We start from the raw sequence: 45,764 nt of genomic DNA, 5'->3' as shown, positions 1-45,764 counted from the left end.
TTTTTTTTTGTATTTTTGTTTTTGTGGCCCCCCCCACCGGGGTGCGCGCCGCATTCGGCTTATACTTATACCCGCCCCCCGCCCTCCTCCGGGGCGGCCCCGCTGCCACCCCACGAACCGGCCTTCGGTCAGCGCCGATCTCGCCACGGCGAGAGAGGAGCGCGGAACCACTGAGCCTTTTCCACCCTCACTCTGAGCTGGTCGGATGAAGGGTGGGGACAGTCCGGCCTGGACGAGGCTTGTGATCCGGGTGGTCGAGCACCGGGGTTCGCGGAGGAGCCGCCAGGGCTTGAGGGTGGCGACGGCCTGCTCGGCGAGGGCCCGGATCTTCGCGTGGGGCCGGTTCACGGCCTGCTGGCCTGTGGAACGGCCGGTCCGCGGCGATGTGGTTGATCGGCAGGAGTGTGCCGTCCGGGAGGAGGTATGCCTTCTCCGACGCGGTCCGCACCGCGTCGGTCAGGCTGGGGGCGGGGGTGGCCAGGAGCTCGCAGTCTCGGTGACATAGCGGTAAGCCGTCGTGGTTCCGGCGCCGAACCCGACCGCGAGTTGGGCATACGTATGTGCTGACGGCGGAAAAGCCGCGTTCGCCATCGACGAGCGTTGGCCGCGCGAACTGCGGGGCGAGCACGCACGGGCCAGCGTCGTCAAGACCGTCAAGCAACTGCCCACGTAGGTAGCGCGTCCATTCACGATGACACCCCGTCCGCAGTCGGGGCGATCACGTCGCTCGGGTGGGGCCGGAGCCGACGCTCGCGCAGTCCCGATTTCTTCTCCGCACTTATGGGGATGGTCGGCCGAACGCTTCCCGCTGGGGTGGATGGGGTGCGATCACGTGCTATCGGGTCTCATTTCCGCGCTCAGAGCCTGCAAGGCGTCATCGTATTGATTCCGGTCGAACTGAAAGGGACCGAACGCCATGTAGTCGCGTTGCGGGCGGTGGGGTTGCTCGAAGGAGTCCCAGATCACGAGATCTTCTGTCACGGTGATGCGGGCCGTGAGCGGCCAGCAGCCCCACTCGCCGCATTCACAGCCGAGAACAGGTGTCTTCGGCCCCATGGCTTTGGTGGACCGTCCGTGGAAGTGGTCCGTCATCGGTCCGAACCGGAAGAACTCCGGGATCAGACCGCCGTAGGCGTCGCCTGCGGGCTGCATCCCGGCCTCGGTTTCGAACTTGTCGATCAGGTCGGTGAGCGCTTTTCCGTCGACGCATGGGATGACCTCATGCGCGTTGTCATAACCGTCGCGGCGCTGACAGTCGAACCGGATCTCATTGCTGGCCATCCCCTGATGATCCCAGGGCCCTCCTTCCCTTCTTCGCCCGGCTCGGTTGAGCTGGCACTATGCGCGGCACATCGAGGTTGATCGCCGTGCCGCCGGGTGCGCGGCGGTCGAACTGGGCGAGTTTCTCCCCGGTCACCAGCGACTTCCTGCGCCGGCCCGCGGTGGCCCCCAAGGACCGCAAGGAGGACCGCGTCGGGGCCCTGGACCTGCTGATCGCCGCCTGACCCTGGCCATGATCCAGCTCAAAGGGGACGCCGTGCGCCGACGCACCTACCCACCGACACCACCAACGCCGAGTGGGTGGTCCTGGAGCCCCTCCTGCCGGTGCCCGCCTGCCGCACCCCGCGCGGCGGGCGCCCGGAGAAGTGGCCCCGTCGCGAGATCGTGGACGCGATCCGGTATCCGACCGATTCGGGCTGCAAGTGGCGCGCGCTGCCGGCCGACTTCCCGCCGTAGCGGACCGTGAAGAACGAGATGACGTCGATGCCCAGGGCGCGGGCGAGGATCGCGGCGGGCGGCTCGGTGGCGACCACATCGGCGCCGGACCCGTCAGCCCTTCGGAAGGAGCCCGGCCACCAACGCGCGGAGCCCGTCCAGATAGGTGTCCTCGGCGGTCAGTGGCGCCCAGCGGTCCGCGACCTGTGCCAGCCGGGGGAGTTCGGCCGCGTCGAGATCGCCGAAGACCCGCTCCCGGTAGGTCGCACGGTCGTCGTCCGCGCGCCGCCGGTCCGCCGTCGTCCGGACGACGATCTCTCCGACGGTGTAGTACCAGATCGTGCGGTAACCGTGCACGGCTCGCTCGGGGGACAGGCCGCAGGCGATCAGGCCGTCCACGATCTGCTCGACGAACCACAGCGCGGAGGTGGACATCAGGTCGTCGGCGGTCAGTACCTCCACGATCCAGGGGCAGGCGGCGAGCGCCTCGTGGAGCGTGGCGGCGGTGGTGATGATCCGTTCCCGCGGGTGTGCGGGCAGTTCGGGGCGGCGCAGCGTCCGCGCGGCGTAGTCGTCCAGCAGCAGGACGAGCAGCTCTTCCTTGTTGCGGACGTGGTGGTAGAGGGCCATCGGCGTGCTGCCGACTTCCGTGGCCAGCCGCCGCATGGTCAGCCGGTGCACGCCCTCCTCGGTCACGATCCGGCGGGCCGTCTCGATGACGTCGTCGCGGGAGATACGCGGAGGTCGGCCGGGCGCCCGGCCGGAGGTTCGGCCCGGGGCTCGGCCCGGGGTTTTGTGCGGTGCTTCGCGCGGGGGTTTGGGCGGGGGGTTGCGTGGTGCTTCACGCGGGATTGCGAGCGGTGCTTCACGCGGGGTTGCGGGCGGTGCTTCACGCGGGGTTTCGCGCGGCGCGGACGGTTGCGGCATGTCCTCATCATCTCTCACCTCTCGACAGCGGCGAGCTCCCGACTGTAGTTTTCTTACATGTATAAAAACGTACGGGGGCGTCCGGGCGTGGTGCTGGCGGCGGTCGCCGTCGCCCAGTTCGCCGTCGCCCTGGACTTGTCGGTGGTCAATGTCGCGCTGCCCGCGATCCGTGACGCGCTGGGCTTCGCGCCGCTCGGCCTGTCGTGGGTCGTGCACGCCTACGCGCTCACCCTCGGCGGATTCCTGCTGCTGGGGGGCCGCGCTGGCGACCTCTACGGCCGGCGTCGGCTGTTTGTGCTCGGGCTGATCGTCTTCGGGGTGTGTTCGCTGGCGGGCGGGCTGGCCCAGGCGCCCTGGCAACTGATCGCGGCCCGCGCCGGACAGGGCCTGGGCGCCGCCGCGACCGCCCCGGCCGCGCTGGCGATGCTCACCACCACGTTCACCGAGGGGCCGTCCCGCGTGCGCGCGCTCGGCGTGTGGAGCGGGGTGAACGCCGCAGGCGGAGCGCTGGGAGTGCTGGCGGGCGGACTGCTGACCGAGTACGCGGGGTGGCGCTGGGTGATGCTGATCAACCTGCCCATCGTGGCGGTCGCCCTCGCGCTGGTCCTGACGGGCGTGCCCGCCGAAGCGCGCCCCGCCCGGCGCGAGCGGCCGGACGTGCTCGGCGCGGTCCTGGCGACCGGCGGCGTCGGGCTGCTGGTGTTCGGGGTGGTCCGCACGGACGCCGAGGGGTGGGGGTCCCCGGTCACCTGGGCGATGCTCGCCGCCGCGGTCGCGCTCCTGGCCGCCTTCGTCCTCGTCGAACACCGGGCCCCCGCCCCGCTGTTGCGCCTCGGCCTGCTGCGCAGCCGCTGGGTCGCCGGCGCCAACGTGCTGGTCTTCCTCTCCACGGCCGGGCAGTTCGCCGCCTTCTACTTCGTGTCCCTGTATATGCAGCAGGTCCTGGGCATGGGCGCCGCGGCGACCGGCGCCGCGTTCCTGCCCTTCTCCGCGAGCCTGGTCGCGGGCACCCTCGTCGCGACCCGCGTCACCGCGGCGCGCACCCCCCGGGCGTCCCTGGTACCCGGCGCCCTGCTGGCCACCGCGGGCCTGGCCTGGTTCGCCTTCATCCGCCCCGACGGCGGCTTCCTCACCGACGTACTCGGCCCCTGCGTCGTCACGGGCGTCGGCGTCGGACTCGTCATCGCCCCGATCGTCGCCGCCGCGACCACCGGCGTCACCGCCGACGAGGCCGGCATGGCCTCCGGCCTCATGAACAGCTCCCGCCAACTCGGCGGCTGCGTCGGCCTGGCCGCCTTGGCCACCCTCGCCGCGCACCGCACCGGCGCGACCCCCGGCCCCGCCGCGCTCAACGACGGCTACGCACTCGGCCTGGCGGTCGCCGCCGCCCTCTTCGCCCTCGCGGCGGTCGTGGCGATCGCCGTGCTGCCCCGTTCCCACCGGGCCGGGACGCCTGTTCCGCGATCCGACGCCCTCATGGAGAACCGGCCGGAAGGAACGCTCTGTCCCCGGGTCGGGACGCCTGTTCCGCGATCCGACGCCCTCACGGAGAACCGACCGGAAGGAACGCCCTGTCCCCGGGTCGGGACGCCTGTTCCGCGATCCGCAGCCCTCGTGGAGAACCGACTGGAAGGAACGCCCGGTCCCCGGGCCGGGACACCTGTTCCGCGATCCGCAGCCCTCGCGGAGAACCGACCGGAAGAAACGCCCGGTCCTCATGCCGGGACGCCCGTCCCGCGATCCGACGCCGCCACGGAAAACCGACTGGAAGGAACACCCTCATGACGACGATCGCCACCACCCCCATCGACCTGTTCGCCTCGGCGCTGCACATCCACCCCGGCGGCGATGTCCGCGCCGCCGGGCGACGGATGACGAGCGGCGACTCCGGCGCCTGGCAGATCGCGACGTTCCACGTGGAGACCGACGCCGACGTGCACGCCGACCACTGGGAGATGCACCCGGAGGCCGACGAAGCGGTGTGCTGTCTGACCGGCGGGTTCCGCCTCTTCCTTCGTCCGGCCGGGCCCGACGGCACCGAGGACGTGGTGCGGTTGCGGGCGGGCAGCGCGGTGATCGTTCCCCGGGGGTGCTGGCACCGGCTGGAGTTGGACGCGCCGAGCGATCTGATGTCGATCACGTTGCGGCAGGGGACCCGTTTGGAACGGCGTACCGATACGCGGTGATCGGGACGGGAGGGACAGGGGCTGTTCTGGAACCCGTCTTGAACCTTGGGGTCGCACCCGCGGGCGTAATGGGCTCGGATGCGACTGGTGAGGGTGACCGGTGAGGGTGATCGGTTGGGAGCCCCGGTTGGCGGCCAGTTGGCTGGAGAGCTGTCTGGCCGCCATTGGTGGGTCGGTGATCTCGGGGCTGATGAGTCGGCCGTGTGGTCACAAGCCCAGTGGTCACAAGCCCTGCGGTCACAAGCCCAGTGGTCGCTAGCCCTGCGGTCGCTAGCCCTGCGGTCACAAGGTGCGTAGGAAGTCTTCGAGGGCCTTGGTGAAGGCTTCCGGGCGTTCCATGTTGGGGTAGTGGGCGGTGCCGTCGATCGAGATCGCGGCGCCGCTGGGGACGGTGCGGGTGAGGCGTTCGGCCATGCCGATGTGGTCGGGTGAGTCGATGGCTCCGTTGATGGCCAGCACCGGCACGTCGATCTTGGCGACACGGTTCCACGTGTCACGGACAGGGAGGCGCAGGTCGGGCTCGTCGGGGGTGTGCTTGGACAGGGTGCCGCGGGTCATCTCGCGCAGGCGGTCGACGACCTGAGGGGCGAGATCGTCGAGGGTGCGGTGCGGGCCCGCGGCGAAGAGCGTGAATGCCTCGACGGTGGCGTCCACATCGCCGGCGGCCATCGCTGTTTGCCAGGCGGTCAGGGTTCGGGTGGTCCAGGGGTCGGTGAAGTACGGCTCACTGGTCCCGACGCCGCTGACGACCACGGCACTGACCAGTTCCGGATGCTCCAGAGCGGTGTCGACCGCGATGCTTCCCCCCATGGAGACGCCTACCAGGACCGCGGGGCCGATGCCCAAGTGCCTCAGCAGCGCGGCGAGGTCGTCGGTGTGCCGGAACGGTTCGGTGGCGTTGGTGGACCGGCCGTGGCCGCGGGCGTCGGGCGCGATGACGCGGTGCCGCGCGGCGAGGGCGGGTATCTGGTCGTCCCACATGCGGTGGTCCAGGAAGCCGCCGTGCAGCAGGACGAGGGGTGAGCCGGTGCCGGTGTCGAGCCAGAACAGATCACTCATGACAACCAAGGTGTCATTATTGGAGGAGAATGGCAACCAAGGTGCCATCATGGCGGCGTGAAGGAAACAGATCCCGACCTGCTGTCCGAAGAGCTGACGGACCGGCTCACCGAGGTGTTCGACCTGGTGGGGCCGTTGTACCGGCGCACCCACCGCAAGGTGGAGCAAGACATGTCCGCCGAGGGGCTGTCGGCGGGGGTACGGGCCGTGCTCAGCCTGCTGCGCGAGCACGGCCCGTTGACCGTCCCGCAGATGGGCCGGGCGCAGGCGCTCAGCCGCCAGTTCCTCCAGCGCATGGTCAACGACGCGGCGGCGCGAGGTCTGGTCCAGTCCGTTCCCAACCCGGCCCACAAGAGGTCATCCCTCATCCGGTTGACCGAACAGGGCCAGGCCGCCATCACCGCCGTCATCGACCGCGAACGCGCAGTGCTGCGTCAGGCCGGCGGTGACCTCACCGAAACCGAGATCGACGCCTGCCTCCGAGTCCTCTCCCGCCTCCTCGAAGTCATGGGCGATGTCGATGTCGAATGAAGTACGGCCTGTGCGGACACCGCCGGCGCTACCGTGCGGATTCGGGAAAGGGCCCCGGTCACACCGTTCCGGAAGGCTGCCGGGCGCCAAGCGAGGCCGCCGCGACAGGCGTCTTTGGTACCGGAACTTCCAGCAGACTGGGCGACATCCCGGGAATTTCGCCGAGCCCTGCTCAGCCCTTGTTCATGCGGCCATTGTGTTCGGCCTTCCTGGGGTGTTCTCCGATCCGGTGACGGGGCTTCAGGGTTCTCGAATAGCTCTCACCTCGTCCGATCGATCTGCGATGGAGATGAGGGCGAGGCGTCGGCCGCAACCGGAGACTGTGCGGCTGCTGCGCCAGCCTCGTTGAATACCATGTGGCTGCTCGAACCGATAGTTATCGAAAGGCCGATGCCATGCCCACCGCCAGATTCTTTTTCGATGCGGGTTCAGATGCGGTGCTGTGGGCGGCCCTTGAGGACTGGGAGGTGTGGGGGCAGCCGGTTGATCTGGGCCGACTACCGATCAGTCACGACCTCCGCGACGGTCTGAGCAGGCTGATAGCTCGCTACGACACGTCGTTGAACTGGGATTACCCCCCGAACCCGGGACCGTGGCGGGAAGCGGAGTGCCGCGACTTCAATGAGGCGGTACGCCAAGCGCTCGGCCGACTTCGTACCGAACTCGGCCCGGCATGGCAGATTCACGACGAGTTCTCTCCACTCCACGAAGACCCGGACCTCGACCGCTACCTGGCCGACCCGGCCGGATTTGTTCGCACCTGACTTCGCCGGACGCACTCGTCACGGCTGTGTCGCCGGCGGCGTACGCCAACGACTCGACCCGGTCGCCGCCGACTTCAGCCCGCTCGGTGCCGACCTGGTGCCGGCCGTCGAGACCGGCCCCGTGAGTTGACCACGAAGCCACGGGTTCGTCCGCCAGAACTCAGTGAATGCGCCCTCGGGGTAGTGAATCCGCCCTCGGGATCATGTCGAAGGGCCTTCAGTTACCGCGAACTCGCGGAATTCACGACACGGAAGTTTCTTGCCCGCGTCGCATCCGGAAGTAGGTGTCGGGACGGTGGCGACGACCGCGACGGACCGCGAATCGATCCCCGCTGCCATGGGACGCGGGGAGTTTCCCACGTCTGGTCGGGGTGCCTCACCATCGGCGAGTACAGCCGGGAGCCGGGAGCCGAGAGCCGAGCACTGAGACCCGAGCACTGAGACCCGAGGTCCGGGAGTCGGGAGGCGGGACCTCGCGTGTCTGCCGGGGCAGTGCGCCGAATCGGATCGTGCCGGCCACGCCACGCCGCCACATGACGGAGACCTTTGTCGTGACGCAGTCCTTTGCCATGACGTGACGGATGCCTTTGACCAGGTGGGGCGCTGCTGGACGGTCCCGGCTCGGTAAGCCCGGACGCCATCGCCTGACGGCCCCACCGGTTCCGCCTGCCCATAGCGAACCGTCCAGAGCGAACCGTCCATAGCGAACCGGCCGCAGCGGACCGTCCATAGCGGACGACGCCCGGCAAAGGCCGCAAAAGACAAAGGCAAGGAGGTCACACTCTCCTTGCCACTCTTAATTTATAGCGCACAGGGGGCCTTGCGGCAAGGCCCCGGTCGTGCCGCAGAATCACCCGCCGAGGCCGGAATCCACGGCACGCCGAGATCGGAATCCGGGGAAAGCCCAGGCTTGGAATTCGTGAAACGCCAGGGCCGGAATCCGCGGAATGGGAGTCGCGAAATGCGTGTGTTGTTGTCGACGTACGGGTCGCGCGGGGACGTCGAACCGCTGGCGGCGCTCGCGGTGCGGTTGCGGGCTCGCGGCGCGGAGGTGCGGGTGTGCGCGCCGCCGGATCAGGAGTTCGTGGACCTGCTGGCCGGTGTCGGCGTGCCGCTCGTCCCTGTCGGCCGGTCGGCGCGGGCGCTGACGACGGCGGCGCCGCGGCCGTCGTCCCTGCCCGAGCGCGCGGCCGAGTTGATCGCCGACCAATTCGAGGCCGTCGCCGCGGCGGCCGAGGGGTGCGACGTGCTGGTGGCGACCGGTGTGCTGCCGGCCGCGGCCGGAGCGCTGTCCGTGGCCGAGAAACTGGGCATCCGCTCCGTATCCGTCACCTTCCAGCAGCTCACGCTGCCGTCGCGGCACCGTCCGCCGCTGGCGTATCCCGGCAGGCCCTTCCCGCCGGAGGTGACGGACAACCGGGAGCTGTGGGAGCTGGACGCGCGGAGCATCGACGCGCTGTTCGGCGCGGCGCTCAACACCAACCGGGCCTCCTTCGGCCTGCCTCCGGTGGACGACGTCCGCGCCTACGTCCTCGGCGACCGGCCGTGGCTGGCGACGGACCCGACGCTGGACCCGTGGCGGCCCACGGACCTCGACGTCGTACAGACCGGCGCGTGGGTCCTGCCCGACGAACGTCCGCTGCCCGCGGAGTTGGTGGCGTTCCTGGACGCGGGCGTGCCACCGGTGTACGTGGGCTTCGGCAGCATGCCCCTGCACGCGTCGCCGGACGCCGCCCGGGTGACCATCGAGGCGATCCGCGCGCAGGGCCACCGCGTACTCGTCCGGCGTGGCTGGGCCGGGCTGGATCTGATCGACGACGGGGACGACTGTTTCGCCGTCGGCGAGGTCAACCATCAGGCGCTGTTCGGGCGGGTGGCCGCCGTCGTCCACCACGGCGGCGCGGGCACCACGACGACGGCCACCCGGGCCGGCGTGCCGCAGGTGGTGGTGCCCCAGGCGGCGGATCAGCCGTACTGGGCGGGCCGGGTCGCCGAGCTGGGCATCGGCGCGGCACACGATGGGCCGACTCCCACTTTCGCCTCGTTGTCGGGTGCGTTGCGGACGGCCCTGACGCCCGAGACCCGCGCCCGCGCTAGAGCTGTGGCCGGGACCGTACGCACCGACGGGGCGACGGTGGCCACGGGACTCCTGCTTGACGAGCTCAGCCGGGAGCCGGGTACGGCGGCCGGTGCTCGTACGGAGCGGGAAGGACGGCCGACGCGCGCCTGAACCATGCGGGATCGCGGCAACCACGCAGGATCGCGGCGCCGCGCCCTGGAACGGCCAGGACACACGAACACCCGTAAACCCCGGCAACCGCCCCGACGACCCAACGACCCGGCGACCCAAACCGACGAACCGACGACCCGGCGCTCCGGCAAACCGCCCCCCAACCGAACCCACCCAGCCCGAGCCCAACTCGTCACAACTCGTCCCCGAATGCGACACACCGCCCCTCCAACCCCCCACCGCGCGCAACCCCCGCAACCCCCGAAATCCTCGCAACCACCACAAACCACCCCCCACAACAGCCCCAAGGACAAAAACATGCCCCCCCTCACCACCAGCGTCTTCGACCTCCCCGACCGCCTTTCCCCCAAAGCCGACCCCACCCTCATAGCCGACGACGAGGAGCACTTCGCCGCCATCGCCGAGAGCCTTGAGCAGACGATCGCCGAGCTCTCCGACCGCCTCGACGCGGAGCGCAAAGCACCCGGTGGCGCGGGTCGGCAGGCGATGGACCGGGATGCGGAGGTCCACCGGCTGGCCGCGCGCCTGCGCGCACTGCGTCGCTTCGGGCTGGACCTGTGCCTCGGACGCATGGTCGGTGCGGACGACGACGAGCCCGTGTACGTCGGACGGCTCGGCCTCACGGACAGCACCGGTCGCCGGCTGCTGCTCGACTGGCGTTCGCCCGCGGCCGAGCCGTTCTTCGGCGCCACCCACGCCAACCCGATGGGACTGGCGAGCCGCCGCAGGTACCGCTGGGCCCGCGGCCGGATCAACGACTACTGGGACGAGGTGTTCACCCAGGGCGGGCTCGTCGGGCACGCCGCGCTCGACGACCAGTCCGCCTTCATCGCCAGCCTGGGCGGCAACCGGTCGGCGCGGATGCGCGACGTGCTCGGCACCATCCAGGCCGACCAGGACGCGATCATCCGCGCCGGGTCCCGTGGTGCTCTCGTCGTCGACGGCGGCCCGGGGACGGGGAAGACCGTCGTCGCGCTGCACCGTTCCGCCTACCTCCTCTACTCCGACCCGCGCCTCGGGCACCGTCGGGGCGGCGTGCTGTTCGTCGGTCCGCACCAGCCCTACCTGGCCTACGTCGCCGACGTCCTGCCCAGCCTCGGCGAGGAGGGCGTGCAGACCTGCACGCTGCGGGATCTCGTCGCCGAGGGAGCCGAGGCGACGGTCGAGGCCGATCCGGACGTGGCCGCGCTGAAGTCGTCAGCAGACATGGTGGTGCGCGCGATCGAGACGGCCGTCCGGTTCTACGAGGAGCCGCCCGCCGAGGGGATGACGGTCACGACCGACTGGGCCGACCTCTGGCTGAGCGCCGAGGACTGGGCCGAGGCGTTCGACGCCCCGGAACCCGGCACACCGCACAACGAGGCGCGCGAGCAGATCTGGGAGGCGCTGGTCACGATCCTGCTGGACAAGCTCGACGGCGACGTGCCACCCGACCTCTTCCGCAGGTCGTTGCTGCGGGACGAGGAGTTCGTCACCACCCTCCACCGCGCCTGGCCGTTGCTCGAAGCGGCCGATCTGGTCGGAGACCTGTGGACGGTCCCCGCCTACCTGCGGCTGTGCGCCCCCTGGCTCAGCCGGGACGAGGCGCGCGCGTTGCGGCGCACGGACCCCCAGGCTTGGACGGTGTCCGACCTGCCGCTCCTGGACGCGGCCCGGCAGCGGCTCGGCGACCCGGAGGCGGCCCGGCGCAAGCGCCGGCAGCGAGCCGCCATCGCCGCCGAACGCGCCCGCATGGCCGACGTCATCGACAACGTGCTCGCCGCCGACGACGACGGCGAAGCCGCGATCACCATGCTGCGAGGCCAGGACCTGCGGGACACCCTGGTCGACAAGACCGCCTTGCCCACCGCCGAACCCGACCTGCTCGCCGGCCCGTTCGCGCACATCGTCGTGGACGAGGCCCAGGAACTGACCGACGCCGAATGGCAGATGCTCCTGCTGCGCTGCCCGTCCCGGAGCTTCACCATCGTCGGGGACCGCGCCCAGGCCCGGCACGGGTTCACCGAGTCGTGGCGGGAACGGCTGGAGCGGATCGGGCTCGACCGGATCACCGTCGCCTCCCTGAGCATCAACTACCGGACGCCGGAAGAGGTCATGACGGAAGCCGAGCCGGTCATCCGGGCCGCGCTCCCGGACGCCAATGTGCCGACCTCCATCCGCAGCGGCGGCGTCCCCGTCACCCACGGGTCCACCGCCGACCTCGGCCCGATCCTCGGCACCTGGCTCGCCGAACACGCCGACGGGATCGCCTGCGTCATCGGCGCTCCCGCATTCCGCGCGACGCCCCGCGTGCGGTCGCTGACCCCGGAGCTGTCGAAGGGGCTGGAGTTCGACCTGGTCGTCCTCGTCGACCCGCAGGAGTTCGGCGAGGGCATCGAGGGGGCGGTCGACCGCTATGTCGCGATGACCCGGGCTACTCAGCGACTTGTCGTGCTGACGAGTTCCTGATGATGACGGGGCCGCTTGTGGTGTGTGAGGGCGATCCGGCCACTCGTCATGCTGACGGGCTCGTGACGGCGCCTCGGCCACTCGTCATGCTCACGGGCTCCTGACGCCCGCCGGGGAACTCGTTGTCGTCGCGAACTCCTGACGACGACGGAGCACCTGGGAAGCCATCGGGGCTCGGGGTGTCCATGGAGGCCCCTGGCGAGTGCCGAGCCAGTGCGGAACGTTTTTCCGTTGCGTCCCTAGGGCCCCTAGGATAAAACTAGGACCCCTAGGAAACTCAAGGAGGGCGCATGGCGCGGGCCGGGCTGACGGCGGAGCGGGTGACGATCGCGGGTGCCGAGCTGGCGGACGAGGTCGGGCTCGACCGGGTGACCATGTCGCAGGTGGCGCGGCGGCTCGGCGTGAAGGACGCGAGCCTCTACGCCCACGTCCGCAACCTGGAGGATCTGCGCGGCCGGATCGCGCTGCTGGCGGCGGACGAGAAGACCATCCGCATCGCGGAGGCGACCGCCGGGCGGGCGGGCAAGGACGCGCTGATCGCGTTCGCGAACGCCTGGCGGGAGTACGCCCACCGGCATCCCGGCCGCTACACGGCGACGCAGACCCCGATGCAGATCGACCCCGAGCTCGTCGCGGCGGCGCCCGGGCCGCGGCGCGCGGTCGAGCTGACCTACGGCATGTTGCGCGGCTACGGACTCGCCGAGCCCGACCTGACCGACGCGGTCCGGCTGCTGCGCAGCACGTTCCACGGGTTCGTCGCCCTGGAGGCCGCGGGCGGCTTCGCGCACGCGCGCTCGCCGCAGGACTCCTGGGTGCGCGCCCTCGACGCCCTGCACGCCCTCCTGGAGCACTGGCCCCCGTCCGGAGAAGGAGACCCCTCATGACCACCCCGACCACCGGCAGCCTGCGCGTGGACGGCGCGACCTTGCACTACGAGGTGCGCGGTCAAGGCCCGTTGCTGCTCCTCGTCCCCGGCGGGGCGGGCGGCGCGGCCTCCTTCGACGCCATCGCCGACGACTTGGCCGCGGAGTACACCGTCGCCACCTACGATCCGCGCGGGATATCCCGCAGCCCGCTGGACGACCCCGAGGTCGAACAGCGCGTGCCCGAGCACGCCGAGGACGCGCTGCGCGTGCTGGACCTGCTCTCGTCCGGTGAGCCCGCCCGGGTGTGCGGCATCAGCTCGGGCGCCATTGCCGCTTTGCATCTGCTCATCACCCACCCCGAACGCGTCGCACGCCTCGTGGCGCACGAACCGCCGCTGGTGGAAGTCCTGCCGGACGTCGCCGAACACCGTGCGCTCCTCGCCCGCGTGCGGGCGACGTTCGAGGCCGAAGGGCTCATGCCGGCGATGTCCGTGTTCGCCGCGGGGCTGAAGAAGGACGGCGACACGAACGAGCCGGAGCAGAAGCAGAAGCAGAAGCAGAAGCAGAAGCAGAAGCAGAAGCCGGAGCAGAAGCCTGCGCCGGAGCAGGCGCCGGAGCCCGAGATCAAGCTTCCGCCCCAGGCGGCGGCGCGCGCCGAGCAGACGATGGCCAACCTGCCGTACTTCATCGGGCGCATCGTGCCCGGCTTCATGTCCTACGCCCCGGACGTCGACCGGCTGGCGGCGCTGTCGGACCGGCTCGTACTCGCCTGCGGCCAGGACTCGCGCGGCGAACTGCCCTACCGCCCGGCCGCCCTGCTGGCCGAGCGCCTGGGCACGGAACTCCGGCACTTTCCCGGCGGGCACACCGGCCTGACCACGCACCCCGACGAGTTCGGGGCGGCCCTGCGGAAGGCCCTGCACGCCGCGGCCTGAATTCCGCCGCCCGCCCCGGCCGACTCCCGCGCGGGACAGCCACGGGTAGGCGGCCGGGTGCGGGCTGCCGTACGTGGTCATGGCACCATCCCGACGACCGGCATCGGTGACAGAACAGCCGGACGACCAGGAGGAGTGTGCGGATGGTGCTGCGCGTGCGTGGTGTCGTGTTGCCCGAACGGGAAGAGCGGACCTTCTGGATCGACGACGGGGGAGTGCTGCGCACCGAACCGGTCGCGGGGGCCGAGACGGTCGTGGACGGGGGATGGCTGCTGCCCGGACTCGTCGACACCCACACCCATCCCGGTACGGACGCCCTCGATGTCCCGTTCAGCGACGGGCAGTTGCGCAAGGACCTGCTCGATCACCGCGACGCGGGCGTCCTCCTCGTACGGACGCCGGGTACGGCCGCCCGGATGCCCGCCTGGGTGGACGGCGATGTGGAGCTTCCCCGGGTCCGTTCGGCCGGGCGCTGGCTGGCGACCCCGGGCCGGTTCTTCCCCGGCGTCGGGCGGGACATCGAGCTCAAGGACCTGACGGCGGCGGCCGTCGAGGAGGCACGGGCCTCCGGCGGCTGGTGCAAGGTCGTCGGCGACTGGCGGTGGGACGACGCCCCGGTGCCGTTGGAACTGCTGTCGGCCACCGTCGAGGCGGTGCACGCCGCCGGCGGCAAGGTGGCGGTGCACTGCCAAACCGAGGAGGGCAGCCGTAACGCGGTGCTGGCCGGGGCCGACAGTCTGGAGCACGGGATGCACCTCCCCGCCGAGCTGCTGGACCGGATGGCGGCGCAGGGCACGGCCCTCGTCCCCACCCTGTCGGTGTTCGCGGGGAGCGCGCGGCGCACCAGGCGGGCAGTTGAGACGTCCGCACCGCGCGCCGCGGAGGCGCCGCGCCCGCGACGCCGGGGTGCCGGCCTCCGTACGGGTTCCCTCCCGCCGCGAGTTGCTATACGCTGTAAAAGAACTTGTCGCCGTTCATAGGAGAAGGCTGTTGCTCTTCTGAGGTCTTGAAGACACCACGGCGCCCCGTCGCAGGGGCCGTTCCCGGCGGTTCCCCGGCCTGTTTCCCGGCCGGCTGTGCCTACCGCCTCTCCCCCGCCCAGCGGGTTTCCGCGTGCTGTCTTCCCCTTCCGCGTCGAGACCACGAACGCTCACGGAGGACCTCTTATGTCTATGTCAACCACGTCTGTCGTCTGCTCCGACCTCTCCTTCTCCTGGCCGGACGGCACCCCCGCGTTCACCGACTTCAACCTGGTCATCGGCCCCGGCCGGACCGGACTGATCGGAGTCAACGGCTCCGGGAAGTCCACGCTGCTGCGCCTGATCGCCGGAGAGCTCCTCCCCGGCCGGGGCTCGGTGAAGGTCAGCGGGGAGTTCGGCTACGTCCCCCAGAACGTCACCCTGGACACCGAGCTCAGCGTCGAGGCGGCGCTGGGAATCGCGACCGCCCGGGCAGCTCTGCGCGCCATCGAGGCGGGGGACGCCAGCGAGGAGAACTTCACCCTCGTCGGTGACGACTGGGACGTCGAGGAGCGCGCCCGCGCGACCCTCGACCGGCTCGGACTGGACCACGTCGACCTGGACCGCCGCATCGGCGAGCTGTCCGGCGGCGAGTCCGTGCTGCTGCGCCTGGCCGCCGAGCTGCTGCGCCGGCCCCAGGTACTGCTGCTGGACGAGCCGACCAACAACCTCGACCTGAACGCGCGCCGCAGGCTCTACGACGCCGTCGCCTCCTGGAAGGGCGCGATGTTGATCGTCAGCCACGACCGCGAACTACTGGAGACGGTCGACCAGATCGCCGACCTGCGATCGGGCGAAGTGCGCTGGTACGGCGGCAACTTCAGCGCGTACCAGGAAGCCCTGGCCGTGGAGCAGGAAGCGGCCGAGCGGATGATCCGCGTTGCCGAGGCCGACCTGCGGCGGCAGAAGCGCGAGCTGGCCGACGCCCGGATCAAGCTCGACCGGCGCATCCGCTACGGCAAGAAGATGTACGACACCAAGCGCGAACCCAAGGTGGTGATGAACGAACGCAAGCGGCAGGCCCAGGTGGCCGCGGGCAAGCACCGCAATATGCACCTCGAGAAGCTAGAAGAGGCCAAGGAACGACTCGGAGAGGCGGAAGAGGCCGTACGCGACGACAGCGAGATCCGCATCGACCTGCCCCAGACCGCCGTTCCGGCGGGGCGCACGGTGCTGACGCTCACCGAGGTGGAGACGCTCTACGGAGGACGTGCCCACTTCGAAGTCCGCGGTCCGGAACGCATCGCCCTGGTCGGCCGCAACGGAGCGGGCAAGAGCACCTTGCTGCGCACGATCGCCGGGGAGCTGGAGCCGGTGTCGGGCGAGGTCGCCACCGCCGTCCCGATGCGGTATCTGCCCCAGCGGCTCGACGTCCTCGACGAGGAGCTGACGGTCGCGCAGAACGTCGCCCGGTTCGCCCCCGCGGCGGCGGACAACGCCGTTCGCGCCCGGCTGGCGAGGTTCCTCTTCCGTGGCCGGCGCGCCGACCAGCAGGTGTCGACGCTCTCCGGCGGCGAACGCTTCCGGGCGACGCTGGCGGCGCTGATGCTGGCCGAGCCCCCGCCACAGCTGCTGCTGCTGGACGAGCCGACCAACAACCTCGACTTGGCCAGTGTCCGCCAGCTCTCCACGGCCCTGGAGTCCTACCGCGGTGCCCTGGTCATCGCCAGTCACGACGTGGCGTTCCTCCGTGAGCTGGGCATCACCCGCTGGCTCCACCTGGACGGCGAGATCAGGGCCATCGACCCTCTGTAGGGGTGCTGCACGTCGCGGCCTGCGGCCGCGCTCGGCTTCAACGCGCGGTGTGCGCCTGACGCGGAGGCCGGCCGCAGACCGTTCCGGCGTTCGGTTGTGATCACCAGGGTCACGGGGCGGCGCCGTGGGCGGGCCGGCTCAGCCACGCGGCTGCACAGGCGCCCTGCGGGCCGTGCGGGGCCAGCAGGTAGGTCCCCTGGGTGAGTACCTTCACCCCTTGGGGTGCGGCCGGGGTGCGTGGCCCGGCGGCCAGCCATCCCGGCACCGGCAGCAGGTCCCGCACTGCTGCCCACTCGGCATCGCTCATGTCCGAGCCGTACCGGGGGTTGCCTGCCGGGCACGTCCGTCGTCCATCGTCCGTCGAGCACGTCCATCGTGCATAGATCGGGCCCACGTCTCCGACCAGGCCCGGATGTGGTGGCGGCGACGGTCAATAGACGATTGACACGATCCGGCAAGCGGCCTCGGCCAGGGAGCGGTCGCCGTCGATGTGGGCACGAGCCAGCGCGGTGTCCGGCTGGATGCCGCGGGTGCACAGGCGCCAGGCGGTTTCCGCGTCCAGACGGACGAGCGCGGCGGGACGTGCGAGAGCCGGTTCGGCGAGCGACCAGCGGGAGCCGGGGGGTCTGGCGTCCGTTGCGACCCCAGAGGGCCCAGTGGCTGTTGTGGCCCCGGCGGACTCGGCGTCCGTCGTGGCCCCCGCGGACTCGGCGTCCGTCGTGGTCGCAACGGACCCGGTGGCCCCAGCAGCCCCAGTGACCGTTGCCGCCCAGATGCCGTCGGCGGGGCCGTCGACCCGCACCTGGATCTGCGTGCCGACCGGTGCCTCGACCTCGTGCAGGGTGTGGGGCAGCGCCCGCATGAAGGTGTCCAGGACCACGGACAGAGGCCGCGAGTCGTGGTCGGTGTCCTGGCCGACCGCGTGCCGGATCTGCTGGCGGTGCGTCCAGAATTCGGTGAATTCCCGGGCGCTGTCCAGCCACATCGGTGCCGGATCGACACCGGCCCAGGACACACCCAATGACGGCGTGTGGAGGTCGACGCGCTCGAAGAACCGGGTCACCTGCCCGCCCATCAGATCGAGCGTGTCGGCGAGCGCGGCCGGGCTCACCCGGGAGAAAGCGTCCACCCATTCCCGGTTGACGCGGTGGATGAACGCCTCCAGCGTCTCGCCCGGTGAGAAGGCGGGGCCTGCTCGGTGGTCGTCGCGGTCGCGGGAAAGGCGCCCGTAGAAGTCACCCAGCAGATGCGCGGCGAGATCGCGGACGGTCCAGCCCGGCACCGCTTCGTTGCCCCAATCGGCGGGCGCCAGGTCGCGCAGCGTGGCCATCAGCGCGGCGTGTTCCGGAGCGAACAGGGGGCGGGCGTCGATCGGAGCGCCGAGCCAGGAATGGCACGGGTCTTGATGGAGCTGGGAATCCATGGCCAAAGCCTGCCAACGACATGACCTGACGGCTACCGATAATTCCCTCCGGGGCGATCACATCGGCAATCAACCGATCCGGAATCAATCACCGGGCACTCACACCGCCCGGTCTGTCGCGGATTCCCCGTCGGATTTCGCCCGCGTGGCGCGCCACGCCAGCAGCGTCCCCGTGGCGCCGTACGCGAGAAGCAGGACGCCGTCCCTGGCGTCCCGGCGCCGCTCCACGGACTGGGCCCGCTGCTGCTGCTCGTACGTGCGTGTCGCCACCGCGACCGAACCGTCCAGCACCGAACACTGGGTGTCGCCGGGTCGCATCGGGCCCGGGCGCTCTTCCCCGTCCTCGCCCACGTTCTCCCCGGGACATACGACCTCCCCCGAGGCCGTCAGGGAACTGCCGAGGCTCATCGCCCCCCACGCCGTCGGCACGAGGAAGAGGGTTACGAGGGCGGCTCTGTAATTCACTTCGCGGAACTCCTCACTTCGGTGACCGCAGTTCCCGCAGAGCTCGCAGTTCCCGCAGAGCTCGCAAGGCGCCGCGGTCCTCGCTGATCCGTACGCCCGGCTCGGGTCGTTCTTCAGCAGTTGACGGGCTTCAGCATCCGGCGGGCTTCTGCCAGGTCAGGGAGTAGCGGCGGAGCAGGTGACGTCGGTAGCGCACTCCCGGCAGGAGTAGCCGCGCCGTGGTCCGCACTTGCCCGTAACCCATCTGCGGGTGGGCAGCGGGCATCCCGTCGGGGCCGTGGGCGCGGCGCAGCACCTTGACGATCCGGACGATGGGGGCGGCGGCGAGCGTCACCGCCCGGTCTGCCGGGCTCGCGTCACGGGCCAGGCCGACGACGACCAGCGTGCCGCCGGGCCGTAGCAGCTCGCGCATGCGGGTGAGGGCCGACGCGAAGTCCATGTGGTGGACCGTGGCCACCGAGCAGATGAAGTCGTAGCTTTCGGTGGGCAGGTCGGCGGTGAGGAAGTCGCCCTCGACGAAGGCGAGTTGAGGGTTCCCGACGGCGAACTCGCGGGCTCGGGCAATCATTTCCGGTGAGCTGTCGATGCCGGTGACGCGCTTCGCGTGGTCGGTCAGCTTCCGCGCCAGCAGGCCGTCCCCGCAGCCGACGTCCAGCGCGTCGCCGCACCCCTGCGGGACGGCACGCAGGATGCCCGGGTGTCGGGCGACGTTGGTGTTCCAGTACGGCTTCGCATCGGGCTGGATCATCGGGTCATCGTAGGGGGCGGCCGTGCGCCGCTCCGAGGCAGGGCGGCACACGGCCCCGGGGAACGACGCCCGCGCGGACCCGGCGGCCCGGCGGTCCGGCGCATCCGGGCGGCGCGCGAGAACGGCGTCGGCCCGGGGCGCACCCGCGCGGCGCGCGAGACCGCCACCAACCAGGCCGCCCCCTACAGCACCCCGCCCAGCGGCAGCACCCGCTCGCTGAGCTGCCCGCGCAGTCTTCCCTCCGAGATATCGGCTTCGGCAAGCCAGTTGGCGGTGATCAGACGCTCCGCATGCTCGGCGATGTCGTCAGGTGGCAGGGCACAGAACGTGGCAACCGGGTCCAGGTCGAGTCCGTCGTCCTCGGGAGGACCGAGCCGGCCGTCCGGGCGGATGTGGGCGGCGGTATACAGGGCCAGGAGCCGGGCGGTGACGGGCAGTTTCTTCTTGCGGATCTTCCGGTCGCCCACCGTCTTCTGCGCCCAGCCGGAGATCCGGGAACGGGTGGTCTTGCCGAAGGCCAACGGGTGGGGCCGGTCGGGCAGCAGGGAGGGGACGGTGATGGTGGTGGGGGTTTCGGGCCGGGAGACCAGCGCTTCGGCGGCCGTGCCGGGCAGGCGCAGCCAGTCCGCCGCGGCCAGCCGCTCCAGCACCTGCTCGGCGTCGTCCTGAAGCCAGCCGTTGAGGTCCTGGCCGGTGACGTTCCCGATGCCGGCGCGGGCGGACCGCAGGGTGATCATGAGGACCGCGAGGTGCACCTTGGCCTCGGGGTACGGGGCGTGCGCGGCGACGTGTCCGAGCACGGTACGGGCGTGCGCGGCCTGGGTGCGGGACAGCAGCCGCTCCACCACCGGCCCGCCGTTCGCCGGGTCGCCGATCATCTCGCCGTGGCGGTTGGCGTGCATCTCGCGGGTGGTTTCCGCCGCCTTCTCGGCGCGTTCGGCCTCCTGGCGCAGCAGGTCGTCGCCGCTCACGTCGGCCCACCGGGCGAACGCGCGGGCCTTGCGGTCGTGGAGCCCGGCGAGGAGGACGAGGTCGGGGTCGTCGCGCTGCTGGTAGGCGCGGAAGGCGTCCCCGAGCTCGGTGAGTTCCTCCCGCAGGTCGTCCGGCTCAAGGTCGTGCGGGACGAGCCGCTGCGCGATCTTCCCCCGCCGCTTCGTCCGCCGCACCTCGCCGTCCGGAGCGGCGGCGCGGGCATGAGGGACGGACGCCGATGCGGCGGCCGGGGAAGACGGAGCACCGGCGGCGGGGGAGTGGGCGGGGGAAGCGGCCTGGTCGGAGAACGCCGCCGCCATGCTCTGCCCCACCGCGCCGCCGACGGGCTTCCACTTCGCGTCCGGCTTCCGTTTTGCGTCCGGCTTTCGCTCCGCGTGCGGCTTCCGTTCCGCGTCCGGCTTCCGTTCTGCGTCTGGCTTTCGCTCCGCGTCCGGCGTCCCCGCCGCGTGGTTCGCCCCGGGCGGGGCGGGACGAGCCGGTGGCGGGGCGGTGTCCAGGACGCGGCAGTCGGGGATGGCGGCGGCGCAGCGTGCGCACATCTCCGCGATCCGCCACAGCCGTCCGGCACGGTCCGCGTACACCGTCAGGACCACCGGGCCGCCGCACCGCACCGTCCTCGCCGCCGACGACGCCCCGCCCCGGTGTCCGGTGACGGGGGGATGCCACGCGCAGTCGGCGGCGCGGCAGGCGCACCACGCCTCGCCGCGCGGCCCGCCGCCCGCGCGGATGCGGGCCAGATGCATGCTGACGTGGCCGATCGCGGCCTTGCGCCCGGCGGCGCTGCCACCGGGGAACCGCTGCTCGGCACAGGCCGGGCGGGAGCAGGAGACTTTCACCGTGCCGGCGGAAGGGCGGCCGTAGGGATCCAGGCGCACCGTCCACACCCGCCCCACGACATGCTCTTCCCGCGACGTTCCGGCCTCCACCACCATGTGCGTACCTCCCACGTTCCTCGACCCCTCGGCCCCGAGCGGTCCCATCATCGGGGATACCGCCGCGCGGCCCGCGGGAAATGGAACTTTCAGGTGAGGCATGGCCCACTCGCAGGTGAGCGAGCCGGCGGCATCCGGCGGGGCTCCTCAGGCGGCGGGAGAGCCGCGTGGAGAGGAAGAGGCTCATGCCGACGGCGGACGGCTCCCGAGCGGGCGGGTAACGGTGGACGGGGAAGGCGGACGCCTCCCGGGCGGGCAGAGTACGGCCCTATCGGCGCGGTTCCGGCTTCGGCCGCGGGTCTAGCGCTTCACCTCGTACAGGCCCGACCTCAACGAAGTGCCGCAGCTCCTCGGGCGTCCCGTCGATGGCCTTCTCGGCAGCCGCGCGCAAGGCGTCGCTGGTGTCCGGCTCGGCGAGGATGCGGAGGATCTCGGCGAGGACGCTGAGGATGGTGAACCGGTCGTCTTCGGCTTGGGCGAGGCGGTGCCCGATCACCTGCGGCCCGGGCCGACCGCCTGTACGGCCTTCAGCCGCCGATCCGGCCCCGTCCCCGCCGCACCACCGCCACCCGGCACGTCACACCGGCACGTCACACCGGCTGGGTGCTGCCTTGCAACTGCTGGACGGCGTTGACCAGGGGCGCGAGCACGGGTTCGGTGGCCGCCTGGTCGAGGGCCTCGCGCAGGGCCGTGTTGTGGGTGGGGCGGGCCTCCTCCAGGAGGCGCAGGCCGGCTTCGGTGACGTCGGTGTAGATGCCGCGACGGTCGGTGGGGCACAGGTAGCGCGAGAGGAGCCCGCGTTCCTCCAGCCGGGTCACCAGCCGGGTCGTGGCGCTCTGGCTGAGGACGACGGAGTCGGCGACCTGCCGCATCTGGAGGTGGCCGCCCTCGCCGTCGTGCTGGCGGCTCAGGACGTTCAGCAGCGAGTACTCGCGCACGCTCAACTGGTGCCCGGTCTGCAGCGCCCGTTCGATCCGTGACTCGATGCGTCCGTGCAGGAGCGAGAGCGCCGACCAGCTGTGCGCCAGTGCGGTCATCGCCGGGTCGGTGGCGGTCATGGGTAGCTCCCTCGGACGGGTCGGGCGGGCGGGGGCGTCGGCAGGAGGCCCGCCGCCATATCACGGTGTCCAGTATATCTGCGTTTGCCATTAGCCGTCGTATGCAATTATCGTCGTACGCAGTTAAGGCGCATGTGCAACTCCGCCTTGCGCGTCCATGGCTGTATGTCCCTGGGCGTCTCCCCCCTGCCCTCCTGCACGTCAAAGGACCCTCGTCATGCCGCTCGCACTGCTGGCCCTGGCCATGGGAGCCTTCGGAATCGGCACCACGGAATTCGTGATCATGGGGCTGCTGCCCCAGGTCGGCGCGGACCTCGGCGTGTCCGTGCCGACGGCCGGCTTCCTGGTCACCGGCTACGCCCTCGGCGTCATGATCGGCGCACCGATCATGACCGTCCTCGGCACCAAGATCTCCCGCAAGAACATGCTCATGCTGCTCATGGGCCTGTTCGTCCTGGGCAACGTCATCTCCGCCGTCGCCCCGGTCTTCGCCGTCATGCTGATCGGCCGCGTCGTCGCCTCGCTGGCCCACGGAGCCTTCTTCGGCATCGGCTCCGTCGTGGCCGCCGAACTGGTGGCGCCGGAGAAGAAGGCCGGTGCCATCTCCATGATGTTCACCGGCCTGACCGTGGCCAACGTCGTCGGCGTGCCCCTGGGCACGTTCGTGGGCCAGAGCGCCGGCTGGCGGGTGACCTTCCTGATCGTCGCCGCCCTCGGCGTGCTCGGCCTGGTCGGCGTCGCCGCGCTCGTCCCCGATCTGCCCAAGCCGCAGGGGGTGCGGCTGCGGCACGAGGCCGCCGCCTTCACGAACGCGCAGGTCGTCCTGGCCATGGCCATGACGGTCTTCGGCTTCGGCGGCGTGTTCGCCGCGATCACCTACATTGCGCCGATGACGACGGAGGTCAGCGGCTTCGCGGACTCCTCCGTCACCTGGCTGATGGTGGTCTTCGGGCTGGGCATGGTGGCCGGCAACCTCGTCGGCGGCCGGTTCGCGGACCGCAGGCTGATGCCGGTGCTCTACACCGCCCTGGGCGGCCTGGCGCTGGTCCTGCTGCTGTTCACCTTCCTGGCCTCCGGCAAGGCCGCGTCCGTCGTCGCCGTCTTCCTCATCGGCGCGCTCGGCTTCGCCACCGTCCCGCCGCTCCAGAAACGCGTCCTGGACCAGGCACACGGCGCCCCAACGCTGGCCTCGGCGGTCAACATCGGCGCCTTCAACCTGGGCAACGCGCTGTCCGCCTGGCTCGGCGGCCTGGTGATCTCCGCCGGATTCGGCTACGCCGCGCCCAACGCCGTCGGCGCCGTTCTGGCCGCCGCCGCGCTGGTGCTGGCCGTCGTCTCCCACCGGCTCGAACTGCGGCGCCCGGGCGGGACGACGGCCGTGGCTTCCGCCGCGATCCCCCTCGCTTCCGGTGCGGCGTCCGACCCTGGCGCCGTTCCCGCCGCAGCATCCGACTCCGCCGCAGCTTCCGATTCCGGTGCAGCCTCCGACCCCGGCGCCGTTCCCGCCGCGGCGGGAACCGTCCGCTCCTGACCCGACATGCCCGCGCCGCACCGATGGCGCGCCCCCACACAAGGAAGAACCCCGTGAACAGCACCACCACCGCGGCCCCCTGACCGCCGCCGACGCGGCCCCTGACCACCACAACCGCGGCCCCCTGACCGCCTCCGCCGCGGGGGCCGCCCTCAAGACCCTCTGACGAGCGCCGTCCGCGGGCCGAAGCGCCGTCCGCGGGCCGCAGGGGCGCCGTCCGCGCGCCGAAGTGGCGCCGCCGGGCCGCTCCCCGCACCGTTTTCCCAGCAAGGCAGTACCAACGAAAGGACCCCTGATGTCTTCCGTGCCGAACGTGACGCTGAACAACGACGTGACCATGCCGCAGTTGGGCTTCGGCGTCTTCCAGGTCCCCGACGAGGAGACCACCGCCGCGGTCGCCAGCGCCCTGGAGGCCGGCTACCGCAGCATCGACACCGCCGCGATCTACGGCAACGAGCGCGGCGTCGGCAAGGCCATCGCCGCCTCCGGCCTCGCCCGCGAGGAGCTGTTCGTCACGACCAAGCTGTGGAACGAGGACCAGGGCTACGACAAGACCCTGGCCGCGTTCGACGCCTCCCTGGACAAGCTCGGCCTCGATTACATCGACCTCTACCTCATCCACTGGCCCACCCCGGCCCGTGACCTGTACGTGGAGACCTACAAGGCGATGGAGAAGATCCTCGCCGACGGACGGGCCCGCGCCATCGGCGTCTCGAACTTCCAGGTCTCCCACCTGCGGCGGCTCATGGAGCACACCGGCATCGTCCCGGCGGTCAACCAGGTGGAGCTGCACCCCGGCCTCCAGCAGAGCGAGCTGCGCGCCTTCCACGCCGAGCACGGCATCGCCACCGAGGCGTGGAGCCCGCTGGCCCAGGGCGCGGTCCTCGGCGACGAGGCCATCGTGCGCATCGCCGCGGCGCACGGCGTGACCCCGGCGCAGGCCGTGCTGCGCTGGCACCTGCAGACCGGCAACATCGTGATCCCCAAGTCCGTCACCCCCGCCCGCATCCGGCAGAACCTCGACGTCTTCGGCTTCGAGCTCACCGACGCCGACATGACCGCCATCGCGGAGCTCGACCGGGGCCTGCGCACCGGCCCGGACCCCGACGCCTTCAACTGATCCCCCATGCCCCGGAGCGCCCGTCGTCCAGCGCGGACGGGCGCTCGGGGCACCGGGGGCATCGGGCCCACCGCAGCAGCTCTGTGGTTACGCGGTTACGCAGCTCCGCAGCTCACCGTGAATGTCTCGCCAGCCCGACAGTCTCGCCAGTCTCGACGAAGGGAACCCGTCATGCAGATCGACCTCTCCGACCGCACCGCCCTGGTCACCGGCTCCACCCAGGGCATCGGCCACGCCATCGCCGTCGGCCTCGCCCGCGCCGGAGCCCGCGTCGTCGTCAACGGCCGCGGCGAGGAGCGCGTCGCGGAGGCCGTCCGCACCGTGCGTGCCGCGTCCGGCAGCGAGGACGTCACCGGCGCCGCGGGCGACCTGGCGACGGACGAGGGCACCGCCGCCGTCCTGGACGCCGTGCCCACGGTCGACATCCTCGTCAACAACCTCGGCATCTTCGGCTCCGCCGCCCCGCTGGAGATCGACGACGCCGAGTGGCGCCGCTACTTCGAGGTCAACGTGCTGTCCGCCGTCCGGCTCATCCGCGCCTACCTGCCCGGCATGAAGGAACGGGGCTGGGGACGCGTCCTCAACCTCGCCAGCGACTCGGCGGTGGTCATCCCCGCCGAGATGATCCACTACGGCATGACGAAGACATCGCTGCTCGCCGTCAGCCGCGGGTTCGCGAAGGACGCCGCCGGTACCGGCGTCACCGTCAACTCCGTCATCGCCGGACCGACCCACACCGGCGGCGTCGAAGGCTTCGTCCGCGAGCTGGTCGGCGACGAGCTGCCGTGGGACGAGGCACAGCGCGAGTTCATGATCAAGCACCGTCCGCAGTCCCTGTTGCAGCGCCTCATCGAGCCCGAGGAGATCGCCAACATGGTCGTCTACCTCGCCTCGCCGCACGCCTCCGCCACCACCGGCGGCGCCCTGCGCGTCGACGGCGGGTACGTGGACTCGATCCTGCCGTAAGCCGGTGGCCGGACGCGTCGGGTAGGCCGGGCAGGCCGGTCGCGTTGGGCAGGCCGGACAGGCCGCGCACGTCGGTCCCACTGGTCGCGTTGGTCCCACTGGTCACGCCGGTCAGGATGTTCCCGCCCTGACCGGCGTGACCGGGCTCGGCGTAATCGGGCCCGGCCTGATCGGAGCCCGGCCTGATCGTGGCCCGGGCCACGAAGAAGCGAACGGGCTCGGGGCCGCCCGTCCTCACACGACCACGCCGCTGCGGCGTTCGACGAGTACGACGTCGCGCCAGACGCCGTGGTGGCGGCCGAGCCGCTCGCGGGTGCCGACGACGCGGAAGCCGTGGCGCCGGTGCAGCGCGAGGCTGGCGGCGTTCTCGGGGAAGATCCCGGCCTGGACGGTCCAGACCCCGGCCTCCTCCGTGGCGTCGATGAGCGCTTTGAGCAGGGCGGACGCCACGCCGCGCCCCCGGGCGGCCGGGTGGACGTAGACGGAGTGCTCGACGACGCCCGCGTACGCGTGCCGGTCGGAGACGTGGCCGGCGGCCACCCAGCCGAGCACCGTGCCGTCCTCGTCGACGGCGGCGAAGCGGTACTCGGCCGGCTTCGCCGCGTCGAACGCCTCCCACGACGGCGCGACCGTCTCGAAGGTGGCGTCGCCCTCGTCGATGCCCGCCTGGTAGATCGCCAGCACCTGCGCGGCGTGCTCCCGCGCCAGCGGCACGATCACCGCGCTCGATGCCCCACTCGCCATGGCCTGCCCGCCCCCTGCCCGTTTCCGATCGTTTCCGCCCGGTCGGTCGTCGGACAGGGACGAGCCGGAGGCCGGGCAGCTTGCCCATCGCGGCCAGTATGGACGGATCGCCGCAGACCGCAGCGTCGTCGCCGCCCACTTCCCCGCCGGCGGGAGAGCCCGGTCGGCTCCCCAGCCGCCGGGGGAGCCCGGTCACTGCCCGCGAGGAAGCTCGACCCCGGCACTCGCCTCGCCACCCGGCCCCACCGCACCACCTGCGGCGAGGCCCGACTATCGCTCGCGGGAGAGCCCGGTCACCGCTTGCGGGAGAGCCCGGTCACCGCTTGCGGGAAAGCTCGGTCACCGCCCGCGCCAAGGCGGAGTCGCGTCCGTGGGCGAACTCCTCCGGTGTGAAGACCGGGACCGGGATGTGCGGCGGTATGCCCGGGCCGTCAAAGGCGTGGCCGGAGCGGGTGAGGAACTGCTCGTTGGGCAGCCCGACCGCCCAGCCGTTGGGGAGCGCGCGGATCAGGACGTCGGAGAAGACGCCTTGGGTGGGTTCGCCGATGCGAACGGTGCGTCCGGGGCGTTCCATCAGGGCCTGGGTGAAGGTCTCCCCGGCGCTCACCGTCGATCCGCTGGTGAGGACGGCGACGGGGCCGGTGTAGCGGGGCGCCGCCGCGGGCCGGACGTACAGGGGCTGCGGGCGGGTGAAACGGGTGGGGTCGGTGGGATGGTTGCGGGCTCGTTTGGCGTACGCGAAGTAGGGGCGGTCCGTGAGCCTGGCGGCGAGTCGCAGCCCGAGGGTGTCGGAGCCGCCGCCGTTGATCCGTACGTCGATCACGAGGCCGCGCATCCGGGCCACCCGCTCGCGGGTGAGGACCGCGTCCAGCGCCTCGTCCAGCGCCGCGCTGTTGGCGGCAAAGGTGTTGGCGTCCGCGAATCCGGCGAAGCCCGAGACCCGCAGGTAACCCTGGCCGCCCGGCAGCTCGGCGAAGCCGATCCGGCCCTTGGCGAACTCCCGGTACGCCAGCCCCTTCAGGGGGTGCTCCCGCAGATGGGCCCTGACTCGCTTGTCGTAGGCCTCGCTGGGCGGGACGGTGCCGGGGCGGTGGGAGGAGAACGGCTTCCCGGGGCCGAAGACGGCGACGTGCGCGTCGTTCAACGGGGCGACCATGTCCCGGAAGACGGCGAACAGTTCCTCGTCGGACACACCGGCACGCACCTTCGGCCGATAACGGTCGCGAACCGCGTGCCAGTCGATCCCTTTGGCGGCGAAGAACGGATAGTTCTCCTCGAAGGTCTGCCAGAACACGTCGAAGGTGGTCAGACGATCTTTGGGCATCGTCCCCGGCTCGTCACCACGCGTACACACGGAGGGCAGCGCCGGAACGCGCCGCAACCGGCGGTCCCCGGCCGAGCCGTCCCAGTGCAGCATCGCCCGATCGCGCCCCCCGGCCCGCCACAGCCGGGCGACGTCTCCGTCCGCGGTGGTGTAGCGATCCGCGACGGGACGGCCGGAGCCGTGCGGGGCCGTTGCCCGCCGGTCGGCGGCTTGGAGGTTCGTTGCTTGGCGGTCGGCGGCCTGGCGGTCCATTGCTTGGTGGTCTGCAGCTTGGCGGTTCGTTGCCTGGAGGTTCGTTGCCTGGCGGCTGGTTGCCCGGAGGTCCGTTGCCCGGCGGTTCGGCGTGCCGTGCTCCGGTCCGGCGGCGTCGGTGCGTCGTGCCGATGTGCCCTTCAGGCAGCTCACCGCCGTGACCTGGTACTCCTGTAGATCTCGCCCGTTGATCGTGAGCACGGTGCCGTAACCGTCCATCCGCCAGACCCCGTCCCAGAAGCCCGGCACCGCACGCGCGTGCCGCGTCCCCGGAGTGCCCGAAGTCTCTGGGGCCCCCGATGTCCCTGGGCTGCCCGAAGACCCCGGCGATGTGCGTGTGTCCGGCGGGGACGACGGCGTACCGGTGGCGGCGGCAGCGGTCGGTGCCGTGGTCCCCACCACCCCCAGCAGCACCGCCGTCGCGACGGCCATGACGCCGGGACCCTTGAAGCGGCGCCTGCCCAGCCCCTTCACCTCGCCCATGCCTTCCCCCTGTTCGCCGAAGTTCGTCCGGCCCATGCTGGTCTCGCCCAGCCCATGCTGGTCTCGCGCGGCCCACCGGCACAGCCGGTAGCCCCGCTGGTCAGGGGTGGGGTTATCCCCCGTGGCGGCGTGGTCCGCACGAGGTCCGATGCGGCTGACGGGGCGATACGGGCGGATGGGGGAGAGCGGTTCGGCCCGGCGGCGTCTTGTGACCGTGGCGCGCCCGGTGAGCGGGCCGCCCCTCTTCCCGGACCGGCGGCCTCCGGAGACGGTGGGCCCATGGCCGACGACGAGATGGAGCTGTACTGCGCCACCTGCCGATCGCGGGAGACCCACCGCGCGCTCGTGAGCCGCCGAGAACGGCGATGGCTGCGCGACGAGATCGACAAGGCACCGGACGGATATTGGATGTGCGAGCGGCCGTGGTGCCGCAACATCCGCACGTACTTGGACGCCGAACCTTTCGATCCACCGCTGCGGATGCCGCTGCTGGACTGACGGCGGGTGCTGTTGCGGGCCTGCGGCGGGTCCCGCTGCTGGACTGACGGCGGTCGCCGTTGCGGGCCTGCGGCGGGTCCCGCTGCCGGACTGACGCGGTTGCCGTTGCGGGTCTTACGGCGGATGCCGTCGCGGGCCTGTGGCGGTTGCCGCCGCCGGGCTGAGTGCGCATGCCGATACCAGGCTGACGGGCACCTGCCGTCGCCGCCCCGACGGCAAGGGCGCCGGCCCGACGGCAAGGGCGCCGACCCGGTGATCAGCGCCGATGCCCTGCGCCGCACACCACGGACGCCCCACCGCGCACCCCGATCCCTCCCCTCACCCCGCCCCCACCCCTCACCCGGATCTCCCCCCCACCCGCGCTCGCTCCCGGAAGGAACGCCGCATGAGCGTGCTCTCCACCAGGTTCACCGAGAAATTCGCCGTCCCCTACCCGTTCGCCTGCGCCGGAATGGCCTTCGCGGGCGCGACAGCCGACCTGGCCGTGGCGGTCACCCGCGCGGGCGGCGTCGGCGCGGTGGGCGCGGGCCTCCTGCCCCCGGACCGGCTCCGCCAGGTCATCCACCAGGTCCGGGAAGGCGCCGGAGGCGCACCGTTCAACATCAACCTGATCACGTACTTCGACAACGCCGAACACGTCCGCGTCTGCGCCGACGAACAAGTGCCGATCGTCTCCTACCACTGGGGCCACCCCCCGGCCGACCAGCTCAAACAGCTGCACCAGGCCGGGGTGTCGGTGTGGGAGCAGGTGGGCTCCGCCGACGCGGCCCGGCGCGCCGCCGAGGACGGCATCGAGGTCGTCATCGCCCAGGGCTGGGAGGCCGGCGGGCACAATTACGGCGGCCTGCCCACCATGGTCGGCCTCCCCGCCGTCGTGGACGCGGTGGCGGACCGGGCGCTCGTCCTCGCCGCGGGCGGCATCACCGACGGACGCCAGGTGGCCGCGGCCCTGTGCCTGGGCGCCGACGGCGTGTGGGTGGGAACCCGGCTGGTCGCTTCGTACGAGGCCAACGTGCACCCCGAACACCACCGCCGACTGCTCTCCGCCCAGGGAGAGGAGACCGTGCGCACGGCGGTCTTCGGCCCCGAATGGCCGGACTTCAACCCGATGCGGGTGCAGCGCGACCGCGTGGTCTCCGAGTGGCACGACCGGCTGGACCAGATACCGACCGACCGCACGGCGCTGGAGCGGGTCGGCACGACCGTCTTCCAGGGCGAGGAGACCGTGCTGCGCAAGTTCAACGTGCTGCCGCCGGTTCCCGGCACCGAGGCCGACTGGGAGGAGATGCCCTGGCTGATGGGGCAGGGCGTCGGCCTCGTCCACGCCGTCGAACCCGCCGGGGAGATCGTCCGGAAGATGATGGGCCAGGCGGAACGGGTCCTGACCAGGTTCCGGGGCGAGGGTCTGTCATGAGATGCGAGCGTCGGTTATGAGATGCGAGCGCCGGTCATGAGGCGGGGCATCGGCGCGGGCGGAGGCCGTGTCCGCTCGTACCCGTACCCGTACTCGTACCTGTGTTCGTGCTCGTACTTGTGCTCGTGCTCGTACGCGCGGAGGCCGTGGTGCGACGAGGTGACGACCGGCAGGCCGGAGGAGCGAGCGAGAACGTGCCCCTGTCACCGTTTCCTGCCTAGTGGCCGGTGGTGGTCGCGGTCGCGGTCGCGGCGGTGAGCATCTGCCTGAACCCCTTCTCCTCATCCAGCCCGAGCTCGCGCGTCATGGCACACAAATTGGCCAGAACGACGGGATGCTCGCAGGCGCGGGCCACGGCGCCGAACCGGTCGAACGACACCTGCTGGTAGGCGTAACCGAAGCGGTTGAGCGTGGCGAGCAGGACCAGTTGCACCGCAATGAGGCGGTCGAACCGAAACCGGTTCCGCTCCTGGCGGCCGGCGCCGTTCAGGAAGACGAAGACGGTGCGGTACTCGTCGTCGTTCTCCGCCAGGCGCCGGCTGAATTCCGTGAACGAGAGCAGCCGCCCATCCTGATAGAGGGTGTCGGCCATGTCCGTCAGCTGGTCACGGAAGAAGTGGTCGTCGTTGCGGCCCCCGTCGTACGGGAGGCCGGCGTACAGGTCGGCCCTGGTCCACACGGCGATGTTGAGCTTCATGGCCTCCAGGAACCGCCGGTCCGACGGGGCCGCGACGACGCTGTCGACGTAGAGCGCCTGGCGCTCGATGAGGCGGCAGGCGGCCACCAGGCACAGAATCCGGTACGCGAACGAGCGCAGGTAATAACCGGACTCGGCGCACGAGCCCCGCATCCGGAGCCACCCGTGCCCCTCGTGCTTGAGGAAGTTCCACAGCCGGTTGCGCAGCGCACCGCCGGTCTCCAGCAGCAGCCCCTTGTACAGAGCGATGCGGTTGCGCAGTTCCTTCTGCTGCTCGTAGGTGTACTCGATGTCGAGCTTGCGTCGGTGGAAACGCTTGTCGAAGCCGTACTTGAGCGACGGTGCGACGACGGCGACCACCAGCGCCACAGCCGCGGAGATCACGGCGGAGACCACGGGCGTGGGGAGCGACGACCAGGCATGTCCCATGCTCTGAGGGAAGTACTCGGCAACCGGCGCGTAAAGACAGGCCCTCAGCGGACGTACCGGCGTCCTCCCCGTCATGGCTCCCACCGCCATGGTCATGGTCCCCGCCGCTACGGTCATGGTCCCCACCGCCACGTCACGGTTTCCCCCGCCACGAACGCATTCTGATCGATATATGTACGTCATATGTACGCCAGAGGTCCGTCATGCGTCCGTGGTCCGTACGGTTCGTGGGATAAGGAGGGATAGAGTGGCGTCAGGAGGTGAGTGATGTCCGAGTTGTTCGAGGCGGTGGACGCGCTGATCGCGTCCGCGTCGCCGCTGCCGTCGCCGACGGAGCGGAAGCGGTTGCGGCAGGCGCATGGACTGACGCTGGACCAGGTGGCAGGGGCGCTGAAGGTGCGCCGGGCGACGGTGTCCGGCTGGGAGAACGGGAAGACGGAGCCGCGCCCGCCGGAGCGCGAGGCGTACGCGCGGCTGCTGAACAAGCTCGCCGAGCTGTATCCGGCCCCGGCCCCCGCTCCCACCACGTCCGCGTCGTCATCATCGGTGCCGGAGCCGTTCGCCGGGCCCGCCGCCAAGCCGTCCGGCGGACGCGCGCCGGAGCCGTTCGCCGGATCCGTCGCTCCTGAGCCGTTCGCCGGACGCGTCGCCCCCGAGCCGTTCGCCGAACGCGCCCCCGAGTCGTTCGTCGGGCCCGCCCCGGTGGCGGCCCCGCACCCCATGCCCTCCGGACCGGCGCAGGACGCGCGTCCCCGATCCATGGGCTCGGGGCCCGAGGCGACGGCCATGACGCACGAGCCCCACACCGTGCCCCGCCCCGCCGGCGCCACGACATCCACCCCCGCTGCCCCGGCCGCCGCCCCGACACGCCCGGTACCCGCCGCCCGCCCCACCGCGTCATCCCGTCCGACCGCCTCATCCCGCCCCACCGCGTCATCCCCACGCCCGGCGGCGAAGAAGGCCACGACCCAGCCCACCCCAGCCGCCGCCCCCTCCACGGACGCCCGGTTCGAGAACGGGCCGCTGCTGGTGCTGGACGCCGACGCCGACCGGAACGTGACCGGCTACGGAACCGGCGGCCTGGTCCTGGACGTGCCCGCCAAGTCCCTCCCGGCCCTGATCGAGTGGACGCTGGCCGAGGCGCGGCTCGGCGCGCCGCGCCTGAACGGCTCCGGCAAGGACGCCGACCCGGTCCTCGTCCTCACCGACGCCGCCGCGGCGCGCTACGGCCTGCCGACCCGCCTGTCGGACGAGGAGCGCCGGGCGGGCCGGCTGCCGGAGGACCACAAGGTCTGCAAGCAGCTGGCCAAGGCCGAGTGGCAGCTGACGAGGCGCGGGTTCGGCCCGTGGGCGCGGATCTACCGCCCCGCCACCGGTTCCCAGCGCTCCTGCGTCCAGCTGTGCGTCCTGGGCTGGGACGCGCTGGACCCTCGTACCTGGGGCGAGGCGGCGGAGCTGGCGCCCGCGGACCTGGCGCGGGTGCTGGGCACCTACGCGACGCGGGTGATCACCCCGCGCGGCTCCACCGCCGTCACCGGCCTGGAACTGATGACTGCCCTCCACCCGCCGACCCGGGCCGGTGAGCCGGACGAGACCGGGCGCCGCCGCTCCGAGCACAACCCCGGTTCGCTGGGCACCCAGCCGGCCCCCTGCGCGCCGCCCGAGGCCCCCGACGGCCACCCGCTGCTCGCCGACCTGCCCCGCTTCCACCAGCGCGGGCCGGACGAGATGCTGATGGAGGAGGCCTACGACTGGGCGCGTCCGCTGACCGACGCCGAGTGCCTGCACCCGTACGTCGTCGGCATCGACGTCAACATGGCCTTCGCCGCCGGTGCGAACGGCGCGATCGTCGGCCTCGGCGCACCGGAGCGCGTCAAGCAGCCGGTCTTCGACGCGAAACTGCCCGGCTCCTGGCTGGTCGACCTCTCCCACATCGACCTCGACCCGCGCTTGCCCTCCCCCTTCACCCCGACCGGCGAACGCCCCACGGGCCCGGCCTGGTACGCGACCCCCACCGTGGCGTACGCGATCGAACTCGGCCACACCGTCGCGCCCATCGAGGCGTGGGTGCGCTACGAGACCGGCCGCTACCTGGACACCTGGTACCAGCGGCTGCGGGACGCGTACATCGCCACGATGGCCGACCTCGGCGTCACCAGCGGTTTGACGCCCCAGCAGTTCCTGGCCGCGATGGACGGCCATCAGAGCCGCGACCCGCAACTGGCCCTCGTCCTCTCGGCGATCAAGGCGACGGTCAAGGGCGGCATCGGCAAGCTGCGCGAACGCCCCCGCGGCGGCGGCTGGCGCCCGGGCCAGCCCTGGCCCGCCCTGTCCCGGCCGACCTGGCGCCCGGACATCCGCGCGGCCGTCATCGCCCGCACCCGCATCAACATGCACCGCAAGATGCTCAAGCTCGCCGCGGCCACCGGCCGGTACCCGGTCGCGGTCCTGTCCGACTGCGCCGTCTACCCCGCCGACGGCCCTTCCCCGCTGGACGTCCTGCCCTACGGACCGGACGGCAAGACGGTGCCGGGGTCGTTCCGGCTCGGCGTCTCCCCCGGGATGGTCAAGCACGAGGGAACGCAGACGACCCTGTGGGCCGAAGGGCTGCGCGAGCAGCACGGCCAGACCCTGAACCTGGCCCGCTACATCAAGACCGGCGAGGTCACCGCTCGGGACGACGGGCAGTAGGAGGGTCCAGACGATGGCGATGGTCACGGTCGAGGAAGGACTCGACAAGGCGGTCCAGGACGCGTTCACCCGCCCGATCCCCAAGTCCGCCGGCGCCCGGATGCGCTACCTGGTCCGGCAGATGAAGGGCAGCACCAAGCAGGTCGCCCAACTGCTCGGCATCACCCAGCGCACCGTCGAACGCTACGTGAAGAACCAGATCCGCAGCCCCCGCCCGGACCTCGCCGCCCGCATGGAACGCGAGGTCACCAAGCGCTGGCAACCGCAGGTCCGGGCCCGGGCCCGGAAGGCCGCGGCCACCACCGACGGCATCATGATCGACACCCGCGCCCGGTTCGGCTTCACCGCCGCCCCCGGCACCACCGACGACGCCCGCCTCCGCCACCTCACCCTCGCCCTCCCCCCCCATCACGCCGCACGCCTCTTCGACGCCCAGGAACGCGGCGCCACCGAAAACCAGCTACGCCAGATCACCGCCGAAGCCCTGGGCGAGGTCTACTTCCGCGACTCGGGCCGCCGCGCGCAGGGGCTGGAGGTGGAGTTCACGGACCTGGAGCATCTGGAGTTCGAGCTGTGAGAGGTGCCCCGTGGGTCAGGGGCGGCGGGCGAGGACGTCGTCGACACGGGAGGCATCGGCGACCCAGGCCGCGGCGGCCGGCGCCATGAAGCCGAGCACGGTCTGGATGTCGTCCCGGCGGGCTCCCAGCGGCAGGTGCCAGATGCCCTCGTGATGGGCGATGCGGTTGCGGAACTGGTGCAGGCGCTTGACCGGCTCTTCCACCGTGCGCAGGGCACGGTCGGGGGCATGGGGGAAGGCGCCGGCCAGGTCGGGCCAGAGGCTGGCCCGGTACTGGCGGGCCAGCAGGAAGCGCCAGAACCCGAAGCTCAGCTCTGCGATGATCTTTCCACGCGGGGTTGCCGTGCCGCTCCCGCTGGCGCGCTGCCGGGCTTGGACAATGTCGCCGCGGGCCTTGCCGCTGAGCGGGACCGCCGGGTCGGTGTACCACTCGGCGGTGCGACCCCGACGCTGCTGGCGGGCGACGAGCCGGGCATCGAGCGCGTTGCGCAGCATGATCTCCAGGTGGCCCAGCGGTTCGAAGAACGCCGCGGCAAGATCGCTGTTCCATCGGTACAGCACCAGCGCGGCGGCGGTGTCGCCGCCGCACGCGGTCAGGTAGGGGTTCAGCCGGTCGGGGCTGATCAGCTCGATGATGGCGTCATCGGGCGGCTTGATGCTGTGGGGCGGCGTGCTGTGCATGGTGGGCAACCGTAGGTACACTGGTCCGCGAAGACCCTGGAATCGTCCCTGGTAGCCCTCGAAAGAGGGCAGGCCATACCCCAGGGTTCAGACCTCGGAGAAGGGCCGCCCGGGAAACCGGGCGGCCCTTGTGCTTGCCTGGCTCGACCGCCCCGCCTCCTCGCGTCGTGCCGGGTCTCCTCGTGCCGGGTCTTCGGGCCTCGGCTCGTAGCGGATGACACGGGGGTGGCCGCTGTGGCGACGGTCACCGTGTGACGCGGCACATCGTCGTCAGCATCGTGGAAGACATGCTCGATCAGCAGGCAGACCCGGTCGGTGGAGATCCCGAAGAGTGCACGCTCCTGCTCGTTCGCGTGCCGTGCCGATCACCGTCCGTGTCTGCGTCACAGCGAATCGGGCGACCGGTGGGGTGGGGAGGTCGTCCATGAAGTCAGGGAGGACGGCGTGCGCAGGCGTAGTCGCCGCCGTGGGGTGGTCGCGGAGGAGCCGGACGAGACAGTCGGCCAGGCCACGGGCGTCGGCTCAGACGGCGTGGTGGAAGGCCGGAGCCGGTTCCAGGGTGACCTGGTCAGCGGGCAGCAGCCTCTCATGGTGATCTCGGCCCGCAGGCGGTTGGCGCGTGTTTTGACATCGGTGTCGGTGTCGGCGTCGCGACCGGGGCGGCGATGCGGGTGTGGTTCAGGGGGTGGCGCGCAGGTCGAGCCCGGCCGGCAGCGACATCTTTCTCGCTCACCATCAGTGGCCCTTGGGGTGCCGTCGCATCAATACATTCGCGTCCGTGATTGTGGTCTGATCCCGGCCCGCACGCGCCCATTCCCGGACCTTCGCCAGTTCGGCGCAGGCCTTGCACCCGGGCACAGGGGTTGGTTGCAACTCCTGTGTCCAATCCGGGAGCTCGACCGGTGCTGTGCTGTATCTCGTGGGTTCAGCCATGCCCGTCCCCTTTGCGTCGTCCGTACGGCCACAACGCTAGGAACGGCAGGACTTCGGCGAAGAGTCGATTGCACGTGATTGCGAGCCGATTACGCGAGAGAGTTACGTGCCTTGTCCAGCAGCGCACGCGCCTTGTCCCCGAAGACGGCCATGCCGGCCAGCGTGGAGAACGTCTCGGCATACGCCGCCACCTCGCTGGGCTGCGTCAGCGTGAGGTAGCCCGACACGAGTTCGACGTTGACCTGTGCCTTGTCGAAGATCCAGAACCCTTCGACCGGCATGCGTTCCCGCCCGAGCCGAACCGGGATCACTCCCACGCTGACGTTGGGGAGCGCGCCGACAACCATCAGATGGTCAAGCTGCTCGGCCTGTGTCTCAGCGTTGCCCAACACGCCCTCTTCCACGAGAAATGCAAAGCATCGTTGCCCTTCGTGGAGCACACTCTGACGTTCCATGCGGGCGGCCACGGCGTCGGCCACATCATCGACGGCAACCCGTCTCCGCTGGACGGCGCGCAATACGTCCTCGGTATAGCCGAAGGTCTGGAGCAGGCCGGGGAACAGGCCCGGCGAATAGGCGCGGAACCAGCGGGTGCGCTCATACAGCGGGAGGCGGGCTTTCTGCGCCCGTCGTAGCCCCGAGCGCTCCATCCGGCGCCAGGACACCCACATGCCCTCGACGTCCCGTAGAGAGGCAATAAGGTCCTCTGCCTGATCATCGGCGTCGCACGCTCGGCACCACGCGCGAATGTCGTCCTCGCTAGGTTGCGTCTTCGCTGTCGAAATTCGAGACACCTTGGACGGGTGCCAGCCGCACAGGGCAGCAAGGTCTTTACCCTCAAGGCCGGCGTCCTTGAACAGTTCACGCAGGCGGTCGGCAAGGAGTTGCCGGGCTTGCTGGACGCTGGACGATGTCGATTGGGCCATGGCTCAATAGACCGGTTCGTACTCCTCGTGAGGCGTAGCTCGCTCCCAAACCGCCTCGAAGGCCGAATTCACCAATTGGATGACCTCGGGCAATCGGATGATCACTTCGTGATCGGGTACCTCTGTGCTGTGCCCGGGAACGGAGCCGATCTCCTGGCAGGACTTCACCTCTTCATCGGAAGCCCGGTACGACTGGATCAGCAGGTCTCCGCTGTCCTCGTCCAGCCAGATCGTGGCGAATCGGTGTCCGGAGTGTTCGGGATGATCCCGAGGAATCGCAACTTCATGCCTGCTCTCTCCCGCCGTCGAACGGATTGCAGCCGATTGCGGGACTCTCCTCGTCGTGTCTGACCCCGTCAAGACCGCCTGCCCCGTAGGCGTAAGACGGCCGGCCCGGGAGACGAAGGCGCCGAACGCCGCGACTCTGGCACCGGCAGCCGGCCGGAGTCTCCTCGGCTCGGCCGACGTGGCGATGCGATGCCTTCCGGCAACCACCTCTCCGCTCGCGTTGCTTCCCTGAGCCCGCGCCACGGCCAGGGAGGTATCGCCCAACGCGTCGGTCGCACCCGCGAAGTTCACGGGGCGAACCTCATGCGACGCGCGGGCCGGTGCTCCATCAGGGCGGGCTTCGTGGAGTGGCCTTTCTCACTTTCGGATTGATCGATCTGAAATTGCTTGACCGCTCGATCGGGCCGCGGCAAGGATTACGGCATGAACGATCCAGAATTCACGGCGGGCGGCACGGCACGCCCTCCCGCCGTGCCTACGGCCTCCGTGGACGAACCCGCGGCGGCCGAGGACGAGTCCGACGCCGGCCAACCGGCCCTGCGGCGGGCGACGGTGCTGCTGCTGGCCGTGGTGTGTGGCGCGGCGGTGGCGAACATCTACTACGCCCAGCCGCTGCTGCCGGTCATCGCGAAGGCGTTCGGGGTGTCCCAGGGCGCGAGCGGCCTGGTGGTGACCGTCTCTCAGGTCGGTTACGCGCTGGCGCTGGCGCTGGTAGTGCCGTTGGGGGATGTGCGCGAACGGCGCCGACTGGCGAGTGTGCTGCTCGGCCTGAGCGCCGTCGCCCTCCTCGGCGCGGCCGTCTCCCCGTCGCTGGGGGCTCTGCTCGCCGCGATCGCGGTCGTCGGGGCGACCTCCGCGGTGGCGCAGATCGTGGTGCCCCTGGCCGCGTCACTGGCGCCGGGTCACCAGCGCGGGTCGGTGGTGGGCACGGTGATGGCAGGACTGCTGATCGGCATCATGCTCGCGCGCACCGTTGCCGGGCTGCTCGCCCAGGTCGGTGACTGGCACCTGGCGTTCGTCTTCGCCGCGGTGCTGATGGCGGCGCTCGCGATCGTCCTGCGCCTGGTGCTGCGCCCCGTCCCGCCGTCGGAGAACACCACCTATCCCGAACTGCTGCGCTCGGTCGTGGCGCTGGTGCGCACCGAAGCGTTGCTGCGCCGGCGGATGGCGCTGGCCGCGGTCGGCATGGGCTGCTTCACCATCTTGTGGACCGCCTCGTCGTTCCTGCTGGCCGAGGAGCCGTACGGGTTCGGCCCCGCAGTCATCGGGCTGTTCGGACTGGTCGGGGTGGCGGGAGCCGCTGCCGCGGTGGCGGCCGGGCGGCTCGCCGATCGCGGACGAGGCCGTCAGGTGACCACGGGCGGGCTGATGGCGCTGACGGTCAGCTGGCCCGTGCTCGCCATCGCCGGAGTGGACCACATGGGCGGCCTGATAGCGCTGACCGCCGGCATCGTGGCGCTCAACCTCGCCCAGCAGGCCCTGCTGATCAGCCATCAGAGCGTGCTCTACCGGCGGGCCCCGCACGCCCGGAGCCGGGTGACGACGGCCCTCATGGTGTCCGCGTTCGCCGGCAGCACCGTCGCCTCGGCGCTGACCGCGGCGCTGTATCCGCGCGTCGGCTGGTTGGGCATCTGCGGGCTCGGCCTCGTCATCGCGCTGGTCGGTGTCGGGATCTGGATCCTGGAGCTGACCCACACCAGCCCCGCCGAGCCCCTGACCGCCCCAGCGGCGGCCGTGGACACCGGCTCGTCGGACGGGCGGCAGGCGGACGCGGGCCGCGTCGGCGCACGCCGTGCGGAGGCCGGCCGGGTCGGGTGTGCGGCGGTCGGCGAGCGTTGATGACGATCCGGCGGGCGTTGACGACGACGAGGACGTGGCGTGTCAGTGCGCCGATGGGAGCGTCCGTCGTCCGCGAGGCCGGTGCGTTCGTAGCCGTCCGCGGATCCGCCGACGGGGCACCGATCACCGATCACCGATCACCGTTCCGCGATCACCGATCCGTGATCCGTGAATTGAAACCGCCCCCTGAACGTGAGCGCCCCCTCCACTCCCGTCCGAACACCCACCCCTACTCGAACCCCCACCCCCAGCACCCCCCACAAGAAGAAAGGCACGACATCATGACACCGCAAGAGCAGCGCCCCGCACCGAACCGCGCCGGGCACGGCGACGACTCGGGTTCGCGCCTCCCCGGAATCTGGACGCGCACCCTGGGCGAACTCACCTTGAGCTACGTCCCCGACGCGGGCGTCGCGATGATCCCGAGCCGGGTCTACCCCTCTTCCGACGAGGAGGACTGGAGCGCGCACCCCGCACACATGACGCGGGCGGGCCATCTGTCCATGGGCTGCGGGGCGTTGCTCGTCGAGAGGGGTGGCACCCGCCTGCTCATCGACGCCGGGCACGGTCGCATATCGGGCGAGGAGCTGGAGCCCTTTCAGCACGGTTTCGACCATGTGCGGGACCTGCCCGCTTCCTTGGCGACCCTCGGGGTGGACCCGGCCGAGCTGGAGATGGTCGCCTTCACCCACTTCCACGGCGATCACACCGGGTGGGCCCGGCCCGACGCGGTCGAGGATCCGCGGAGTCTGTTCCCGAAGGCGCGGTGGATGGTGGGGAAGGGCGAGTTGGAAAGCGTCGCGCCCGGGAGCGGTCCGGTCCTGGCCGGGCAGGACGAGCGCGCCGTGATCGTGACCGACGGGACCGAGATCGCCGACGGCATCCGCGCGTGGTCCCTGCCCGGTCACACCCCCGGGCACACCGCCTGGGTCCTTGACACCGGCGACGGCCGGGAGGTCGTGGCCTTCGGCGACGCCCTGCACTCACCGGTCCAGGTCCGGCACCCCGACTGGGAAGTGTGCCTCGACACCGACCGGGACGAGGCCGAACGATCACGGCGCCGGCTCGTGGACCACCTCGCCCGGGACGGGGTCTACGGCTTCGGCGTCCACTTCGCCGATCAGCAGCTGGGAACCGTCGACGGCTCCGGCCACTGGCGCCCGTGGACCGATGCCGTCGATGCGTCCTGAGGCCTCTGACTGAGGCCCCTCTCTGACGCCGCCTCCTGACGTCTCTTCCTGACGCCGATGTGGCCAACTGTGGCCGATCTGGCAATCCACGCGCACGCAGGCCCCAGGTGCGTCCAACCATGAACGCGGTAAGCAGTAAGTCGTGAGTAGTAAGTCATGAGCAGCAAGCAGCAAGTCGTGAGCAGCAAGAAGCAAGGAGACGTGTGATGAATTCCGACCAGCGGCTCGCCGCGGCAGCGGGTGCTTACCCCCTCGGCAACGACCTCACGGTCACCCGTCTCGGTTTCGGCTCGATGCAACTGACCGGCCCGGGGGTCTGGGGCGACCCGAAGGACCCTGACGAGGCCGTACGGGTGCTGCGCCGGGCGGTGGAGCTCGGCGTGAACTTCATCGACACGGCCGACTCCTACGGCCCGGCCGTCGCCGAACCCCTCATCCGCAAGGCCCTGCACCCCTACCGCGACGGCCTGGTCATCGCGACCAAGGCCGGGCTCACCCGCCAGGGGCCCGATCAGTGGCTTCCGGTCGGCAGGCCCGAGTACCTGCGGCAGCAGGCGGAGATGAGCCTGCGCTTCTTGGGCCTGGACCGTATCGACCTGTTCCAGTTGCACCGCATCGACCCCAAGGTGCCCGTAGAGGAGCAGATCGGGGTCCTGCGGGAGTTGCAGAAGGAAGGGAAGATCCGCCACATCGGGCTCTCCGAGGTGTCCATCGAGGACGTCGAGGTGGCGAGGGGGATGGTGGAGATCGTTTCGGTGCAGAACCGGTTCAACCTGGCCGATCGCACCGCCGAACCGCTGCTGGACTACGCCACGGAGCACGGCATCGGCTTCGTCCCCTGGTACCCGCTGGCCACCGGGAAACTGGCGCAGGAGGACGGCCCGCTGTCCGCGCTGGCCCGGCAGCACGGTGCGACCCCGTCGCAACTCGCCCTGGCGTGGCTGCTGAAGCGTTCCCCGGCCATGCTGCCGATCCCGGGAACCTCGTCCGTGGCGCACCTGGAGGAGAACATGCGGGGCGCCGAGATCGAGCTTTCCCAAGCCGACTTCGAGGCCCTTTCCGGGGTCGTGTAGCGCTCGTGGCGAGATAGGGCCCGTGGCGGGGTAGGGCTCGCGGGCCGTCCATCGCTCGGTTTCAGGGCGTATGGATCTCGCAGGCCGTACGGAATTCCCAGCCCATGGAGGGTGCGGTCCACGGCCGCACCCTCCAGCCGGCCGTTTCCGGCCCGGGAACGCGCTGCCCGCCCGCGCGGGCGGCGCCACCTCGGCCGGACGGGAACGCGCGAAAGCACACACGGCGGACGAGGCGAGGGCCACCACCTGACCTCCGGCCATCACGGACCGCTCGCCCGGCGGACGGCACGGTATGCTCACTCCGCAATAAACTGGACCAATCGTTCCGATAGGGAGGAGAGCCACCATGCCCCCCGCCGGCCGTCCCCGCGCCTTCGACATGGCGGTGGTCCTGGAAGCCGCGATGCGGCTGTTCTGGGAACGAGGTTATGACGCGACCTCCATGGCCCAGCTCCGGGAGGCCACCGGGCTCTCGTCGGCGAGCCTGTATGGCGCGTTCGGTTCGAAGGAGGGACTGTTCGAGCGGGCGGTGGACCACTACATGGCCGGGCCCGGCAGCGTCACCGACGTCATCGACGACGAGGCCCTGAGCCCCCGTGAGGCCATCGCCCGGATGCTGCACGGCTCCATCGACATGCAGACCGACCCCTCCCACCCCCTCGGGTGCCTCATCGCCCTGTCGGGCACCGTCCAGGCCCCGGAGGACGGCGGCGATCCCGCGGCGCGACGGATCGTGGCGGCACGGCGCGCGGCGAGCCGGGCCCGCGTCAGGGCGTGCGTCCTGCGCGGCATCGCGGCGGGCGAACTCGCCGAGGACACCGACGTGGACGGCATCACGTCCATGATCTACGCCTTCCTGCTCGGCGCCTCGACGCAGGCATGCGACGGCACGCCCGCCCGGGACCTGCACGCCGCGGCGGACACCCTCCTCGCGTTCTGGCACCCGGCGGGGCGCGAAGCCTGACGGGTGCGGCTCTTCCCGAGCGAGCTCGATGCCAGGTAGGCGCCAGGCCGATCCCAGGCAGCCGCCAGGCCGATGTCGGGCCGATGTCGGTCCCCGGGCCCTTGGCTTCACGGATCGCGCGGATCGGTCACCCGGTAACCGTCCCACAACCTGCCGCCCGCGCCGTCGAGTACCTCGTGAGCCACAGCGGCGAGCCGTGCGGGCACGGGCAGAGCCTGGGTCAGGCGATCGGCCAGCTCCGCGTCATGGTCGCGCAGTTCGCGCAGCAGCCATTTCCCGCTGCCCTGCCAATGCCGTCCGGCCAGTAGGGCCGGCTGGGCGGTCCTGGTCAGGACCCGGCAGGCGATGAAGACGAGCTCGGCCGGGTCTTCGGCCCCCGCCAGGTCGTCGAGCAGGTCGTCGAGCAGGCCGGTGAGTTCGTAACGATGGGCCTCCAGTTCGGCCGGGCTCGCGGCGGACGGGCCTTCGGCCAGCCGGATACGCATCTCGGCCTGGAGTCCTTCGCCCAGCCCGCCGCGGTCACTCACGATCGTTCTTTCGGCGATCAGCTAGGGAATACCGGGCCAGCGGCGGGCCAGGTTGTCGTCGCAGTAGGCGGCCGGTGTCCGTTCATCGTGGACCAGTACTTCCACCGGCCACCCCGCCCAGCGCAACGAGTGGCGACAGGGGGCCTCCCGAGGCCCGGTCACCACGACCATGTCCAGATCGGACGTCGACGTACGTCGTTCGGTGAGCGCGCTCCCGCCCACGATCACGGTGAAAGCGTCGGGAAAAGACGGGAAAAGAATGGTGCGCGAATCCGCGAGCGGCGGCGACAGGTTCCATCCGCGCCACGCCCACCCCTCAAGCTCCTGCCGGTTTCCCACGGACCGGGCCCGTCACAGCTTGAATGCCCGCGTTACCGGCCACAAGTACCCAACGCGGCGCCTGTGACTCGGGAAGGCCCACGCCAGAGCCCGACCGTCGCAGCAGGTCGAGCCGCGCGGCATCATGCCGCGCGGCGCTGTGCGATGGTGCGGGATGCCCGCTGCGCGACGCGGTGGGCGCGGAACCCCCGGTGAACCCCGGTGAGCCCCCGCGGCGGTGGTTATGCCAGAGAAATGTCCCCGCAAATTCCGGCGGGAAAAGGAACGAATTCAGTTCGGCAGAATCGCTCCGGCGGAATCGATTTGCAATCGGTCCGCCGGAAACGGTCCGGCGATTTCAGTCCAGCGAATTCAGAACGGTGATCGCCCGCTCCAGATATTCCTCGAAGTGGGCCAGTTCCTCCGGCGCGAACTCGGCGCTCAGCGCGCCCTCGACCCGGAGGGCCGCCTTGTCCGCCTTCTTGGCGATGCCGCGGCCCGCGCGGGTCGCGCGGTTGACCACGACCTTCTGGTGGAGCTCCGAAGGCTCGCGCTCCACCAGGCCGGCCTTCTCCAGGTTGGTCAGCACCGTGGCCATCGTCTGGGGTGTGACCATGCACTCCCGTGCGAGCTGGGCCGCGGACATGCCATCGGAGACCGACAGCAGGAGCAGGACCGAATACTGCGGCACCGTCAGATCGAATTCCCGCAGCGCCTGGGTCTTGCGTGCGATGAGGGCCTGCTCCGCCCTCTTGATCGTGTGCCCGAGCCGGCCTGCGGCGACCGTCTCCGTCCTGTTCGCCATGGCAATAGTCTCGCATACGACAGGGGACGAAGTAATGGCCGTGCGGTGTCGCCGCCGCCTGGCAGAACATCGATGAGCCCGAGCGTGGCCCGGCCCATGGCTGCCTCTCAGCGCGGGGCCGCGGGCTCGGGCGAGGTCGCCGAGTCGTCGGCGGTTCCGGCGTACTCGTCCGCGCCCGTCCGTGTCCGGGACAGCAGGCCGCCCACGGCGACGGCGCTGACCGCGCAGGCAGCCGCGACGATCCACATCGTGGTGTGCAGACCGTTGGCGTACGCGTCGGCCATCGCGCCCGCGACCCGGTCCCGCACTTCGCCGGCCGGCAGTGTCCCGACGGCCTCCGTCAGTCCGCCCTGGAGCGCGCGGGACGTCAGCTCGTCGCCGCCGCCCGGGTAGGCGGAGACCGCGTCGCTGTCGAGGACGCTCTTGGTGAACGCCGTGACGAGGGTTCCCAGACCTGCCATGGAGATCGTGTCGGAGGCCAGGCGGACGGTGTTGAACATGCCCGCCGCCATGCCCATCCGCTCCGGCTCGACGGCCGAGACCGCCGCGCCGTCCAGGATGCCCAGCGACATGCCGTAGCCGATGCCCAGCAGCAACAGCGGTCCGGCCTGCGCGGCGGCCGAGGCACCCGGTTCCACCAGGGTCAGCCCGGCGGCGCCGGCCGCGGAGCAGGCCAGCAGCACGACGAACAGGGTCCGCTGGGAGACCTTCTGCGCGACCAGGCCGGTGAGGGCGGGCATCACGAGCGACGGGCCGGTCAGCAGCAGCAGGACGACGCCGATGCGCAGCGCCGACATGCCACTGGTGGACGTCAGGTACGGCGGGAGCACGATGACCACGGCGACGAAGCTGAAGGCCAGCACCAGCGGCACCACGCAGACGGCGAGGAACCGCGGCCGGGCGAACAGGCCCAGGTCGAACATCGGGTGCTGGGTGCGGCGCTCCACCACCACGAACACCACCATCAGCGCCAGGCACCCGGCCGCCGCCGCGAGCACCACCGGGTCGGTCCAGCCCCGGCCCGGCCCCTCCACCAGCGCGAGGACGAACAGCGCGACGCCGAAGCCGAAGGCCAGGCTGCCGGACCAGTCGAAGCGCGGCCCCTTGTGAGGTTCGGAACGGGGCAGCAGTGGGGTGCTCAGCAGGACGAGCGCGGAGACGGCGGCCAGCACGAGGAAGACCGAGCGCCAGCCCCACAGATTGACCAGGGCGCCGCCGAACGCCGGCCCGAACGCGAGGCCCGCGCCCAGGAACGTACCGAAGAGGCCGAACGCCTTGGCGCGAGCGGCACCGTCGAAAGCCCGCGCCAGGATGGCGGTGACGGAGGCGAGCGCCGGGGGGGGGCGGGGCCCCCCGGGGGCCGGGGCCGCGCGGGGGAGGGGGGTGGTGTGTGTGCGCGCGGGGGCGGGGCGCACGCA

39 protein-coding genes and 5 pseudogenes are annotated in these 45,764 nt (G+C 71.2%); 23 read left to right on the top strand and 21 right to left on the bottom strand.

Features of this window, described 5'->3' with window-relative positions:
* Window positions 1–216: 216 nt before the first annotated feature.
* Both ABZX96_RS31725 and ABZX96_RS31720 read right to left on the bottom strand, forming a co-directional pair.
* A pseudogene (locus ABZX96_RS31725) lies at window positions 217–561 on the bottom strand (IS5/IS1182 family transposase); the annotation flags it as partial.
* Between the two features lie 267 nt (window positions 562–828).
* A complete protein-coding gene (locus ABZX96_RS31720) occupies window positions 829–1,281 on the bottom strand; it encodes a hypothetical protein (RefSeq protein ID WP_355551040.1) in 453 nt (150 codons plus the stop codon).
* A gap of 59 nt (window positions 1,282–1,340) precedes the next feature.
* On the opposite strand from ABZX96_RS31720, the gene ABZX96_RS31715 reads away from it, so the two are divergent.
* Together ABZX96_RS31715 and ABZX96_RS31710 are read left to right on the top strand one after the other, a co-directional pair.
* Window positions 1,341–1,505 carry a hypothetical protein gene (locus ABZX96_RS31715; RefSeq protein ID WP_355551038.1) on the top strand — a complete coding sequence of 55 codons (165 nt, stop codon included), beginning with the start codon at window positions 1,341–1,343 and terminating at the stop codon, window positions 1,503–1,505.
* 49 nt (window positions 1,506–1,554) lie between these two features.
* Window positions 1,555–1,734: pseudogene (locus tag ABZX96_RS31710) on the top strand (transposase); the annotation flags it as partial.
* A gap of 96 nt (window positions 1,735–1,830) precedes the next feature.
* Here ABZX96_RS31710 and ABZX96_RS31705 read toward each other — a convergent pair.
* Window positions 1,831–2,451 carry a helix-turn-helix domain-containing protein gene (locus ABZX96_RS31705; RefSeq protein WP_355551043.1) on the bottom strand — a complete coding sequence of 207 codons (621 nt, stop codon included), beginning with the start codon at window positions 2,449–2,451 and terminating at the stop codon, window positions 1,831–1,833.
* 249 nt (window positions 2,452–2,700) lie between these two features.
* Here ABZX96_RS31705 and ABZX96_RS31700 point away from each other — a divergent pair.
* Together ABZX96_RS31700 and ABZX96_RS31695 are read left to right on the top strand one after the other, a co-directional pair.
* Window positions 2,701–4,077, top strand: a pseudogene (locus ABZX96_RS31700) (MFS transporter); the annotation flags it as partial.
* Between the two features lie 347 nt (window positions 4,078–4,424).
* The gene (locus ABZX96_RS31695) at window positions 4,425–4,829 is read left to right on the top strand and encodes a cupin (protein ID WP_355551036.1); all 405 of its coding nucleotides are present in this window, start codon (window positions 4,425–4,427) and stop codon (window positions 4,827–4,829) included.
* A gap of 282 nt (window positions 4,830–5,111) precedes the next feature.
* On the opposite strand, the gene ABZX96_RS31690 is transcribed toward ABZX96_RS31695, so the two are convergent.
* The gene (locus ABZX96_RS31690; RefSeq protein WP_355551034.1) at window positions 5,112–5,888 is read right to left on the bottom strand and encodes an alpha/beta hydrolase; all 777 of its coding nucleotides are present in this window, start codon (window positions 5,886–5,888) and stop codon (window positions 5,112–5,114) included.
* Between the two features lie 57 nt (window positions 5,889–5,945).
* Between ABZX96_RS31690 and ABZX96_RS31685 the strand changes: the two genes are divergently transcribed.
* The 8 genes from ABZX96_RS31685 to ABZX96_RS31650 all read left to right on the top strand — a co-directional run bounded on the left by ABZX96_RS31685 (window position 5,946) and on the right by ABZX96_RS31650 (window position 16,457).
* On the top strand, window positions 5,946–6,419 hold the full coding sequence (locus ABZX96_RS31685; protein ID WP_355551032.1) for a MarR family transcriptional regulator: 474 nt from the start codon (window positions 5,946–5,948) through the stop codon (window positions 6,417–6,419).
* A gap of 395 nt (window positions 6,420–6,814) precedes the next feature.
* Complete coding sequence (locus ABZX96_RS31680) at window positions 6,815–7,183, top strand: hypothetical protein (protein ID WP_355551030.1); 369 nt, start codon at window positions 6,815–6,817, stop codon at window positions 7,181–7,183.
* Window positions 7,184–8,144: 961 nt separating this feature from the next.
* Window positions 8,145–9,413, top strand: a complete 1,269-nt coding sequence (locus tag ABZX96_RS31675; RefSeq protein ID WP_355551029.1) for a glycosyltransferase — start codon at window positions 8,145–8,147, stop codon at window positions 9,411–9,413.
* Window positions 9,414–9,731: 318 nt separating this feature from the next.
* Complete coding sequence (gene helR, locus ABZX96_RS31670) at window positions 9,732–11,882, top strand: RNA polymerase recycling motor ATPase HelR (RefSeq protein WP_355551027.1); 2,151 nt, start codon at window positions 9,732–9,734, stop codon at window positions 11,880–11,882.
* 290 nt (window positions 11,883–12,172) lie between these two features.
* Window positions 12,173–12,766 carry a TetR/AcrR family transcriptional regulator gene (locus ABZX96_RS31665; RefSeq protein WP_355551025.1) on the top strand — a complete coding sequence of 198 codons (594 nt, stop codon included), beginning with the start codon at window positions 12,173–12,175 and terminating at the stop codon, window positions 12,764–12,766.
* Window positions 12,763–13,683, top strand: coding sequence for an alpha/beta hydrolase (locus ABZX96_RS31660; RefSeq protein WP_355551023.1), 921 nt, complete (start codon window positions 12,763–12,765; stop codon window positions 13,681–13,683). Before ABZX96_RS31665 ends, ABZX96_RS31660 begins: the two co-directional genes overlap by 4 nt.
* Window positions 13,684–13,826: 143 nt before the next feature.
* Window positions 13,827–14,663, top strand: a complete 837-nt coding sequence (locus ABZX96_RS31655; protein ID WP_355551021.1) for a hypothetical protein — start codon at window positions 13,827–13,829, stop codon at window positions 14,661–14,663.
* A 186-nt stretch (window positions 14,664–14,849) separates the two neighbouring features.
* The gene (locus ABZX96_RS31650) at window positions 14,850–16,457 is read left to right on the top strand and encodes an ABC-F family ATP-binding cassette domain-containing protein (protein WP_355551019.1); all 1,608 of its coding nucleotides are present in this window, start codon (window positions 14,850–14,852) and stop codon (window positions 16,455–16,457) included.
* Between the two features lie 109 nt (window positions 16,458–16,566).
* Here ABZX96_RS31650 and ABZX96_RS31645 read toward each other — a convergent pair whose 3' ends face one another.
* The 7 genes and pseudogenes from ABZX96_RS31645 to ABZX96_RS31615 all read right to left on the bottom strand — a co-directional run bounded on the left by ABZX96_RS31645 (window position 16,567) and on the right by ABZX96_RS31615 (window position 22,076).
* Window positions 16,567–16,764: a hypothetical protein gene (locus tag ABZX96_RS31645; protein ID WP_355551017.1), complete on the bottom strand. Its 198-nt coding sequence runs from the start codon at window positions 16,762–16,764 to the stop codon at window positions 16,567–16,569.
* A gap of 123 nt (window positions 16,765–16,887) precedes the next feature.
* Window positions 16,888–17,880, bottom strand: a complete 993-nt coding sequence (locus tag ABZX96_RS31640; protein ID WP_355551015.1) for a maleylpyruvate isomerase family mycothiol-dependent enzyme — start codon at window positions 17,878–17,880, stop codon at window positions 16,888–16,890.
* 99 nt (window positions 17,881–17,979) lie between these two features.
* Entirely contained in the window at window positions 17,980–18,345 is a 366-nt protein-coding gene (locus ABZX96_RS31635) for a hypothetical protein (protein ID WP_355551013.1), read from the bottom strand.
* Between the two features lie 130 nt (window positions 18,346–18,475).
* Window positions 18,476–19,093, bottom strand: coding sequence for a class I SAM-dependent methyltransferase (locus ABZX96_RS31630; RefSeq protein ID WP_355551011.1), 618 nt, complete (start codon window positions 19,091–19,093; stop codon window positions 18,476–18,478).
* A gap of 182 nt (window positions 19,094–19,275) precedes the next feature.
* On the bottom strand, window positions 19,276–21,033 hold the full coding sequence (locus ABZX96_RS31625; RefSeq protein WP_355551009.1) for a hypothetical protein: 1,758 nt from the start codon (window positions 21,031–21,033) through the stop codon (window positions 19,276–19,278).
* A 253-nt stretch (window positions 21,034–21,286) separates the two neighbouring features.
* Window positions 21,287–21,508: pseudogene (locus ABZX96_RS31620) on the bottom strand (ALF repeat-containing protein); the annotation flags it as partial.
* Between the two features lie 100 nt (window positions 21,509–21,608).
* Window positions 21,609–22,076 (bottom strand): MarR family transcriptional regulator, encoded by a 468-nt coding sequence (locus tag ABZX96_RS31615; RefSeq protein ID WP_355551007.1) that lies wholly within the window; start codon window positions 22,074–22,076, stop codon window positions 21,609–21,611.
* 217 nt (window positions 22,077–22,293) lie between these two features.
* Here ABZX96_RS31615 and ABZX96_RS31610 point away from each other — a divergent pair, with 217 nt between their 5' ends.
* From ABZX96_RS31610 to ABZX96_RS31600, 3 genes are all read left to right on the top strand, one after another.
* Window positions 22,294–23,607, top strand: a complete 1,314-nt coding sequence (locus ABZX96_RS31610) for an MFS transporter (RefSeq protein WP_355551005.1) — start codon at window positions 22,294–22,296, stop codon at window positions 23,605–23,607.
* A gap of 295 nt (window positions 23,608–23,902) precedes the next feature.
* Window positions 23,903–24,727 carry an aldo/keto reductase gene (locus tag ABZX96_RS31605; RefSeq protein ID WP_355551003.1) on the top strand — a complete coding sequence of 275 codons (825 nt, stop codon included), beginning with the start codon at window positions 23,903–23,905 and terminating at the stop codon, window positions 24,725–24,727.
* A 171-nt stretch (window positions 24,728–24,898) separates the two neighbouring features.
* A complete protein-coding gene (locus ABZX96_RS31600) occupies window positions 24,899–25,693 on the top strand; it encodes an SDR family oxidoreductase (RefSeq protein WP_355551001.1) in 795 nt (264 codons plus the stop codon).
* A 234-nt stretch (window positions 25,694–25,927) separates the two neighbouring features.
* Here the strand turns inward: ABZX96_RS31600 and ABZX96_RS31595 are convergent, their stop codons facing one another.
* Entirely contained in the window at window positions 25,928–26,437 is a 510-nt protein-coding gene (locus ABZX96_RS31595; protein WP_355550999.1) for an N-acetyltransferase family protein, read from the bottom strand.
* Between the two features lie 316 nt (window positions 26,438–26,753).
* Window positions 26,754–28,496 (bottom strand): S41 family peptidase, encoded by a 1,743-nt coding sequence (locus tag ABZX96_RS31590; protein ID WP_355550997.1) that lies wholly within the window; start codon window positions 28,494–28,496, stop codon window positions 26,754–26,756.
* A 279-nt stretch (window positions 28,497–28,775) separates the two neighbouring features.
* On the opposite strand from ABZX96_RS31590, the gene ABZX96_RS31585 reads away from it, so the two are divergent.
* Together ABZX96_RS31585 and ABZX96_RS31580 are read left to right on the top strand one after the other, a co-directional pair.
* Complete coding sequence (locus ABZX96_RS31585) at window positions 28,776–28,994, top strand: hypothetical protein (protein WP_355550995.1); 219 nt, start codon at window positions 28,776–28,778, stop codon at window positions 28,992–28,994.
* A 385-nt stretch (window positions 28,995–29,379) separates the two neighbouring features.
* Window positions 29,380–30,408 (top strand): nitronate monooxygenase, encoded by a 1,029-nt coding sequence (locus ABZX96_RS31580; protein WP_355550993.1) that lies wholly within the window; start codon window positions 29,380–29,382, stop codon window positions 30,406–30,408.
* 217 nt (window positions 30,409–30,625) lie between these two features.
* Here the strand turns inward: ABZX96_RS31580 and ABZX96_RS31575 are convergent, their stop codons facing one another.
* Window positions 30,626–31,534, bottom strand: coding sequence for a hypothetical protein (locus ABZX96_RS31575; protein ID WP_355550991.1), 909 nt, complete (start codon window positions 31,532–31,534; stop codon window positions 30,626–30,628).
* A 267-nt stretch (window positions 31,535–31,801) separates the two neighbouring features.
* On the opposite strand from ABZX96_RS31575, the gene ABZX96_RS31570 reads away from it, so the two are divergent.
* Together ABZX96_RS31570 and ABZX96_RS31565 are read left to right on the top strand one after the other, a co-directional pair.
* Window positions 31,802–34,225 carry a helix-turn-helix domain-containing protein gene (locus ABZX96_RS31570; protein WP_355550989.1) on the top strand — a complete coding sequence of 808 codons (2,424 nt, stop codon included), beginning with the start codon at window positions 31,802–31,804 and terminating at the stop codon, window positions 34,223–34,225.
* Between the two features lie 19 nt (window positions 34,226–34,244).
* On the top strand, window positions 34,245–34,802 hold the full coding sequence (locus ABZX96_RS31565; protein ID WP_355551041.1) for a helix-turn-helix transcriptional regulator: 558 nt from the start codon (window positions 34,245–34,247) through the stop codon (window positions 34,800–34,802).
* A gap of 15 nt (window positions 34,803–34,817) precedes the next feature.
* Here the strand turns inward: ABZX96_RS31565 and ABZX96_RS31560 are convergent, their stop codons facing one another.
* From ABZX96_RS31560 to ABZX96_RS31550, 3 genes and pseudogenes are all read right to left on the bottom strand, one after another.
* Complete coding sequence (locus tag ABZX96_RS31560; RefSeq protein ID WP_355550987.1) at window positions 34,818–35,483, bottom strand: hypothetical protein; 666 nt, start codon at window positions 35,481–35,483, stop codon at window positions 34,818–34,820.
* Window positions 35,484–36,505: 1,022 nt separating this feature from the next.
* Window positions 36,506–37,342, bottom strand: coding sequence for a helix-turn-helix transcriptional regulator (locus ABZX96_RS31555; RefSeq protein WP_355550985.1), 837 nt, complete (start codon window positions 37,340–37,342; stop codon window positions 36,506–36,508).
* 3 nt (window positions 37,343–37,345) lie between these two features.
* Window positions 37,346–37,629 (bottom strand): annotated as a pseudogene (locus ABZX96_RS31550) (hypothetical protein).
* 424 nt (window positions 37,630–38,053) lie between these two features.
* Here ABZX96_RS31550 and ABZX96_RS31545 point away from each other — a divergent pair.
* From ABZX96_RS31545 to ABZX96_RS31530, 4 genes are all read left to right on the top strand, one after another.
* The gene (locus ABZX96_RS31545; RefSeq protein ID WP_355550983.1) at window positions 38,054–39,469 is read left to right on the top strand and encodes an MFS transporter; all 1,416 of its coding nucleotides are present in this window, start codon (window positions 38,054–38,056) and stop codon (window positions 39,467–39,469) included.
* 281 nt (window positions 39,470–39,750) lie between these two features.
* On the top strand, window positions 39,751–40,659 hold the full coding sequence (locus ABZX96_RS31540; protein WP_355550981.1) for an MBL fold metallo-hydrolase: 909 nt from the start codon (window positions 39,751–39,753) through the stop codon (window positions 40,657–40,659).
* Between the two features lie 206 nt (window positions 40,660–40,865).
* Window positions 40,866–41,732: an aldo/keto reductase gene (locus ABZX96_RS31535; protein WP_355550979.1), complete on the top strand. Its 867-nt coding sequence runs from the start codon at window positions 40,866–40,868 to the stop codon at window positions 41,730–41,732.
* Between the two features lie 346 nt (window positions 41,733–42,078).
* On the top strand, window positions 42,079–42,696 hold the full coding sequence (locus tag ABZX96_RS31530) for a helix-turn-helix domain-containing protein (protein ID WP_355550977.1): 618 nt from the start codon (window positions 42,079–42,081) through the stop codon (window positions 42,694–42,696).
* A 107-nt stretch (window positions 42,697–42,803) separates the two neighbouring features.
* Here ABZX96_RS31530 and ABZX96_RS31525 read toward each other — a convergent pair whose 3' ends face one another.
* The 4 genes from ABZX96_RS31525 to ABZX96_RS31510 form a co-directional block, all read right to left on the bottom strand.
* Complete coding sequence (locus ABZX96_RS31525; protein WP_355550976.1) at window positions 42,804–43,223, bottom strand: hypothetical protein; 420 nt, start codon at window positions 43,221–43,223, stop codon at window positions 42,804–42,806.
* 21 nt (window positions 43,224–43,244) lie between these two features.
* Window positions 43,245–43,451 (bottom strand): hypothetical protein, encoded by a 207-nt coding sequence (locus ABZX96_RS31520; RefSeq protein WP_355550975.1) that lies wholly within the window; start codon window positions 43,449–43,451, stop codon window positions 43,245–43,247.
* Window positions 43,452–43,899: 448 nt separating this feature from the next.
* On the bottom strand, window positions 43,900–44,346 hold the full coding sequence (locus ABZX96_RS31515) for a MarR family transcriptional regulator (protein WP_355550974.1): 447 nt from the start codon (window positions 44,344–44,346) through the stop codon (window positions 43,900–43,902).
* Between the two features lie 107 nt (window positions 44,347–44,453).
* On the bottom strand, window positions 44,454–45,764 hold a 1,311-nt coding region (locus ABZX96_RS31510; protein ID WP_355550972.1), incomplete at its 5' end, for an MFS transporter.

The organism is Streptomyces sp. NPDC003077 (assembly GCF_040611095.1).
Lineage (GTDB): Bacteria > Actinomycetota > Actinomycetes > Streptomycetales > Streptomycetaceae > Streptomyces.
Note: the sequence above shows the minus strand (reverse complement) of the source record. Positions and strands in the feature narration are given on the sequence as shown.

Coding starts and splice junctions, on each gene's coding strand:
- ABZX96_RS31615 (WP_355551007.1), bottom strand. CDS start 22,076: ATGACCGCCACCGACCCGGCGATGACCGCACTGGCGCACAGCTGGTCG.
- ABZX96_RS31565 (WP_355551041.1), top strand. CDS start 34,245: ATGGTCACGGTCGAGGAAGGACTCGACAAGGCGGTCCAGGACGCGTTC.
- ABZX96_RS31720 (WP_355551040.1), bottom strand. CDS start 1,281: ATGGCCAGCAATGAGATCCGGTTCGACTGTCAGCGCCGCGACGGTTAT.
- ABZX96_RS31650 (WP_355551019.1), top strand. CDS start 14,850: ATGTCTATGTCAACCACGTCTGTCGTCTGCTCCGACCTCTCCTTCTCC.
- ABZX96_RS31675 (WP_355551029.1), top strand. CDS start 8,145: ATGCGTGTGTTGTTGTCGACGTACGGGTCGCGCGGGGACGTCGAACCG.
- ABZX96_RS31610 (WP_355551005.1), top strand. CDS start 22,294: ATGCCGCTCGCACTGCTGGCCCTGGCCATGGGAGCCTTCGGAATCGGC.
- ABZX96_RS31590 (WP_355550997.1), bottom strand. CDS start 28,496: ATGGGCGAGGTGAAGGGGCTGGGCAGGCGCCGCTTCAAGGGTCCCGGC.
- ABZX96_RS31645 (WP_355551017.1), bottom strand. CDS start 16,764: ATGAGCGATGCCGAGTGGGCAGCAGTGCGGGACCTGCTGCCGGTGCCG.
- ABZX96_RS31530 (WP_355550977.1), top strand. CDS start 42,079: ATGCCCCCCGCCGGCCGTCCCCGCGCCTTCGACATGGCGGTGGTCCTG.
- ABZX96_RS31660 (WP_355551023.1), top strand. CDS start 12,763: ATGACCACCCCGACCACCGGCAGCCTGCGCGTGGACGGCGCGACCTTG.
- ABZX96_RS31515 (WP_355550974.1), bottom strand. CDS start 44,346: ATGGCGAACAGGACGGAGACGGTCGCCGCAGGCCGGCTCGGGCACACG.
- ABZX96_RS31595 (WP_355550999.1), bottom strand. CDS start 26,437: ATGGCGAGTGGGGCATCGAGCGCGGTGATCGTGCCGCTGGCGCGGGAG.
- ABZX96_RS31605 (WP_355551003.1), top strand. CDS start 23,903: ATGTCTTCCGTGCCGAACGTGACGCTGAACAACGACGTGACCATGCCG.
- ABZX96_RS31695 (WP_355551036.1), top strand. CDS start 4,425: ATGACGACGATCGCCACCACCCCCATCGACCTGTTCGCCTCGGCGCTG.
- ABZX96_RS31560 (WP_355550987.1), bottom strand. CDS start 35,483: ATGCACAGCACGCCGCCCCACAGCATCAAGCCGCCCGATGACGCCATC.
- ABZX96_RS31545 (WP_355550983.1), top strand. CDS start 38,054: ATGAACGATCCAGAATTCACGGCGGGCGGCACGGCACGCCCTCCCGCC.
- ABZX96_RS31555 (WP_355550985.1), bottom strand. CDS start 37,342: ATGGCCCAATCGACATCGTCCAGCGTCCAGCAAGCCCGGCAACTCCTT.
- ABZX96_RS31600 (WP_355551001.1), top strand. CDS start 24,899: ATGCAGATCGACCTCTCCGACCGCACCGCCCTGGTCACCGGCTCCACC.
- ABZX96_RS31630 (WP_355551011.1), bottom strand. CDS start 19,093: ATGATCCAGCCCGATGCGAAGCCGTACTGGAACACCAACGTCGCCCGA.
- ABZX96_RS31690 (WP_355551034.1), bottom strand. CDS start 5,888: ATGAGTGATCTGTTCTGGCTCGACACCGGCACCGGCTCACCCCTCGTC.
- ABZX96_RS31680 (WP_355551030.1), top strand. CDS start 6,815: ATGCCCACCGCCAGATTCTTTTTCGATGCGGGTTCAGATGCGGTGCTG.
- helR (WP_355551027.1), top strand. CDS start 9,732: ATGCCCCCCCTCACCACCAGCGTCTTCGACCTCCCCGACCGCCTTTCC.
- ABZX96_RS31570 (WP_355550989.1), top strand. CDS start 31,802: ATGTCCGAGTTGTTCGAGGCGGTGGACGCGCTGATCGCGTCCGCGTCG.
- ABZX96_RS31640 (WP_355551015.1), bottom strand. CDS start 17,880: ATGGATTCCCAGCTCCATCAAGACCCGTGCCATTCCTGGCTCGGCGCT.
- ABZX96_RS31585 (WP_355550995.1), top strand. CDS start 28,776: ATGGCCGACGACGAGATGGAGCTGTACTGCGCCACCTGCCGATCGCGG.
- ABZX96_RS31655 (WP_355551021.1), top strand. CDS start 13,827: ATGGTGCTGCGCGTGCGTGGTGTCGTGTTGCCCGAACGGGAAGAGCGG.
- ABZX96_RS31580 (WP_355550993.1), top strand. CDS start 29,380: ATGAGCGTGCTCTCCACCAGGTTCACCGAGAAATTCGCCGTCCCCTAC.
- ABZX96_RS31540 (WP_355550981.1), top strand. CDS start 39,751: ATGACACCGCAAGAGCAGCGCCCCGCACCGAACCGCGCCGGGCACGGC.
- ABZX96_RS31665 (WP_355551025.1), top strand. CDS start 12,173: ATGGCGCGGGCCGGGCTGACGGCGGAGCGGGTGACGATCGCGGGTGCC.
- ABZX96_RS31535 (WP_355550979.1), top strand. CDS start 40,866: ATGAATTCCGACCAGCGGCTCGCCGCGGCAGCGGGTGCTTACCCCCTC.
- ABZX96_RS31575 (WP_355550991.1), bottom strand. CDS start 31,534: ATGGGACATGCCTGGTCGTCGCTCCCCACGCCCGTGGTCTCCGCCGTG.
- ABZX96_RS31715 (WP_355551038.1), top strand. CDS start 1,341: ATGCGCGGCACATCGAGGTTGATCGCCGTGCCGCCGGGTGCGCGGCGG.